At 36.4% G+C, this 57,671-nt stretch carries 53 protein-coding genes and 1 riboswitch (2 of these 54 running past the window's edge); of the genes, 28 read left to right on the forward strand and 25 right to left on the reverse strand.

Annotation, left to right across the window (positions count from 1 at the left end; translation table 11 throughout):
• On the forward strand, positions 1–95 hold the 3' portion of the coding sequence (gene metF / locus NHE85_RS08815) for a methylenetetrahydrofolate reductase [NAD(P)H] (protein WP_252811661.1). The gene continues 862 nt to the left of window position 1, outside the view; only the last 95 of its 957 coding nucleotides appear in the window; its start codon lies off the left edge, out of view; the stop codon is at positions 93–95.
• Between the two features lie 182 nt (positions 96–277).
• On the opposite strand, the gene gldA is transcribed toward metF, so the two are convergent.
• Positions 278–1,183 (reverse strand): gliding motility-associated ABC transporter ATP-binding subunit GldA, encoded by a 906-nt coding sequence (gene gldA / locus NHE85_RS08820; RefSeq protein WP_252811662.1) that lies wholly within the window; start codon positions 1,181–1,183, stop codon positions 278–280.
• A gap of 212 nt (positions 1,184–1,395) precedes the next feature.
• On the opposite strand from gldA, the gene NHE85_RS08825 reads away from it, so the two are divergent.
• The 14 genes from NHE85_RS08825 to NHE85_RS08890 all read left to right on the forward strand — a co-directional run bounded on the left by NHE85_RS08825 (position 1,396) and on the right by NHE85_RS08890 (position 16,927).
• A complete protein-coding gene (locus tag NHE85_RS08825) occupies positions 1,396–2,481 on the forward strand; it encodes a bifunctional 3-deoxy-7-phosphoheptulonate synthase/chorismate mutase type II (protein WP_252811663.1) in 1,086 nt (361 codons plus the stop codon).
• A 31-nt stretch (positions 2,482–2,512) separates the two neighbouring features.
• Positions 2,513–3,484, forward strand: coding sequence for a ribosome small subunit-dependent GTPase A (gene rsgA / locus NHE85_RS08830; RefSeq protein ID WP_252811664.1), 972 nt, complete (start codon positions 2,513–2,515; stop codon positions 3,482–3,484).
• On the forward strand, positions 3,484–3,936 hold the full coding sequence (dtd, locus tag NHE85_RS08835; protein ID WP_252811665.1) for a D-aminoacyl-tRNA deacylase: 453 nt from the start codon (positions 3,484–3,486) through the stop codon (positions 3,934–3,936). The genes rsgA and dtd overlap by 1 nt, the downstream gene beginning before the upstream one ends.
• A 47-nt stretch (positions 3,937–3,983) precedes the next feature.
• Entirely contained in the window at positions 3,984–5,885 is a 1,902-nt protein-coding gene (locus NHE85_RS08840) for a DUF3857 domain-containing protein (RefSeq protein WP_252811666.1), read from the forward strand.
• 40 nt (positions 5,886–5,925) lie between these two features.
• The gene (locus NHE85_RS08845) at positions 5,926–7,866 is read left to right on the forward strand and encodes a DUF3857 domain-containing protein (protein WP_252811667.1); all 1,941 of its coding nucleotides are present in this window, start codon (positions 5,926–5,928) and stop codon (positions 7,864–7,866) included.
• Between the two features lie 2 nt (positions 7,867–7,868).
• The gene (locus NHE85_RS08850; protein ID WP_252811668.1) at positions 7,869–8,195 is read left to right on the forward strand and encodes a nucleotide pyrophosphohydrolase; all 327 of its coding nucleotides are present in this window, start codon (positions 7,869–7,871) and stop codon (positions 8,193–8,195) included.
• Positions 8,196–8,202: 7 nt separating this feature from the next.
• Complete coding sequence (locus NHE85_RS08855; protein WP_252811669.1) at positions 8,203–8,415, forward strand: hypothetical protein; 213 nt, start codon at positions 8,203–8,205, stop codon at positions 8,413–8,415.
• 3 nt (positions 8,416–8,418) lie between these two features.
• The gene (locus NHE85_RS08860) at positions 8,419–9,663 is read left to right on the forward strand and encodes a 3-phosphoshikimate 1-carboxyvinyltransferase (RefSeq protein ID WP_252811670.1); all 1,245 of its coding nucleotides are present in this window, start codon (positions 8,419–8,421) and stop codon (positions 9,661–9,663) included.
• A 151-nt stretch (positions 9,664–9,814) separates the two neighbouring features.
• Entirely contained in the window at positions 9,815–10,864 is a 1,050-nt protein-coding gene (gene queA / locus NHE85_RS08865; RefSeq protein WP_252811671.1) for a tRNA preQ1(34) S-adenosylmethionine ribosyltransferase-isomerase QueA, read from the forward strand.
• A gap of 200 nt (positions 10,865–11,064) precedes the next feature.
• Entirely contained in the window at positions 11,065–13,167 is a 2,103-nt protein-coding gene (locus tag NHE85_RS08870) for an ATP-binding protein (RefSeq protein WP_252811672.1), read from the forward strand.
• A 93-nt stretch (positions 13,168–13,260) separates the two neighbouring features.
• Positions 13,261–13,644, forward strand: a complete 384-nt coding sequence (locus tag NHE85_RS08875; protein WP_252811673.1) for a response regulator — start codon at positions 13,261–13,263, stop codon at positions 13,642–13,644.
• Positions 13,637–14,680, forward strand: a complete 1,044-nt coding sequence (locus NHE85_RS08880) for an adenylate/guanylate cyclase domain-containing protein (RefSeq protein ID WP_252811674.1) — start codon at positions 13,637–13,639, stop codon at positions 14,678–14,680. The genes NHE85_RS08875 and NHE85_RS08880 overlap by 8 nt, the downstream gene beginning before the upstream one ends.
• A 61-nt stretch (positions 14,681–14,741) precedes the next feature.
• On the forward strand, positions 14,742–16,025 hold the full coding sequence (gene kynU, locus NHE85_RS08885; protein ID WP_252811675.1) for a kynureninase: 1,284 nt from the start codon (positions 14,742–14,744) through the stop codon (positions 16,023–16,025).
• A gap of 80 nt (positions 16,026–16,105) precedes the next feature.
• Positions 16,106–16,927 (forward strand): zinc-dependent peptidase, encoded by an 822-nt coding sequence (locus tag NHE85_RS08890; RefSeq protein ID WP_252811676.1) that lies wholly within the window; start codon positions 16,106–16,108, stop codon positions 16,925–16,927.
• A 14-nt stretch (positions 16,928–16,941) separates the two neighbouring features.
• Here the strand turns inward: NHE85_RS08890 and NHE85_RS08895 are convergent, their stop codons facing one another.
• Genes NHE85_RS08895 through NHE85_RS08915 form a run of 5 tightly spaced genes read right to left on the reverse strand, consistent with a single transcriptional unit; the run spans position 16,942 to position 19,313 of the window.
• Complete coding sequence (locus tag NHE85_RS08895; RefSeq protein ID WP_252811677.1) at positions 16,942–17,442, reverse strand: DinB family protein; 501 nt, start codon at positions 17,440–17,442, stop codon at positions 16,942–16,944.
• Positions 17,443–17,488: 46 nt separating this feature from the next.
• Entirely contained in the window at positions 17,489–17,866 is a 378-nt protein-coding gene (locus NHE85_RS08900; RefSeq protein ID WP_252811678.1) for a VOC family protein, read from the reverse strand.
• 33 nt (positions 17,867–17,899) lie between these two features.
• Positions 17,900–18,328 (reverse strand): VOC family protein, encoded by a 429-nt coding sequence (locus tag NHE85_RS08905; protein ID WP_252811679.1) that lies wholly within the window; start codon positions 18,326–18,328, stop codon positions 17,900–17,902.
• An 11-nt stretch (positions 18,329–18,339) separates the two neighbouring features.
• On the reverse strand, positions 18,340–18,867 hold the full coding sequence (locus tag NHE85_RS08910; protein ID WP_252811680.1) for an SRPBCC family protein: 528 nt from the start codon (positions 18,865–18,867) through the stop codon (positions 18,340–18,342).
• 29 nt (positions 18,868–18,896) lie between these two features.
• Positions 18,897–19,313 carry a DoxX family protein gene (locus NHE85_RS08915; protein WP_252811681.1) on the reverse strand — a complete coding sequence of 139 codons (417 nt, stop codon included), beginning with the start codon at positions 19,311–19,313 and terminating at the stop codon, positions 18,897–18,899.
• Between the two features lie 266 nt (positions 19,314–19,579).
• Between NHE85_RS08915 and NHE85_RS08920 the strand changes: the two genes are divergently transcribed.
• A complete protein-coding gene (locus NHE85_RS08920; protein ID WP_252811682.1) occupies positions 19,580–20,545 on the forward strand; it encodes a GlxA family transcriptional regulator in 966 nt (321 codons plus the stop codon).
• On the opposite strand, the gene NHE85_RS08925 is transcribed toward NHE85_RS08920, so the two are convergent.
• Entirely contained in the window at positions 20,542–21,246 is a 705-nt protein-coding gene (locus NHE85_RS08925; RefSeq protein WP_252811683.1) for a response regulator transcription factor, read from the reverse strand. The genes NHE85_RS08920 and NHE85_RS08925 overlap by 4 nt on opposite strands.
• Entirely contained in the window at positions 21,243–22,562 is a 1,320-nt protein-coding gene (locus tag NHE85_RS08930; protein ID WP_252811684.1) for a sensor histidine kinase KdpD, read from the reverse strand. The genes NHE85_RS08925 and NHE85_RS08930 overlap by 4 nt, the downstream gene beginning before the upstream one ends.
• A 146-nt stretch (positions 22,563–22,708) precedes the next feature.
• On the opposite strand from NHE85_RS08930, the gene NHE85_RS08935 reads away from it, so the two are divergent.
• The 3 genes from NHE85_RS08935 to NHE85_RS08945 all read left to right on the forward strand — a co-directional run bounded on the left by NHE85_RS08935 (position 22,709) and on the right by NHE85_RS08945 (position 27,116).
• Positions 22,709–25,153: an outer membrane beta-barrel family protein gene (locus NHE85_RS08935; RefSeq protein ID WP_252811685.1), complete on the forward strand. Its 2,445-nt coding sequence runs from the start codon at positions 22,709–22,711 to the stop codon at positions 25,151–25,153.
• Positions 25,154–25,259: 106 nt separating this feature from the next.
• Positions 25,260–25,451: riboswitch (cobalamin riboswitch) on the forward strand.
• A gap of 266 nt (positions 25,452–25,717) precedes the next feature.
• Positions 25,718–26,728: a beta-ketoacyl-ACP synthase III gene (locus tag NHE85_RS08940; protein ID WP_252811686.1), complete on the forward strand. Its 1,011-nt coding sequence runs from the start codon at positions 25,718–25,720 to the stop codon at positions 26,726–26,728.
• A 1-nt stretch (position 26,729) separates the two neighbouring features.
• On the forward strand, positions 26,730–27,116 hold the full coding sequence (locus NHE85_RS08945) for an acyl-CoA thioesterase (RefSeq protein ID WP_252811687.1): 387 nt from the start codon (positions 26,730–26,732) through the stop codon (positions 27,114–27,116).
• Position 27,117: 1 nt separating this feature from the next.
• On the opposite strand, the gene NHE85_RS08950 is transcribed toward NHE85_RS08945, so the two are convergent.
• The 3 genes from NHE85_RS08950 to NHE85_RS08960 form a co-directional block, all read right to left on the reverse strand.
• Positions 27,118–27,567: a thioredoxin family protein gene (locus tag NHE85_RS08950; protein ID WP_252811688.1), complete on the reverse strand. Its 450-nt coding sequence runs from the start codon at positions 27,565–27,567 to the stop codon at positions 27,118–27,120.
• Positions 27,568–27,617: 50 nt separating this feature from the next.
• Positions 27,618–29,864 carry a TonB-dependent receptor domain-containing protein gene (locus NHE85_RS08955; protein ID WP_374676556.1) on the reverse strand — a complete coding sequence of 749 codons (2,247 nt, stop codon included), beginning with the start codon at positions 29,862–29,864 and terminating at the stop codon, positions 27,618–27,620.
• A gap of 222 nt (positions 29,865–30,086) precedes the next feature.
• Positions 30,087–30,551 (reverse strand): hypothetical protein, encoded by a 465-nt coding sequence (locus tag NHE85_RS08960; protein WP_252811689.1) that lies wholly within the window; start codon positions 30,549–30,551, stop codon positions 30,087–30,089.
• Positions 30,552–30,765: 214 nt separating this feature from the next.
• On the opposite strand from NHE85_RS08960, the gene NHE85_RS08965 reads away from it, so the two are divergent.
• From NHE85_RS08965 to NHE85_RS08985, 5 genes are all read left to right on the forward strand, one after another.
• The gene (locus tag NHE85_RS08965) at positions 30,766–31,614 is read left to right on the forward strand and encodes an AraC family transcriptional regulator (protein WP_252811690.1); all 849 of its coding nucleotides are present in this window, start codon (positions 30,766–30,768) and stop codon (positions 31,612–31,614) included.
• 76 nt (positions 31,615–31,690) lie between these two features.
• Positions 31,691–31,867 carry a hypothetical protein gene (locus NHE85_RS08970; RefSeq protein ID WP_252811691.1) on the forward strand — a complete coding sequence of 59 codons (177 nt, stop codon included), beginning with the start codon at positions 31,691–31,693 and terminating at the stop codon, positions 31,865–31,867.
• Between the two features lie 343 nt (positions 31,868–32,210).
• The gene (locus tag NHE85_RS08975; protein ID WP_252811692.1) at positions 32,211–33,287 is read left to right on the forward strand and encodes an efflux RND transporter periplasmic adaptor subunit; all 1,077 of its coding nucleotides are present in this window, start codon (positions 32,211–32,213) and stop codon (positions 33,285–33,287) included.
• A 2-nt stretch (positions 33,288–33,289) separates the two neighbouring features.
• Positions 33,290–36,364 (forward strand): efflux RND transporter permease subunit, encoded by a 3,075-nt coding sequence (locus tag NHE85_RS08980; protein ID WP_252811693.1) that lies wholly within the window; start codon positions 33,290–33,292, stop codon positions 36,362–36,364.
• 12 nt (positions 36,365–36,376) lie between these two features.
• Positions 36,377–37,675, forward strand: coding sequence for a TolC family protein (locus NHE85_RS08985; protein ID WP_252811694.1), 1,299 nt, complete (start codon positions 36,377–36,379; stop codon positions 37,673–37,675).
• Positions 37,676–37,744: 69 nt separating this feature from the next.
• Here the strand turns inward: NHE85_RS08985 and NHE85_RS08990 are convergent, their stop codons facing one another.
• The 10 genes from NHE85_RS08990 to NHE85_RS09035 all read right to left on the reverse strand — a co-directional run bounded on the left by NHE85_RS08990 (position 37,745) and on the right by NHE85_RS09035 (position 48,298).
• Entirely contained in the window at positions 37,745–38,161 is a 417-nt protein-coding gene (locus tag NHE85_RS08990; RefSeq protein ID WP_252811695.1) for an SMI1/KNR4 family protein, read from the reverse strand.
• An 81-nt stretch (positions 38,162–38,242) separates the two neighbouring features.
• Positions 38,243–39,688 carry a glycoside hydrolase family 30 beta sandwich domain-containing protein gene (locus tag NHE85_RS08995; protein WP_252811696.1) on the reverse strand — a complete coding sequence of 482 codons (1,446 nt, stop codon included), beginning with the start codon at positions 39,686–39,688 and terminating at the stop codon, positions 38,243–38,245.
• 57 nt (positions 39,689–39,745) lie between these two features.
• Positions 39,746–40,408 carry a ribulose-phosphate 3-epimerase gene (gene rpe, locus NHE85_RS09000; RefSeq protein ID WP_252811697.1) on the reverse strand — a complete coding sequence of 221 codons (663 nt, stop codon included), beginning with the start codon at positions 40,406–40,408 and terminating at the stop codon, positions 39,746–39,748.
• A gap of 129 nt (positions 40,409–40,537) precedes the next feature.
• Positions 40,538–41,128: a hypothetical protein gene (locus NHE85_RS09005; RefSeq protein ID WP_252811698.1), complete on the reverse strand. Its 591-nt coding sequence runs from the start codon at positions 41,126–41,128 to the stop codon at positions 40,538–40,540.
• A gap of 321 nt (positions 41,129–41,449) precedes the next feature.
• Complete coding sequence (locus NHE85_RS09010) at positions 41,450–42,313, reverse strand: RNA polymerase sigma factor RpoD/SigA (protein ID WP_020212501.1); 864 nt, start codon at positions 42,311–42,313, stop codon at positions 41,450–41,452.
• Between the two features lie 232 nt (positions 42,314–42,545).
• Positions 42,546–44,210, reverse strand: a complete 1,665-nt coding sequence (locus tag NHE85_RS09015) for a porin family protein (protein WP_252811699.1) — start codon at positions 44,208–44,210, stop codon at positions 42,546–42,548.
• Positions 44,200–44,748: an RNA polymerase sigma factor gene (locus NHE85_RS09020; RefSeq protein ID WP_252811700.1), complete on the reverse strand. Its 549-nt coding sequence runs from the start codon at positions 44,746–44,748 to the stop codon at positions 44,200–44,202. The genes NHE85_RS09015 and NHE85_RS09020 overlap by 11 nt, the downstream gene beginning before the upstream one ends.
• 40 nt (positions 44,749–44,788) lie before the next feature.
• A complete protein-coding gene (locus tag NHE85_RS09025; RefSeq protein ID WP_252811701.1) occupies positions 44,789–45,649 on the reverse strand; it encodes a hypothetical protein in 861 nt (286 codons plus the stop codon).
• Positions 45,650–45,737: 88 nt separating this feature from the next.
• Positions 45,738–47,264 carry a helicase HerA-like domain-containing protein gene (locus tag NHE85_RS09030; RefSeq protein ID WP_252811702.1) on the reverse strand — a complete coding sequence of 509 codons (1,527 nt, stop codon included), beginning with the start codon at positions 47,262–47,264 and terminating at the stop codon, positions 45,738–45,740.
• Positions 47,265–47,335: 71 nt separating this feature from the next.
• Positions 47,336–48,298, reverse strand: coding sequence for a hypothetical protein (locus NHE85_RS09035; protein ID WP_252811703.1), 963 nt, complete (start codon positions 48,296–48,298; stop codon positions 47,336–47,338).
• Positions 48,299–48,397: 99 nt separating this feature from the next.
• Between NHE85_RS09035 and NHE85_RS09040 the strand changes: the two genes are divergently transcribed.
• Positions 48,398–49,045, forward strand: coding sequence for an LA_2272 family surface repeat-containing protein (locus NHE85_RS09040; RefSeq protein ID WP_252811704.1), 648 nt, complete (start codon positions 48,398–48,400; stop codon positions 49,043–49,045).
• A 10-nt stretch (positions 49,046–49,055) separates the two neighbouring features.
• Entirely contained in the window at positions 49,056–49,691 is a 636-nt protein-coding gene (locus NHE85_RS09045; protein ID WP_252811705.1) for a hypothetical protein, read from the forward strand.
• Positions 49,692–49,802: 111 nt separating this feature from the next.
• On the opposite strand, the gene NHE85_RS09050 is transcribed toward NHE85_RS09045, so the two are convergent.
• The 4 genes from NHE85_RS09050 to NHE85_RS09065 all read right to left on the reverse strand — a co-directional run bounded on the left by NHE85_RS09050 (position 49,803) and on the right by NHE85_RS09065 (position 55,489).
• On the reverse strand, positions 49,803–52,106 hold the full coding sequence (locus tag NHE85_RS09050) for a polyribonucleotide nucleotidyltransferase (protein WP_252811706.1): 2,304 nt from the start codon (positions 52,104–52,106) through the stop codon (positions 49,803–49,805).
• Positions 52,107–52,246: 140 nt separating this feature from the next.
• Complete coding sequence (rpsO, locus tag NHE85_RS09055) at positions 52,247–52,516, reverse strand: 30S ribosomal protein S15 (protein WP_252811707.1); 270 nt, start codon at positions 52,514–52,516, stop codon at positions 52,247–52,249.
• 113 nt (positions 52,517–52,629) lie between these two features.
• Positions 52,630–54,888 carry a GH92 family glycosyl hydrolase gene (locus NHE85_RS09060; protein WP_252811708.1) on the reverse strand — a complete coding sequence of 753 codons (2,259 nt, stop codon included), beginning with the start codon at positions 54,886–54,888 and terminating at the stop codon, positions 52,630–52,632.
• A gap of 145 nt (positions 54,889–55,033) precedes the next feature.
• Positions 55,034–55,489 (reverse strand): GAF domain-containing protein, encoded by a 456-nt coding sequence (locus tag NHE85_RS09065; protein WP_252811709.1) that lies wholly within the window; start codon positions 55,487–55,489, stop codon positions 55,034–55,036.
• A gap of 145 nt (positions 55,490–55,634) precedes the next feature.
• On the opposite strand from NHE85_RS09065, the gene NHE85_RS09070 reads away from it, so the two are divergent.
• Entirely contained in the window at positions 55,635–56,060 is a 426-nt protein-coding gene (locus NHE85_RS09070) for a hypothetical protein (RefSeq protein ID WP_252811710.1), read from the forward strand.
• Between the two features lie 66 nt (positions 56,061–56,126).
• Positions 56,127–57,671: the 5' portion of a carboxypeptidase-like regulatory domain-containing protein gene (locus tag NHE85_RS09075; protein ID WP_374676557.1), read on the forward strand. 690 nt of this gene lie beyond the right edge of the window; only the first 1,545 of its 2,235 coding nucleotides appear in the window; it begins with the start codon at positions 56,127–56,129; its stop codon lies off the right edge, out of view.

Genomic DNA, 57,671 nt, shown 5'->3' on the forward strand with positions numbered 1-57,671 from the left:
GTAAAGAGCTGGTGAAAGCTGGTATTCCGGTGCTGCATTATTATTCTATGGGTAAAGCAGACAATGTAAAAGCAATAGCTAAAGAGATCTTTTAAAATTTAGTGTTTATATGTAAAGAGGCCCGGGATATGAATTCCGGGCCTCTTTGGTTTATGCTATAGGGGTTGTGATTAATCACACTCTTCTGTTTCATCAGGAGTGTTTTGTTCCTGTTGTTCTTTCTCCTTGTCTTTTTCTATTTCTTCTGTCCACCAGGGTAAAGGTACTCCACACATAATTATTGTTTTTTTGTCATCTCTCTAAATACCGTTTCAAGGTTTTTACTCTTAAGTGCAATTTGTAAAGTTCTTAAGTTATTGGCTTGTGCGAAGTCAAACACTGCCGGGCGCATGTCGTTTTCAGCTTTAAAAGTAAGTTCCCAGGTGTTGCCTTTTGTATTTTTTGCAGTAGTGAGTTCAGGCAGGCTTTGGATAAGCGCTTCCTCAACAGGCTTGTCAAATTCTACTTCTATGACCTGTGCTTCTTTAGTATCTTTTACAAGGGTTTTCAGTTTTTTATCGGTAACAATTTTTCCATTATTTATAATAATAACCCTGTCGCAAATAGCCTCTACTTCCTGCATAATATGCGTAGAAAGAAATACAGTTTTGTTTTTACCTATGTTTTTAATCAGGTCGCGTATTTCAACCAGCTGGTTAGGGTCAAGTCCTGTTGTAGGTTCATCAAGAATAAGTACTTCAGGATCATGTAATAATGCTGTAGCCAGTCCTACACGCTGGCGGTATCCTTTGGAAAGGGCTCCTATTTTTTTATGCGCTTCAGCAGATAGTCCCGTTAGCTGTATCATTTCTTCAATTCGCGACTTATCTACTTTATATACATCGGCATTAAATGCAAGGTATTCCCTAACATAAAGGTCAAGATATAACGGATTGTGTTCCGGCAGATATCCTACAGACTTTTGAACGTCCTTTGGTTGTTCGGCTACATTATAGCCATTAACTAAAGCTGTACCTTCATCGGCACTTAAGTAAGTGGTAAGTATTTTCATCAGGGTAGATTTACCTGCGCCGTTAGGACCCAGAAATCCTACAATTTCTCCTTTGTTTATAGAAAATGAAACAGCATCAAGCGCTTTTTGTTCGCCATAGTTTTTAGAAATATCGTTTACCTCGATTGACATATACTTTGATTTTGAACAAAAATACTAAGAAAAACAAATGATAGTAATATTAGTGGGTTTTTTATGTGTTTTAAATTTTATGTGTCTTTGTATAGGCCAAAAGCAAATTAGCAGGGCAATACCACGAATACAGACAACAGAATAATTAAATTTGTAAAACCATTTAAAATCCTGTGAGTAAAATTATCAGGTACAACAGTAGAGGAACCATTATGGAAAATAATATAGGAATGAGAAAGTGGCTTGATGATTTACATTTGTCACATCCGCTTGTAATAGCCGGTCCCTGCAGTGCAGAAACGGAAGAACAGGTACTAAAAATTGCCCATGAACTAAAAAACAGCGATGTAAGCTTTTTTCGTGCCGGTATATGGAAACCAAGAACACGCCCGGGCGGATTTGAAGGAGTAGGAGCCATCGGGCTTAAATGGCTACAAAGGGCAAAAGCCGAAACAGGCTTGCCTATGGCAGTTGAAGTTGCTAATGCTAACCATGTAAAACTGGCTTTGGAGCATGATATTGATGTACTCTGGATTGGGGCGCGTACTACCGTTAACCCTTTTGCGGTACAGGAAATAGCTGATGCATTGCAAAATACAGATAAAATAGTATTGGTTAAAAATCCAGTAAATCCAGACCTTGCTTTGTGGCTGGGTGGTGTAGAAAGGATGTACAATGCAGGAATCAAAAAACTTGGAGTAATACACAGAGGTTTTTCTACCTACGAAAAAACCAAGTACAGAAATATACCTGAATGGCAAATACCTATTGAACTTCAAAACCGTTTCCCTGATATGCCGCTTATTTGCGACCCATCGCATATAACAGGCAGAAGGGATATGATACAGGAAGTATCTCAAAAAGCACTTGATCTTAATTATGACGGACTGATTATTGAAACACATACAGATCCTGACAATGCATGGAGTGACGCTGCACAACAGGTAACCCCAACTAAGCTTAAAGAGATATTTAAAAACCTTAAGGTTAGAAAAGAAACTGACACTGCTGATGATTATAATATAAAAATGGCAAACCTGCGTATGAATATTGACGAGTTTGACCGTAAGATTATTGAAGTGCTTGGCAACCGTATGAAGATATCTGACCAGATTGGCCAGCTTAAAAAGGAAAAAAATGTTGCTGTACTGCAAAACAAGCGCTGGAAGGAAATTTTAGATAAAATGGTAGAGCAGGGTGCAGAAAAAGGACTGAGCAGTGAATTTATATACCGTATTTTTATGGCTATTCATCAGGAGAGCATAGTGCATCAGGAAAACGTAATGAACAAGCAATAAAGTAAGCTGATAAAATAATTATCTTTGCCCAATGACAGGACTTGTTTATAAATCTACCGGAAGCTGGTATACGGTTAAAGCAAATGACGGCACATTTTATGAATGCCGTATAAAAGGTAAATTCCGTATAAAAGGAATTAAGAGTACAAATCCTGTTGCTGTAGGCGATGTGGTTGATTTTGACCTGGATGAAACATCTGATGCAACGACGGGGCTGATACATACAATTCATGAGCGTAAAAACTATATTATACGCAAATCGGTAAACCTTTCTAAACAAGTGCACATTATTGCATCGAATATTGATAAGGTATTCCTGCTTGTCACCATAAACAATCCGCCTACTACTACCAGCTTTATAGACAGGTTTTTGGTAACTGCCGAGGCTTATGGCATTGAAGCAGTATTGGTTTTTAATAAAATTGATACGTTTGATGATGCCATGCTCGACGAACAGCTCTATCTTCAATACATATACAGCACTATAGGATATAAGTGTCTGCGTGTTTCTTCTACACAGCAAAAAGGTATTGATGACCTGAAAGCAGAAATGAAAGGGAATGTCAGCATGTTTTCAGGACATTCCGGTGTTGGTAAATCTACATTAATAAATACTTTACAGCCTTCACTAAATCTTAAAACCAAAGAAATATCCGAACAGCATAGCCAGGGTCAGCATACTACTACTTTTGCTGAGATGTTTGAACTTGATTTTGATGCTAAAATTATTGACACTCCCGGAATTAGAGGATTTGGTATTGTTGATATTGACAAAGAAGAGCTTGGAGATTATTTTCCTGAATTTTTTGCAGTAAAAAATCAATGTAAGTTTAATAACTGCCTGCATAAAGACGAGCCGCATTGTGGCGTTAAAGATGCGCTTGAAAAAGATGAGATAGCATGGTCGCGCTACCGCAGCTATTTGCAGATGCTTGAGGGAGATGATGAGCATTACCGTACCGATGTTTATGGCGATGGCAAAAATAAAGATAGCGAAGACTAATGAGAGCTGTAATTCAACGGGTAAGTGAGGCATCGGTAACAATTGAAGGCAATAAGGTAGCTGATATAAAAACCGGGTTGCTGATACTTGTGGGAATAGAAGATGCCGATACTAAAGAAGATATTGAATGGCTGTCTTCAAAAATTATAAAACTCAGGATTTTTGGAGATGATGAAGGACTCATGAACAAATCTGTGGAAGATGTAAAAGGCGATATTATAGTTGTAAGTCAGTTTACATTGCATGCAGCTACAAAGAAAGGCAATCGTCCGTCATATATCCGTGCTGCAAAACCAGATGTTGCTATTCCGTTATATAAGGCTTTTATAGCCCAGGTAGAAAAAGACTTTAGTAAAAAAATTCAGACTGGTGAATTTGGTGCAGATATGCAGGTTTTATTGTTAAATAACGGACCTCTAACTATAATTATTGACTCTAAAAACAGAGAATAATTTTTAAATGTTAAAAATTCATCTATTTTTGAGGAAACTATTTTAACATGATTTTAAGGCTTTTTTTACTGATTTCTTTATTATTTCAACAAACTTTATTTGCCCAGGAAGATAATTTTGATGTTTCTCTCATTCCTGAAACGCTTAAAGAAAATGCTAATGCTATAATCAGGCTTGACAGGGTAGAATTTTCTATTGAATCCAGAAAATCGATGATTATAAAAAAGCAGAAGATTGTTACTGTTATAAATGAGAGTGGATTTGGAAGCGTAGATGCAAGCGAATATTATAATAAATCTACTTCAATAAAATTAATAGAAGCAATTGTTTACGATCAAAATGGAAAGCTGCTAAAAAAAATAAAACGTAAAGATTTTAAGGACGTAGCAATATCCCAAGGTTCTACATTAACGGATAACAGGGGTTTGTATCTTGATTATACACCTGTAACCTATCCTTTTACGATAGTGTTTAATAGTGAAGTTGAAACATCTAATACTGCATTTATACCGCAATGGTGGGCTATAGAAGATGCAAATACCAGCACTGAAAAAAGTGAAATAACAATAACATATAACCCTGATCTGGGGTTTAAATATAAAGAAATCAATTTTGAGGGAGCTGCTATTAATAAACAGGAAGGAGCTAACATGCTTTCTTACAAAGTTGAAAATATACCGTCCCTGAAGCGTGAAGAATATACACCACCTTTTAGAAAAATATCTCCCTATGTAATTTTTGGACTTGAAAAATTTCATCTTGAAGGTGTAGATGGAGAAGCATCAAGCTGGGAAAGTTTTGGATCATGGTATTACAATAATCTTTTAAAGGGAACCGATGAACTTTCTGATGAAACAATACAAAAGGTAAAAGGTGTTGTAGGAACAGAAACAGATGCTGTAAAAAAAGCAAAACTTATTTATGAATATGTACAATCTAAAACCAGGTATATAAGCATTCAGCTTGGAATTGGCGGCTGGAAGCCAATGCTTGCAAAAGATGTTGACAGGCTGGGTTATGGCGATTGTAAAGCTCTTAGTAATTATACAAGAGCGTTACTTAAAGCCGTGGGAGTTGATGCATACTGTGCGGTTATTTATGGTGGCGGCTACAAGCGCGATATACGTGAAGATTTTGTAAGTATGCAGGGTAACCATATGATACTTGGTATTCCGGATAATGATAAAATTGTATGGCTTGAATGTACAAGCCAGGTAAATCCGTTTGGTTTTCAGGGTGATTTTACGGACGACAGAATGGCATTGCTCATAAAACCTGAAGGAAGTAAAATTGTAAGAACTGCAGTTTATGATAGCAAGGCAAACGCTCAAGTATCTAAGGGTAGTTATAAAATAACCGGTGCAGGTGCTATTTCTGCAAATGTGGTTATAGCCAGTAAAGGCACACAGTATGATAATAAGTTTTTTTTAGAGAGTAAATCTAAAGATGAGAGGGATAAATATTACAAGTCAGGCTTTGACAATATTAATAACCTGAAAATAAAAAAAGCGGAACTAAAAAATAATAAGGATTCTCAGGAATTCATAGAAGACCTTGCGTTAGAAGCTGAAGGATATTGTAGTAAATCTGGTGACAGGCTTATTTTTGCTGTTAATGCTTTTAATCAGTATAACAGTGTACCGCAGAGATACAGGTCACGAAAAAACCCATTTGAAATTGCGCGTGGATTTTTTGATACAGATGAGATTACAATAGTAATTCCGGAAGGCTTTACTATGGAGTCTAAACCTGACGATATTACTATTACAGAAAAGTACGGAGAATATAAGGCGGAATATGTAGCTGCTGAAGACGGATCGCTAATTTATAAAAGATCGCTACTTGTTAACCCGGGATATTATGCCAGTACAGATTATGAAGACTTTAGGCTTTTCAGAGAAAAAATTGCACGTAATGATAATGCTAAAATTGTGCTCATAAAAAAATAGAAACAACACACAAACCAAACCAATCAAACCAAACCCAATAATGAAATTAATTAGTACTTTACTGCTTTTGATTAGCTGTATTTTTACGGCAGGAGCACAAAATTTTAAACCCCAAAAAGTAACAATTGAAGAACTGCGGGAGAAATTTCATCCAAAAGACACTTCAGCACCTGCGGCGATATTGCATAAAATAGGCAAAACATATTTTGCCATATATTCAGACTCCTGGAATGTGGTTACTGAAGTAACTACACGTATTAAAATATACAAAAAATCGGGTTATGAATATGCTAATCAGGAAGTACCATACTATACAGGGGGCAGAATAATTAAAGTTAATTTTTCAGACGCATATACTTATAATCTGGTAGGCAATGAAATTGAAAGAACAAGACTAAAAAATGATGGTGAATTTACAGAAAAGGTAAATGATGACTACCAAATAAAAAAAATAACAATGCCTAATGTAAAAGAAGGCAGTATAATAGAGTATACATATACTATTACTACACCGTATTTTTCAGTTTTTCGTGACTGGTATTTTCAATATGATATTCCTGCAAATTATGTAGAATATAAAATTACTGTACCACAGTTTTTTACTTATAACAGGTATCTTGCCGGATATACCAAAGTAAATAAACTTGATACGGCTGCAAGCGTGCCTGCAGGGATGAACTATAGAGAATTTACAGATGTTTTTTGGGCTGAAAATGTTAAAGCTATAAAAGATGAAGCTTATGTAAATAATATTGAAAATTATACTTCAATATTAAAACATGAACTTGCTTCAACGAACTTTAGTTCGGGAACTGAAAATTACTCAACGAACTGGGGAGCAGTAGCAAAAAAAATATATGAGCATGAAGATTTTGGAAGAGAATTAAATTTTGATTCTTATTTTAAGGAAGACCTTCAGCATATTATTTCCGGTGGAGTAATGAGTAATGAAGAAAAGGCAAATAAGATATTTTTATTTGTAAAATCCCGAATGAACTGGAATGGAGATTATGGCTATTATTGCGATAAAGGAGTAAAAAAGGCGTATGAAAGCAAAACAGGAAATACAGCAGAGATAAATTTAATATTAACCGCAATGCTGCGTGAGGCAGGCTTAATAGCCAACCCGGTGCTTATAAGTACACGTTCTAACGGTGTTGCTTTATTTCCTACCCGTACAGCCTATAACTATGTTGTTGCAGGTGTAGAAAATGGTAAGTCTGTTATATTATTTGATGCTACAAGTAAATTTACAGTGCCAGGTGTTTTGCCTGAAAGAGCTTTGAACTGGCAGGGGAGGATGATAAGAAAAGACGGATCTACAGCCGATATAGATTTAATGCCTGTAAACAACTCTAAAGAGTTAATAGCTGTTACCGCTTCTATAGATAACGAAGGAAATGTAGCGGGTAAAGTAAGAGACCAGCACCATGATTATTATGCTTATATTTTCAAGGAAAGATATGCCGAAATGAGTGAAGATACATATGCTGAAAAGTTTGAAAAAAGATATAATGGCATCGAACTTGGCGACTATAAAAGAACCCTTGATAAGGATAGTCCTAAACCTGTTACTGAAGAATATGATTTTGTACACAAAAATATGTCTGATGTAATAGGCGATAAAATATATTTTAACCCGTTATTGTTTTTTACCGCAACAGAAAATCCTTTTAAGCAGGAAGAAAGAGAATATCCTATAGATTTTGGGTATCCCTGGCAGGATAGATACATGATTAATATAACTTTGCCTGAAGGATATGTAGTTGAATCGTTACCAAAACCAGTATCTGTTGTTATGGAGGAAAACATAGGCAGTTTTAAATACAATGTTGTATCACAAAACAATTCGGTACAGGTAAGCGTTTTATTTGATGTTAACTATGCCAATGTTTCACAGGCATATTACAGAACGCTTAAAGATTTTTTCCAGATGGTAATTGATAAGCAAAATGAAAAGGTAGTACTTAAAAAAGCATAATAATGAATATAAAAAACGCACAACAGGAAGTAGATAACTGGATAAAGGAGCACGGTGTGCGCTATTTTAATGAACTTACCAATATGGCGCAGCTTACGGAAGAAGTTGGCGAGGTAGCCCGTATTATAGCGCGCCGCTATGGCGAACAAAGTGAAAAAGAAAGTGATAAGAACAAAGACCTGGGTGAAGAACTGGCCGATGTTGTTTTTGTAGTATTGTGCCTGGCAAACCAGACAGGTGTAAATCTTCAGGAGGCATTTGATAAAAAAATGGATTTAAAAAGCAAGCGCGACCATGACAGGCACCATAATAACGAAAAATTAAAATAAGGTGATAATGAAACTAAAATTAGCTCAGTTTGTTGCCGGACTTATAATTTATTTTGTTTTTGGTATCATAACAATAGTAATAGTTGGGGATGATCTGGAAAATCCCTGGTCATACGTTATTATATGGACACTTGGTATGTCACTATTGCATGTTCTAGTTTTAGAACCATTCAGGGTGAGGTTAACCAAAAAGAAAGAAGAGCAGCAAAAAAAGCAGTAATTTATGGATATTCATTTGCAGGTGCCTGATGGTGTAAAATCATCATCTCTGAAAATTTCCGGTAGCAAGTCTGAAACTAACAGGTTATTATTATTGCAGTCTTTATATCCGGGTATTAGCTTTAACAATGCTTCAGAATCTGATGATAGTGAAGTTATGCGTAAGGCACTCTCTGCAAATGATAACAATATAGATGTACACCATGCGGGTACAGCTATGCGTTTTCTCACGGCATACTATGCTATTCAGGAGGGCAAAAAAACGGTAATTACAGGTTCTTCCCGAATGAAAGAGCGTCCTATAGGTGTTTTGGTAAATGCATTATGCAGTCTTGGAGCCAATATAGAATATGCTGAAAATGAAGGTTTTCCTCCGCTTACAATAACGGGTAAAAAATTACATGCAAATAAAGTAACTATAAAAGCAAATGTTAGCAGCCAGTATATAACTGCCTTACTGCTTATAGCACCAAAGCTTGAAAAAGGACTTGAAATTAATCTTGATGGAGAAATTACTTCGAGGCCTTATCTTGAAATGACACTTGCTTTACTTACAGAAGTTGGAATTAAGCATGAGTTTAAAGATAATACTATTTTTGTTGAGCCTTTAATTGATGTAACACCGGTAGCAATAACTGTTGAAAGTGACTGGAGTTCGGCATCATACTTTTATTCAATTGTAGCTTTGGCAGATGTCGGCACTTCAATTTCCTTAACCTCTTATAAACAAAACAGTCTTCAGGGCGACAGCGCTCTGGCAAAAATTTATTCGGATTTGGGGGTAGATACGTTTTTTGAATCAGATACAATAGTGTTGTGTAAGAACAGGAAAGCTAAACCTGTATTTTTAAATTTAATAAATACTCCGGATATTGCCCAAACTATAGCAGTAACCTGTTTTGGACTTGGAGTAGGATGTTACTTAACAGGGTTACATACTTTAAAAATAAAAGAAACAGACAGGCTTGAAGCACTTAAAACTGAGTTGGAGAAATTTGGAGCAATTGTTGAAGTTACCAACGATAGTTTAAAGATTGAACCGCATAACTTATTTGATGCAGTTAATAAAGAGAAGCCTGATCATAAAGGGCCTGTAAATACGTATAACGATCACAGAATGGCAATGGCCTTTGCCCCCCTTGCTATAAAAGTACCTTTTATTATAAATGAAGCTGAGGTTGTTTCAAAATCATATCCTGCCTTTTGGGACGATCTTAAAAAGTGCGGCTTTAAAATCAGAACAATATAAGTTTAAAACATCGATTTTACAGGTTGTTTTTACCTATAAAAATAAATATATGCCAAAACACTTGACAACGCCTGTTTGACGGTAGTATATTTGCACGCAATTAGAGCATAAGGCAAATAAGCCATAAATGCTGAAAAATAAAAATAGAAACATGAAATTATCTAACTTCAATTTCAACTTGCCAAAAGAGCTTCTGGCTGAGTTTCCTGCCGAAAACAGAGACGAAGCACGCCTTATGGTAATAGACAGGAAAACTAAAACTATAGAGCACAAGCTGTTTAAAGATGTATTGGATTATTTTGATGAAGGAGATGTAATGGTGCTTAACAACACCAAGGTTTTTCCGGCACGCCTTTATGGTAACAAAGAAAAAACCGGAGCAAGAATTGAGGTTTTCTTATTAAGAGAGCTTAATTCTGAACAACGCCTTTGGGATGTTTTAGTAGATCCTGCAAGAAAAATAAGAATAGGGAACAAATTATATTTTGGTGATGATGACTCTCTTGTAGCAGAGGTTATTGATAATACCACTTCACGCGGAAGAACACTTCGTTTTTTATATGACGGTTCTTATGAAGAATTTAGGAATAAGCTTACTGAGCTTGGAGAAACTCCGATACCTAAGTATATAAACCGTGAGGTAGTACCTGAAGATGCAGAGCGTTACCAGACTATTTACGCTAAGGAAGAAGGTGCTGTGGCTGCGCCAACTGCAGGGCTTCACTTCTCTAAACACCTTCTTAAAAGATTAGAGATAAAAGGAATTGATTTTGCTGAAATAACGCTTCACGTCGGACTTGGAACTTTTAACCCTGTAGAGGTAGAAGATCTGTCTAAGCATAAAATGGATTCTGAAGAGCTTATTATTAGCCAGGAAGCTTGTGATATAGTTAATAAAGCAAAAGTAAATAAGCATAAAGTATGTGCTGTAGGTACTACCACCATGCGTGCTATGGAAAGTTCTGTATCATCGGCTAAAACACTTAATCCGTATGTAGGATGGACAAATAAATTTATTTTCCCTCCGTATGATTTTAGCGTGGCAGATTGTATGATTACTAATTTCCATACACCTAAATCAACGTTGTTAATGATGATCTCTGCATTTATGGGACATGATCTTATGCGCAAGGCTTATGACGAGGCTATAAAAGAAGGCTATCGTTTTTACACTTATGGTGATGCTATGCTGATTTTATAATGATCAGTTAATAATAAAATTTTAAAGCGGCTTTATGCCGCTTTTTTTTGTTTTACCTCTAAATAGAAATTTTAAATTTTTAACATTTTTTTTGTAGCTTGCTAAGGGTTTGGAATAACTTGGCTAATGAGAGTTGTTGTCTTGTCAAAAGAAAACTGAAAAACATTGTTTTGTTAATACTATATAAGCTCCGATACAATATGAAAAAAGTATTATTTGTCTTACTGCTATTAAGCATTTTGCCTTTAAAGGCACAGGAAGGCTGGCCGGAGCCTTTTCTTGTTTATACTGATTCGTTAGGGTATTCTCAGGACCTGCCGAAAGAAAACTGGCAGTTTATAAACATACATCAAGATACTGTTAGCTTTAATGATATAATAAAGCCGGAATATTCATCAAAATTTAATTATTCATCAACCGGTGCTATTACGGTTACAGGAAGCAAATCTTATGTGTGGGTTCGTTATACATTAAAAAATACTACTCCGGTTTCTCAAATCATTACGTTTGCCACACACAGGCCTAAAGAACATATTTATGTACTTGCAAATAATAAATGGAAACATTTTGTAACAGGGGATATGGTTCCCTGGAGTAAGCGCAACGGTATTAAGCAGCTTAATCATATAAAATATACTCTCAAAGCAGGAGAAGAAATAAAAGTATATTTAAACCTGGAGGAAATTACCTTGATGACTCATATAGCACCGGCTATAGGAAGCTATCTTTCAGTAATGGAGGGAAATTTTCTGGATAAACATACCTATAGCACAGACGATGTTATAGCATTTGGCTTTTTTGGTTTCATACTTTTTGCTGTTATTTTTAATACTTTTTTCTATTATGTCAATAGGGAAAAGGTATATCTGGTCTATTCGTTACTTCTGCTGTTTTCTGCGCTTTTAGTAGCTGAAAATGATTTTTCATCACTTATTTTTTGTGAGTTCAGGCAGGGGTATCCTGTTTTCATGGCGATAACCATAATTGGTTTTATAATTATGCTTATCCAGACATTTCGCTTCTTTTTTAGGATAAATATTCATTTTCGTGGCTGGGATAAGTTTTTGGTCTACTTTTCTGTTTTAATAGCAATTTTAGGAACGCTGGTTTTTTTGGCATGGCAAAATGGATGGGTAATTTTCCTTGTTGTAATGATGATCATCATTTCTTTGATCACTATTGTTTTTATAGTTGCGGCTATAATATTATTAATATCTCTTTTAAGAAAAAAAGATAAAGAAGCCCGGTTATTTATAATAGCCGCTATGCCATTTATTTTCAGTCCTATTCTTACCATAATTTTGCAGATGGACTGGGTAGTGCCTATTTGTGGTATGTGGACCATAATAGTATTATCGTGGGGTATGTTTGCGCGTTTCAAATCATTACAAATGGAAAATGCAAGGGCCGCCCTGGAAAAAGAAGAGGAACGTAACCGATTGATAGCACAGCAAAAAGAAGAACTACAGCAGCAGGTGGAAGAACGTACGGCAGAACTGCGCCAGTCGCTTGAAGATCTTAAGCAGACACAAAATCAGCTGATACAGTCAGAAAAAATGGCATCGTTGGGAGAGCTTACTGCGGGTATTGCGCATGAAATACAAAACCCGTTAAACTTTGTGAATAATTTTAGCGATGTAAGTGTAGAGCTTATTACTGAAATGGAGGAAGAGCTGCAAAAAGGAGATGCAGAGGAAGCTTTAGCTATTGCTCAGGATGTAAAACAAAATCTTGAAAAAATAGCGCATCACGGGCGCAGGGCAGATGGTATTGTAAAGGGTATGCTGCAGCACAGCAGGGCATCGTCAGGACAAAAAGAACCAGTTGATATTAATGTTCTTGCCGATGAATATTTAAGACTGGCATATCATGGTTTAAGAGCAAAAGATAAGAGTTTTAATGCAACACTGGTAACCGAATTTGATGATACACTGCCAAAAATAAATATGGTTGGGCAGGATGTAGGCAGGGTACTGCTAAACCTGTTTACCAATGCTTTTTATGCTACACAGCAAAAATTAAAAACGGCACCATCAGGATATATGCCTACCCTTACTGTATCTACATCGCAAAACGATGATGAGGTAATTATTAAAGTTAAGGATAATGGTACGGGTATTCCAAATGAGATTCGTGATAAGATATTGCAGCCATTTTTTACTACCAAACCAACTGGCGAAGGTACAGGTTTAGGATTATCGCTTAGTTATGATATTATAGTAAAAGGACACGGCGGCAGTATAGATATTAATTCGGTTGAAGGAGAATTTTCAGAATTTATAATCACTTTGAAGAAAGATTAATGCTGTGATTTGTCAGTTTTTGATATTATAAATAGTATTATATTAGCATGCATGTTCTTCTAGTAAGGCAGTGCAGCTACAACACCTAACAATATGAAAATACTTGTAGTAGACGATGAGGCAGATGTACAGCCACTTTTTTTGCAGCGTTTCCGAAAAGAAATAAAAAGTGGTGAGATAGATTTTGATTTTGCTCTTTCGGGAGAAGAGGCCTTAGAATACCTTAATGAAAATCATAACGAAGTAGTATTGATACTTTCTGATATTAATATGCCGGGTATGAGCGGAATTCAGCTATTAGGAAGCATAAGGAAAAATTATAATCATCCTTCACCTGTAGTAATGATGGTTACTGCATATGGCGATACAGAAAATTACAATCAGGCTATGGAAAATGGTGCTGACGATTTTTTGACAAAACCTCTTGATTTTGCACTTTTAAAAGAAAAATTAAAAACCTTACCACACCATGACTAAGATACTCGTCGTAGATGATGAAGCAGATTTAGAGATACTGGTGAAACAAAAGTTTCGAAAAAAAATACGCGAAAACATTTACGAATTTGTTTTTGCGCAAAATGGCGTTGAAGCCCTTGACAAAATAAGTGAGCACCCTGATCTTGATGTTGTGCTGAGCGATATTAATATGCCTGTTATGGATGGGCTTACCCTGCTTACCAGGCTTGCAGAAGTTAATCCGGTACTTAAGGCTGTAGTAGTTTCTGCTTACGGCGATATGCAAAACATCCGTACGGCAATGAACCGGGGAGCTTTTGATTTTGTGGTTAAACCTGTTGATTTTGAAGACCTGGAGCTAACTATAGAAAAAACAGCTGTACATGTTAAACAACTGCAGGAAACGATTAAAGCTATAAAAGAAAACAATATACTTAAAATGTATGTTGACGAAAATGTGCTGAATTTTATGGCACATAAAGAATTTGAAAATTCATTGCTAAAAAATGAATTGCTGGATGCAACAGTACTATTTATTGACGTTTGCGGGTTTACATCGATAACCGAAAAAGCTCCTGCAAATGAAGTTGTGAATTTGCTTAACAGCATTTTTGATAAGATTGTTGCCGAAGTTATAGGTCAGAATGGTCATGTAGATAAGTTTATGGGCGATGCTGTTATGGCTGTTTTTCGTGGTAACTATCATCTTGACAGGGCTATAGATGCTGCACTTGCAGTAAGAGCGCATATTGAAAAGGCAGAAGAAGTAAAGCTGGGCAATATATTATACCGTCCGCAGGTTTCTATTGGTATTAATAGCGGTGAGATGGTATCGGGCAATATTGGCTCGGCGTCTTTAAAAAGGCTTGATTATACCGTTATTGGCGATGTTGTAAATCTTGCGCAAAGGCTTCAAAGTGCTGCAAAACCCGGGCAAATACTTATTACTGAGGCTGTTTATCATAAAGCCAAAGAATCATTTAAATGCGGGCCGGTAGGAGAGTTTGTTTTAAAAAACAAGGCAAACCCTGTAAATGCTTATGAGGTTATTGAATAAATAAAAAACTTTATGTTTTTTTAATTATTCCTTACTTTTACCCCACAACAAACAAACTACAATGGATTTTTTAAATACGCGTGAATACGCACAACAACTTGATGCCAAAGACAAACTGGCAAAATACAGGGAAGAATTTCATTTTCCACATGTAAATGGCAAGCAGGTTATATATTTTACAGGTAATTCGCTTGGGCTGCAGCCTAAGCGTACTAAAGCCTACGTTGATGAAATTATGGATGACTGGGCTAAACTGGCTGTAGAAGGCCATTTTTATGCCGATAAACCATGGTGGGACTATCATGAGCGTTTTGCTGTACCGTTAAGTAAAATAGTTGGTGCATTGCCGTCGGAAGTTACGGTAATGAATACCCTTACTATAAACCTTCACCTTATGATGGTTAGTTTTTACCGTCCTACGGCTAAGCGATTTAAAATTATTTGTGAGGAGAAGGCATTTCCGAGTGATCAGTACATGATTAAAAGCCAGGTTAAGTTTCACGGATTAGAGCCTGAAGATGCTATAGTTGAACTTAAAAGAAGGCCGGGAGAACACAATATAAGGCTGGAAGATGTTCTTGATAAAATAAAAGAAGTAGGCGATGAGCTTGCATTGGTACTAATAGGTGGTGTTAACTACTATACAGGGCAGGTGTTTGATATTGAAACTATAACTAAAGCGGGTCAGGATGCCGGCGCTTATGTAGGCTGGGATCTTGCTCATGCAGCAGGTAATATAAAGCTTGAACTGCACGACTGGAACGTAGATTTTGCAGCATGGTGCAGCTATAAATACATGAATTCCGGGCCGGGCAATGCTTCTGGTGCTTTTGTACATGAAATGCATCATAATGATATGGATTTAAATCGGTTTGCTGGCTGGTGGGGCCATAATAAGGAACGCCGTTTTTTAATGGAACCTGAGTTCGATCCTATTCGTGGGGCAAATGGCTGGCAGGTAAGCTGTCTTCCTGTATTATCACTCGCTCCTTATCTTGCATCTGTAGATATGTTTGACGAAGTGGGCATGCCGGCTTTAATACAAAAAAGAGATCATATTACGGCTTATCTTGAATTTGTACTTCATGAAATTGACAAGGAAATAAATGGTAACTTTGAAGTTATTACACCATCAGATCCTGCTCAGAGAGCAAGTCAGATATCTGTTTTCCTTCATGGTGAAGGAAGGGCATTATTTGATTACCTTATGAGAAACGGAGTGATAACAGACTGGAGGGAGCCTAATGTAATTCGATTGGCACCAGTACCATTATACTGTTCTTTTGAAGATATGTATGAATTTGGGCAAATTCTTAAACAGGGAATTTTATCACATAAAAAATAATTTGGACGGGAGCAATTGCTCCCGTTTTTTATAGATGATATTTAATACAAATTCTTATTTTGCAGGCTTAATCAATATATATGGAGATTTTTGTTGGTTTGCTTACGCTCGCTCTGTTGCTTTTTGTAATATTCATGCTGCTGTATTTCATATTTGGAAGAATTATAGAACCTGCTTACATTCTTATTTTTAACAAACCTATATATGTGCATTTTTACCTTTTTCCAAAAGACCTTGCCTTTGAAGAAAAGGCTGTTTTAGAAAAGCAATTCCGGTTTTACAGAAACCTATCAGAAAAGAAAAAGAGATTTTTCAGGCACAGGGTTCATGCTTTTATAAATAATTATCAGTTCGCAGGAAGGCATGGGCTTGAAGTGACTCAGGAAATGAAAGTTAAAATAGCATCTACTGCTGTTATGCTAACATTTGGCATGAGAGAATATATCTTTGACCTTTTTGAGGTAATAGTGGTTTACCCTGACGCATTTAAGTCGGCAAACGGTAATTATCATCAGGGTGAGTTTAATCCTGCTGCTAAGGCAGTAGTTTTTTCATGGAAACATTTTCAGGAGGGGATAGATTTTGATACCAATAATTTAAACCTCGGCCTGCATGAGTTTGCACATGTACTGCATCTTAATTCCATCGTAAGAAGAAGATCGGGTTCGTCGCTTTCTATTTACAGTGATATGTTTGATAAGATAAAAGAATATTCTGCAATACCTTATAATCGTGATAAAATAATGAATTCAGCTTATTTAAGAGAATATGCTTATACCAACCAGTATGAATTTATGGCTGTTGTATTTGAGTATTTTTTTGAAACACCCCGGGAATTCAGGCAAAGACTGCCTGAACTCTATGAGATGGTTAAAAAGATGATAAATTATAGTGACTATTAATTACAGGCCTACAATTATACCATACCATGTATTTTTCTCAACTGGTGATTATGCCTAATAGTGTGATAAGTAAGAAAATGCACTAACTCTAATTTTGTACTGCCTTGTAGAGGATGCTGTTCAGGCAGGGAGGCTACCTCATTAAGGTTAACATTTTGAGCAGCTTCAATAATTTTGTCCTTTGTTTGCGCGAGTGATCTCTCAAGCTCCGTCTTCTCATATTCTTTCTCTTCCGGTAAAATAAAATCAGGTGATTTCATTTTCATTTCAAAGTTTAAAAACATTTCCTTAAATGATGCTGCCCTTTCTTCAGGATTTCTGTTCGCAGGCAGAGAAGTAGCATAGAATAATGCATCCATGCCATTTTCTGATTTATATAAATGCTGGCAAACCTGTGCAGCAGTCCAGCTTCCCTCAAATGGTACGGTGTTTATTTCTTTTTCGCTAAAAGATGAAAGAAGTTGTAATGTATCATTAAGGGCAGTTTCTAACTGATTGATTATTTCTTTAGACATTATATTATTCGTTTTTTGATTGATGATTGATTTTTTAGAAGAGTATTTACTCTTGTATTACTGATAAGATATTACCAGCCGGATCTTTAAACCAGGCTATAAGTGGTCCGCCTCCTCTGAAGATATTATCTTCATCTGTTTTAAAATTATCAAGATCGTAGCGTTCAAATACAACCCCTTTTTCTTTAAGTTGCTGTACAGCCAGTGTTACATCAGATACAGGAAAATTAAGAACTGTAAAAGTTGCCGGCTCATGATTAGGTTTTGGATATAAAATAACCGGGTTATTACCTTTTATTTGCAACTCCAATATACCTTCAATACCGTCTTTTGTTTCCAGCCCCAAAATACCATGGTAAAATGCTTTTGCTTTTGCAATGTCATTCACCGAATATCCGCTAAATGCTTTAGTGTCCTTAAACATGGTCTTAAATTTAAATTATATATTCAGATAATGTTATTGAGGCGTATGTTTGGTACTGAAGCTAACCATCCATTGAATTTCAAATTTATCGGTTAACATACCGTAATAATCACCCCAAAACATGTCATCCATAGGCATAGTTGCTTTTCCGCCGGCACTAAGAGCATTATATACGCGATCGGCTTCTTCACGGCTACCTACACTTATACTTATAGACATATTGGTGCCCATTGTTACCTGTTCCATAGATTTTGGTACATCAGTACCCATAATAACATTATTACCAATAGGTAGGGCTATATGCATAATACCATTTTTTTCAGTTTCAGGCATATTTTCGCATCCGGGTGTATCGCCAAATCGCATAACCATGGCAAATTCGCCTCCAAAAACACTTTTGTAAAAGCTAAAAACCTCTTCGGTATTGCCGTTAAAATTTAAATAAGGGTTTAAAGCAGTCATAAATATTTAGATTAATTGTTTGTTTCAAGAATTTGTTTCAGGTCGTTAAGGCTGATGTCTATGTCTTTAGCCAGTACCCCTTTCATCATGGCGGTCATAAGATTCATAGGATAAGGACTTGTACCTGTCATTCCCCAGGTAACTTTTGTGCTATGTTCTGTTACTGCTTCGGTAGTCATGTAAATATGAGCTACACCTTTAAAAGGCCTAAGGAAACGCACTTCTGTTGTAATACGCTCACCATCTGTAACGCCGGTAATTTCCTGTTCACCTGCGCCTGCCTTTTTATTGCCGTCCCATGCATAAATAAAACCTATATTTCCATCAGTACCGGTAAGTGTTACTTTCATTTCAGGATCGGTTTTTACCCACTTGCTGTATTGCTCCTGATTCTTAATGAATTTTATATAATCAAACACTTCATGTTTTGGGGTGTTTATTATCTTTTCTCTTTCTATAGCATACTGTTTTGGAACAAAAAGGGCTATAACGGCAAGAACTGCAAGAATGATTACTATTATCCAGATTATAATGCTCATACAGAATGATGTAAATATTATTTATAGTATTAGTTTACAGATCTTTTAGTAAATAACAGGGCATCTGCAGAATATTTACCGCTACCCAGTATAAATAGAACAGGACAAAGAAACAGGTAAACAAAAGGCAGCATTTTTATCATAAAATCGTCTTTAGCGTGTGCCACAAAAAAAGCAACGAGCATTGTAATAAATATTGGTATTACTGCAAAGCGTGTCATAAACCCAAGCAGAATAAAGATGCCACAAAAGAATTCTGCAAAAATTACCAGTATGACTGACAGCTCATTCCCTATACCTATTGGGTCACCAAACATTTCTACCATCTGGCTGTATCCCGTTAGTTTTGGCCAGCCATGATAAATAAACATTCCGCCAAAAATTATTCTTAATAACAGGGTGGCCAGGTCTGTGTTTAACGAAGTTGTACTAATAAGATTTTTCATGATTTATAAGTTGTTTATTGGTTTGTTTTTAGCTTTAAAAAGCAAATGTTTAGGAAATATTATTTCGATAAATCTAAAGAGATTATTAATTTGGGATATGTTATTTTAATAATTATTTAACATTTGGCCTGAATATATTGTCGTTATAAATCTCTAATACAAAGTTATGCTAAGTGTTTTATAATTAAGGTGTCATAAAAAGTCAAGATGAGGGGGTGTTTAAGACAAAAACAAGTATATTTGTTTTCTTCTCTAATTTTACTGCTATGCAATTAGGAATCTTGCTGACCAAAGACCACCGCCTGCTGAGTGTGGCCGCTATACTGGACGTATTTGAAACGGCTAACCGTTTTTATAGTCAGGATGGTTTAAAAGAGCCTTTTACTATACACCTGCTGCTTTTGCCTAAGCATGAGAGTATGCCATTCGCGGGACATACACCACAGGCACCAGGGAAAAACGAATATTATGATCTATTGCTGGTACCTTCATTTACAGGCGACACTATTTCAGATTCACTAAAGTCAAACCTAGAATGGATTCCGTGGCTGCAGGATCAGTATAAAAAAGGAGCTGCTGTTGCAAGTTTTTGCACAGGGGCTTTTTTATTGGCCGCATCCGGTCTGCTTGATAACAAGCCTGCAACCACACATATAAATGCAGAAGCCTCTTTTGCAAAAATGTTTCCTTTAGTAAACGTGCAGGCAGAGGCTGTTGTAACCGAACAAGACAGGGTATATACCAGTGGCGGAGCTACCAATACTTTTCATTTGCTTATGCTGCTGCTGGAAATTTACTGCAGCAAAAAAACTGCTGTTAAAGCTGCTAAAGTTTTTTCTATTGATCTTGACAGAAACAGACAGACCTATTTTGGAACTTTTACTCCGGCAGAAGACCATGGTGACGATCTTGTGAAAAGAGCACAGGAAGAAATAAAAAAACACTTTAATACTGCAAATACAATAGAAGAACTTATTACTGATGTACCTGCAAGCCGTAGAAATTTAGTAAGGCGTTTTAAACAGGTTACCGGTATTACCCCAATAGAATACCTGCAAAAAACCCGTATTGAGGCAGCTAAGCAAATGCTGGAGCAGTCACGTTACAGTATATTGGAGGTAATGCTTGAATCGGGTTATAATGACCTGAAAACATTCCGTACACTGTTTAAAAAAAATGTGGGCATGACCCCAAAAATGTACAGGGAAAAATTTAGCGGGCAGCTTGTTTAAGCTTGATTGTCTGATATTGAGAACTCCAGTCCAAGGCCTCTGTAACTATTAATCGTTACAGCAGGATCGTCGTTAAAATATTTTCTCAGGCGGCTTATAAATACATCCATACTCCTGCCCGAAAAAAAATCATCACTTCCCCATATCTCATTAAGTATTTCATCACGTTTTATCACGCGGTTACGGTTATCAAATAAATAATTTATAAGATTTGTTTCTTTTTCGGTAAGGCGGCATACATTATTATTACAGGTTAGGGTATAATTTTTAGTGTCAAAAATATATTTACCTATGCTTATTGGGGAAGAAGTGTCTGCAGCATGAGTATATAAGCGCTGTGAGCGCCTTAGTATATTAGCTATTCTTAATAGTAGTTCATCTGCCTCAAAAGGTTTAACTATATAATCATCCGCACCCAGTTTAAGGCCTCGTATTTTGTCTTCTTTCATACCTTTTGCAGTTAAAAAAACTATAGGTGTTTCCGGAGATTTATCCAATATATTTTCCGCAAGGGTAAATCCATCCATTTTAGGCATCATAACATCCAAAACACAAATGTCGGGTTTTACTTCAGGAAAAATTTCTAAAGCCTTAGCGCCTTCTTGTGCCCATGTAACTTTATAGCCCGAAATTTCAAGATATTGCTTTAAAATACTTGCGTAATCAAAATCATCTTCTGCTAATAATATATGCTGTTTCATGGCTGTGGTATGGATATTATAAATTCAGCACCCTTGTTTTCCTCACTATTTACGGTTACAGTTCCATTATAGGCTTTTATAAGCTGATGTACATAATATAAACCTAATCCAAGCCCTTTTGTTGTATGTATATCTCCTTTTTGTATACGGTAAAACTTTTCAAAAATGGCTTTCTGTTCTTTTTTTGGTATGCCTATGCCATTGTCATTTACTGTAAGTTTTCCGTTAGATAAAGTCACGGTAATGGAATCTGCCCCGTATTTTATTGCATTGTCTAGTAAATTCACTAAAATAGTAGCAAGGTGAAATTTGTCAATATGCAGTACTGTATCAGGTTTTGCATTGCACTCAATCTGTACTGAAGGGTAGGATAGCTTAAAATCTGTTACTACCTCTTTTATTGAGTTGCAGTCAGATGGTAAAATGTTATCAGGGATTATTTCCTCATTAATAGAAGCCTCGCTTACCTGTCTAAATAGTTTTTGCATACGCACATTCTGCCTTTCAATAATATCCAGCGAATGGTTAAAATGTTCAGCAGAAATGTCTCCTTCTTTTTTACGAAGTGTTTTTATGGCAATATCTAATGCCGCTATAGGCGTTTGAAACTCGTGTGTAATATTATTAATGAAGTCGGTTTTAATATCAGCAATTTTTTTCTGGGTTATAAGATTTTTTATAGACAGATAAAACAGCAATACAACAAAAGTGAGTAATACTACCGAGAAAATTAGTAACCCCGACATTTTAATGAAAATCTCTTTTTCCCAGTTTGATATGCTGTAATAACGTTCTGTTACTACTACAAAATTAAATTTCTTTTCACTGTCGCCGTGCCATGTAGATTGTGAGGCCTGCGTTTCAGGATTTTGACCGGGATTGTTGCCAAACAATAGCATTTTACCCGAAAACAGATTATCAGCTTTTTTTTCATCATCGGTGTATATGCCTACCGATATAAGATAATTAGCAAATGTTACATCATATCCTTCAAAAAACCGCTCTTTTTTTATGTACTCGGAAATCACTTTAGATAATGAATCCTCGGTTTTTTTGATCAGTTTGATGTAATCCTTTTTAGATACTTTTTTGTCGTAGTAGAGATCTGCAAAGCACCTTGTTTTGCCCATCCATGTATTGTTTAGCGTGTCCAGCTTTCCGGTAGTTTCCAGTTTAAGAAGCTGCTGGGTAATAGCCTGATTTGCCTCTTTAGCCCTGAGCAGATAGGTGTTGTATATAAAATATCCCTGTATAATGGCAAGTGCCATAACAGTAAAAATGCATCCGGTTATAAGAAAAGCTATTTTTCGCTTCATGGTTATAGTTAATACAAGTTACAAAACTACTGTTTTATTGCATCCGTAAAAGCAGTAACAATCCCATTAACCTGTCATTAACCCAGCGTTAACCGTATTACATTAAACATTTATAGAGATTTGTGGTAATCAATCATTAAATCACCATGAGTTCAATCATCACTTTGCTGCTTTATGGCAGTATCAAAAAACGTTTATTAGCATTTATTATTACTTTAATTACACTCACCTGTACGGCACAGAACCCTTCCGTATCGGGCAGTGTGTTTGACACTTCTAAAAACCCTGTACCTTTTGCAGATGTGGTGTTAAAGCAACAAGTTCAGGATTCTACTTTTGTAAAAACATCTTTTACAGATGAGCATGGTCATTTTGAAATTCTTAATGTTAATGCAGGAGAATATTTACTTACAATAAGTACTATAGGTTATGAAAATTATACAACAAAAATTACCATAAATAAAAATCTTGTTTTACCTGATATAGTACTTCAAAATAGGGCTAAAGAGCTTGATGATGTTGTTATAAATCAGAAAAGGCCCATTGTAAGGCGAAAAATAGACCGGATTGAGTTTGATGTAGAAAACTCTATTATATCGTCAGACAATGCATGGCAAATTGTAAAAAAAACACCCGGAGTAAATGTGGTAGGCGATGGCATTAGTATACGCGGCAGCAGCGGCATACTTGTTACTATTAACGATAAGAAAGTGTACCTTACAGGAACAGAACTTAAAAACCTGTTAGAAAATACTAATGGTGATGATATAAAATCTATAGAAGTTATTACTACACCGCCGGCAAAATATGAGGCGCAGGGTAGTGCGGTGCTTAATATAAAAATGAAAAAAAATGTAGGCGGCGGTTACAAAGGTTCTGTTTCAGGGGCTTATGTACAATCTATGTATCCAAAGGGTGTTGTGGCAACCAATCATTATTTTAAAAATAAAAAGCTTACTGTGTTTGGCGGGTATATGTTTGGTTCAGGACATTATTACGGAGAAAGCAGGGGCGAGGTGCGCTACACTAACCCTGAAGACAATACCATAGCTTCGGTTTGGAAAAGCAACGAGAAGTCGCATTACAGAGCCACACAGCAAAACAGCTACAATATAAGTGCAGAGTATGCTATAGATACGCTTAATACAGTTGCGGTAGGGTTTAATGGCTTTTCCAGTCTTAAAAGTACAGCATTAATAGATACGCCTACTGCAATTTATGATGGTAATGGCAGGCTGGATTCTTTATTTACCAGCCACAATCACAGAGATTATCCGCAAAAAAATAGTACAGTTACGGGTTCATATGAACATATATTTAATAAAGATCATAAAGTTATTTTTGCGTCAGATTATACCAGGCATTATTTTAACCAGGAACAGGATATAACCGCAGGGATTTCACTACCGGGAGAAGCCCCCCATACACAGCAGGATATAGGGAGTAATGATACAAGACGTATATCACTTTTTTCGGCACAAGCCGATTATAATGGTAAGGACGGCGAAACTTCATTTGAAGCCGGTATGCGGTATGGTAATGTGAGTGCAAAAAATATTTTTGATTATGAAAGTACCATCAATGGAGTGCCTGCTTCATCACCAGGCTTATCAAATAACTTTTTATATGATGAAAATATACTTGCAGGATATATAGGTGCAGAACGTGAGTTTGGTAAATGGGGTTTTAAAGCAGGCCTTCGGGGTGAGCATACCAGACTAGAGGGGAACTCGGTAACAATACGGGAGGTAAACAGGCAGGATTATTTTAAACTATTTCCGTCTGCCTATGCATTGTATAAAGCATCAGACAATCATCAGATAGGCTTGTCTTATGGTAAGCGTATCATCAGGCCGCAATACAGCGCGCTAAATCCTTTCAGGTCTTATAATACACCTTATTCGTATTCTACTGGCGACCCAAGGCTTCAGCCTGCTATCACGCATAACTTTAGCCTGCAGTATACATTAAAGTCAAAGTATAATTTCGACCTTTTTTATCGTTACGAAAAAGATCCGTCTTCTGAAGTAATCTATCAGGATTATACAACCAATACCATTATAACTAAATATACTAACATAAGCAGAAATATAGCGTCAGGGCTTGAGTTTAATACCAATGTGCAGTTTTTTGAATGGTGGGAAGCCGGTACAATGAGCACCATTGGCTACCAGGAAAATACATTTCAGGGAGCTGACGAAAGTATGCAGGTTATAAGCCAGTGGACCCTTTATACCAGTGCAAACAGCCGATTTACATTAAATAAAAAGAAAGACATACTGGCAGAATTTGATTTCTTTTATATGTCTCCTGCGGTACAGGGTGCTTTTAAACTAAGCGATATTTCAAGTCTTTCGTTATCATTTAAAAAGGTGTTTTTAAATGAAAATGCTGAAGCAGGAATCCTGCTTTCAGATATTTACAGGGGTGAAAGGCAAACTATAACCACTCAGTACGGCAATCAATACAGCAGATATAATAATTATGGCGATTCCCAAAGTTTCAGAATCTTTTTCAGATACCGTTTTGGAAATCAGAAACTGGGTGAAGGAAAAACCCGTGAAAGTACTGATGAGCAAAAGCGTTTATAAACAATAACGTTTGAGTTAGTTATCCGCAGTTACTATTACGGGTAACTGCGGACTTTTTATTAAGAATAGTTGGTATATTTGCACTCTGATAAGTTCTTTACTTAATTTCTATTCAAACGGGAATGGTTTTTGGCGCAAGCCGGAATTAAAAGGGAATCGTGTGTAAATCACGAACTGTCGCGCAACTGTAAATGCCCAAAAAATTTTTATCAATTATGTTCACTTTTTGCCATAGCAAATGGGAAGGACGATAAAAACGGCATAAGTCAGGATACCTGCCATTACTAACTTGACAATGCTTTCGCGGTTTAAAGTAATTGGTTTCTGCATAGGTATTGCTATACCTATATATAAACTATACTTTTTAAGGCATTGTGAAATAGGCAAAAGAGCTTTTAACTAATTATTAATTTTTTAAAAGCGAAATAATGTTTACAACCAATTTGGGCATTTTGCCTTTCTGATACTTTTTTAGTCACTTACCTGTTACCCATATTGAACAGCGGGTAACTTTTACAATTCTGTTTAAGATATGCAGGATTTAAGAAAAAACAATTCCAATATATGAATACCAGAATAAATGCAGCTATAACGGCTGTGGGCGGGTATGTTCCTGATACTGTACTGAACAATGCCAAGCTCGAAAAGATGGTTGATACATCAGATGAGTGGATTACCAGCCGTACAGGCATTAAAGAACGCCGGATTTTAGAGGCCGGAAAAGCAACATCGGATATGGCTGCGATGGCAATAAAAAATTTACTTAACAATACGGGAGTTAATCCAGATGAGATAGAAGTTCTTATAATTGCTACATCTACGCCAGATCATCAACTGGCACCTACAGCACCGCTCGCAGCACAAAAAGCGGGCTTAAAAAACGCATGGGGATTTGATTTTAATGCGGCCTGTAGCGGCTTTTTATATGCATTGTCTGTAGCAGCATCGTTACTAGAAAGCGGCAGGCATAAAAAAGTACTTTTAGTAGGTGCAGACAAAATGAGCGCTATAGTTAATTATGAAGACCGTAATACCTGTGTGCTTTTTGGTGACGGGGCAGGAGCAGTGTTGCTGGAGCCTTCTAAAGATGCTGGAGCCGTACTTGATACAGTATATCGGTCTGATGGTAACGGAGTACAGTTTCTTTCAATACCGGCAGGGGGTTCTGCTGAAGGTACTACAGAACAGACACTACTTGAAAAAAGACATTATGTAGAGCAAGATGGCCGCACAGTATTTAAAAATGCTATAAATGGTATGACTGCTACGAGTATGGAAGTACTTGAAAAATGCAATTTTACAACAGAAGATATTGACTGGGTGGTGCCACATCAGGCAAATCTTAGAATTATTGATGTTGTAGGAGAAAAATTAGGTATAGCAAAAGAAAAAATTAAAGTAAATATACAGCGATATGGAAATACAACAGCGGCAACATTACCACTTTGCCTATGGGATTTTCAAAACGATTTTAAGCCGGGAGATAAACTATTGCTAACTGCTTTCGGAGCAGGATTTACATGGGGCAGTACCTGTATTATATGGGGCGGGCTTAGAAATAATAATAAAAAATAAAATGACATTACAAGAGAAAATTGATGCTGCGGAAACGCATATATTTAAAGCGGTATTTCCTAACACTACAAACCATTATGATACCCTTTTTGGTGGTGCAGCAATGCACCTTATGGATGAGGTTGCTTTTATAACCGCAACACGTTTCAGCAGGCAGAGGGTTGTTACCGTGAGCAGTGATCGTATTGATTTTAAGAAGCCTATTCCGGCAGGTACCTTTGCTGAACTTATAGGTAAAATAACTCATATAGGTAATACAAGTTTACAGGTTCATGTAGAGATTTTTGTTGAAGATATGTACTCAATGTCAAGAGAAAAAGCCATAACCGGCAATTTTACTTTTGTAGCAATTAACGAGAATAAAGAGCCCGTACCTATTATTAAATAGGCTATGGTTTAAGTAGTGTATTTAGGTGTTTGCTTTTTAGCAACCCATTATATTGAAAGAGAATTTTATAATCAGAATCTAAAAATACCCAATAAGGATAACTGCTTTTGGCTTTGCTCAATTCAGCAGCTAATGCATTAATGCCACCCGTTCCCTGTGGTATAAAATGATATACTTTTCCATTAAAAACAATTGCCTCATGCGATTCTGCATTGAACGCTATATAATAGTAGTTGTTTACCAGTAATTGCATGAGGTTGCTATCCTTTTCAATCTGTTTATTCTGAAGTTTACATATGGCACACCAGTCAGTATATATTTTTATAATTATTGGTCTGGGCTCCTGTGCCATTTTTAAAGTTAACTCTGTAAATGTTACAGTATAGTTTTTCTGGCTGTAGCCAAATGAAGCAGCAAAGATTATTAATAGTATAAGAAACTGTTTTTTCATGTGAGTGCTTTACTAAATTCTCCCTCCGTAAAAGAATATGCCATTTTTTTCTAAAACAAATTATATCGTACTCCAATAAATATTCTTCGACCCTGCATTGAGGCATAATTATAACTCGTATCAAAAGTATATCCGTTAGGATTATTTACGGGGTCATTTACATGTTTATTAAAAGGGTCAAACGGGCGTATCAACGGGTCATTAGGTACAAAGTCGAATATGTTTTTCATGCCTCCGTAAAATTCCAGCCCGTAATCAAATTTTTTAGTAAACTGTATATTGGCTGTACAAAACCATGGCGAATATTCGGGCCTGTAATCATTAGGTAATATAGGCAGCCGCATGGGTCCATACCAGTTACCTGTAATATCCATACTATAATTATTATTAAAACTATAGCTGACTACAAAGTTCCCCGACCATTTAGGAGCATGTAATTGCTGTGACCTTTCTTCTTTTAAATCTTTCTTCTCAATCTGGAAAACATCCATATACGATATGCCGGCTAATACTTTTAAAGGAAATGTAAAGGTTAGATCGGTATTTAAGGAAATACCCTGTGATATAGCGTGCCCTTTAAGGTTGTCATAAATAATCTTATTCGGATCTGTATCAAAATCGCCTACTATCTTGTTAGTGAAATAAGAATAGAATCCGGTAATATCGAAGCCTATAAAAGCTATATCAGTTGGTACTTTCAATACATAATTAAGATTACCGTTATATGATCGTTCGGGTTTTAAGGCTTCTGTAATAATTACATCCCTTGCACCGGTAAGCGCAGCATGGTCTTCGGTAAACAAATTTACCACCCTGAAACCTGTACCAAAACTTGCTCTTATTGTGTTATTTTGATCAGGCGAAAATTTGTAAGCCACTCGTGGGGAATGTACTGCGCCATGATTCTTGTCATAATCAAAACGATAGCCTCCCAATACTTTATGTTTATTGTTTAATGTCCATTCATCCTGAATAAATATTCCGGGCAGGGGTGTTTTTTGCGGGCTATTGCCTATACCGTCCGCATTAGCTGTAGCCGGAGTATTGTCATCATATACAGTATAGCGCATAGCTGCACCCAGTAAAAAGTTATGATTTGTACCAAACTCTTTATCACAATATGCTTGGACAAATGCTACCTGTTGGGTTGCCATATAAGGTGTTACTCCGTAATAAGAATTCTGGTTATGCCAGTTATATGAAAACTGGGTAAAAATTTTCTCTGTAGTTGGCAATTGATAAAGGCCTATTAGTTCTGCACGTTTGGTATAAATGCTTTCACCATAAATACTGTCACTACCGCGCCATTTTTTATCCCAGTTCATTTCGCCGCCCCACCGGTCTTCATAAACGTATCGCCCGGCAATGCTGAATACCCTGTTTTCCTTACGGTCAAAATTCCATTTATTAAATACCGAAATACGGTCCTGTTGCGTTACATCGGTAAAATTATCGTTGTTCTTATCTGCACGCACACCGTATTTAAAATAGTTAATGCCTAATAATGAAGTTGCAGTTCCTGCTTTAAGTTTTACAGCCCCGTCCAGGCTAATCTCTCCCCAGCTTGTCATAAAAAAATCTGCGCTTACTGCGGGTGCTTTTGTGGGGGTTTTGGTGATAACATTTATAATGCCTCCCATAGCTTCAGAGCCATATAATGATGATGCAGGACCTTTTACAACTTCTATCCGCTCTACCAGGCTGTTGGGAATACCACTTAACCCATATACGGTTGAAAGTGCGCTTACAATGGGCATACCATCTATGAGTATTAATGTATATGGGCCTTCCATTCCGTTTATATGAATGTCGCCGGTGTTGCACACATTGCAGTTTAATTGCGGCTGAACGCCATTTACCATACCCACAGCTTCAAATAAACTTGCGGTTGGGTTCTTTTTAAAAAGCTTAGGAGTTATTATTTCTACAGGTATTGGGCTTTCTGTACGGCTTATTTCTTTCATTGTACCCGTAACAACCACTTCTTCCAATAGTTGGTTATCATCTTGTAATGCTATATTTAAAATTACAGTCTCAATTTTGTCAATTGTTATTTTTTTACGCTCTGTTTTTAATCCTACTGCGCTAAAAATAATTTCATAAGTTCCAAAAGGAATATTTTTTATCTCATACATTCCTTCATTATCTGCAGATAATGTTAACCCTAATGGGGTTACAATTATACTTACGGCTGGTAGAGGCTCATTGTTTTGAGTTATTTTTCCTTTTATACTTCCTTTTTGAGCTAAAAGAGGTAGTGAGGCAAATAATAATATCAGGGTAGCTATTTTCATCATCTAAATCTATAATTAGTATTGCAAAATTATAAATTTAGTCTAATCTAAAAATTATTTTAAATACTATTTTAATTTTTTATTTGAAAAATCTAATAATTTGTTGTTGTTTAATAGTTTGTCGTTCAAATATTTGTCTATAAATAGATTAAGATAAGTTATAAAATCAAAAAACCCTTCAGATGAAGGGTTTTAAAACTTGTTGTATTATATTTTACTTACAAATTAACACGGATAGTAACCACCTGCTTGTATTTTGTGACCTGTAATTTTTAAAGTATAAGTCATGTCGGGATTTAAAGAATAATCCCATGTTACCGCCCAGTGCTGGCCATTTGCATCTATACCTACACCGACATACTCACCCGGCTCAGAACCAATTGATTCCCTTTTACATATAATTTTTAACTTAACCGGCTTGCCATATGTTGCTTTATCATTTACATCGTCACCTATAACATCATAAGTTTCGCCCACCTGTGGTTCTATCATACTGTCAAAATGTGGCTCTTCTTCCATAACTTCTATTGTTTCCCCAACTACAGGCTCTTCCATAGTTTTGTAAACCCTTTCATTGCTTTTAGTCTGGATGTTAGATTGATCCGGGTTAGGCGTTGAGCCTTCATCATGTGAGCATGATGTTATACTAACTGTCAGGGCTAAACCTAAAAACAAAACTACTTTCTTCATTTACTTATTTTTAATATTAATAATTGATTGGAAACCCGAATGTATTAAAAATCCCTACGCATTTACAAATAAAATAACATGTTTTTAACTATAATGATTTAAATGTAAACTGCATTCTTTTAAAAGTTAATAATATTATTATGCTAAGCTTTAAAAAATAATGAAGTAATGCACTGATTTAGTATTTTTACAATTCAGGAAATAAATATTTATTTTGGACTCAAAAGGAGATTTTATAACATTAAAACCACAGCATGAACAGGTAGCCAGGTATATTGACTACTATTATTTTCATGTGTCTGATGATCCGGGTTTCAGGAATAAATTTTTTTTCTACCCTAATTATAAACATGCACTTACAATTTATAAAGGATCTGATATTACCCTTACAGAAGAAGGATCGCTTGTTACGCAAAACGGAGTTGATACAATAGATTGCTTTTACTCAATAAATACTGATAAAAACATCAAAGTAGAATTTCATGGCATTTTTAATAAAATAGGAATAGTTTTTAATCCGTTAGGGCTGAATCATTTTGTAAAGGGCCCTGTAGCCGATATTTTTAATATTACAGTTAATAGATTTTCTTATTTCGGTGATGCTCTTAATACAACTGCCCAATATGTCTATAATGAAACTGATATAGATAAAAGGGTTAAACTTCTGGATGCTTTTTTTGTAGAAAACTTTATAGGATTTGATGAGCCTGTAATAAAAAGGGCAGTACAGGAAATACTTAACAGTAATGGTTCGGTTAAAGTTGAAGACCTGTCAGGACTTCTTAAAGTAAACAGAAAAACCCTGCTCAGGCTTTTTAAAAAACATTTGTGCTGCAGTGTGGAAGAATATAAAAAACTGGTAATGTTTCGTAATGCACTTAATTATTCGCAACAGGCAAAAGATGGAGCATCACTTACAGATGTGGCTCTGTACAATCTTTATTATGATCAGGCACATTACATAAAGCATTTTAAATCGGTTACAAAACAATCACCCAAAACACTTTTATCTAAGCTTACAAGATTAGGCAGCCAGGAAACATACTGGAATTTTGAAGATTAAGAGGGTTGTCCCAATTTTACAATTTTATAAAAGACTCCTTTCTGATATTTGTACTATAATTTTAAGCTTTATAGTTATGAAAACTATATACAGGCACCTTTTAGTTTTTGGTACATCATTATTAATATGCCTTTTAACTGGTTACCTTATCGATGTTCTTTTTAATGAGAAATGGTACAGGTATCTTATTACGAGTGCAATGATGTCTTCTGCTTTATATTCTTATCAGTCTAAAACACCTAAAAAACAGTAATCATGGTAAAACTGCTACTAATAGTTATGTCGGTTTTGGAAGCAATGGTAGACGTTGTAAAATCGCTTTTTTCTAATTTATTTCAGTAAAACAATTAAAAAAATAGTTCTGAGAGCTAAACAATATTTGGCCTGTACTTTTACATATTTTGTTAAAGTACAGGCTTATTTTTTATGAGGGAATTTAATCTGTTAGATTTGCAGCTAAAAATTATTGAACTTCGGATGCTATTGTATATGTTTTTAAGGAATTGATGAATTCAATTGGTCATTTTTCACATTTACTTAAAAAAAATGGCATACAATTGGCTTAGCTTTGCGCTTAGCATTACTATTATTAAATTATGAAGGTAAAATATATTGTTTATACTCTTTTAATTGTTGGTCTTGGTGCACTTGTGTTTTATCGTGTCTCTGAGAATAAAAAACAGAAAATGGAAGCGTCCGGCGGGGGCAAAGATGGAAAGAAACCTTCTATGGCTGTAAATGGAGTGGTAGTAGCTCCACAGGAATTTGCTAATACACTTTCACTTTCAGGTTCTATAGAGGCCAATGAGCAAATTGAAGTGAGAACGGAAGTTTCGGGTATAGCAGAAAAAATATTTTTTACTGAAGGATCTAAAGTCGCAAAAGGACAGGTACTTGTTAAGATTAATGATATTGAACTAAGGGCACAGGCAGGCCAGGCAAAGACCAGGCAGACACTGGCTGCTGAAAATGAGAGGCGCGCTAAACTATTGTTGGAAAAAGAAGCTATTAGTCAGGAAGAATATGATATAGCCAGTGCCGATTTTAAAACAGCAAAAGCCCAAACACAACTTATTAATGCCCAGATTGACAAAACTTCTATAAGAGCACCATTTTCGGGAACTATTGGCTTGCGTAATATATCACCCGGTACGTATGTTACCCCTGAAACGCTTATTGCCAGCCTGGTAAACAGCAGTCAGATAAAAATAACTTTTTCTGTACCTGAAAAATATGCTTCGCAAATGAAGGTAAATGGTACTATAACATTTACTGTAGCAGGGAGCGACGAAACTTTTGAGGCTAAAATATATGCACTTGAACCTGCTGTTGAGGTGGCTACCCGTACACTTAAAGTAAGGGCTATTGCAGAAAATTCTAAAGGCAGGCTATTACCGGGCACTTTTGCCAATGTAATACTGCCTCTTAAAAAAATTGAAAATGCTTTTATTATTCCTACTGAGGCCATAGTGCCTGTGCAGGGAGGAAAAAAAGTATTTATCTCTAAAAATGGGAAGGCTGAGGAAGTAATGGTAGAGACAGGAACGCGTACTGCTAAAGATGTAGTAGTACTTTCAGGATTAAAAGCAGGAGATACGGTACTCACTACAGGGGTACTTACCCTGAAAAAAGGAACTCCGGTTAAGGTAACTGTAAATAAAGCAGAAAATTAACTATGAGTTTGTCTACAATTAGCATAAAAAGGCCTGTACTTACCATAGTAATGAATATTGCTATTATACTTTTTGGAATAATAGGCTATACATTTTTAGGAGTAAGGGAGTTTCCATCTATTGACCCTGCACAAATATCGGTACGTACCAGTTATGCAGGTGCAAATGCAGATATTATTGAATCACAAATTACAGAACCTCTTGAAAAAGCCATTAACTCTATTGATGGTATCAGGAATATTACATCGTCAAGTAATCAGGGATCGAGTAGTATTACTATAGAGTTTGAGTTAGAAAAAAATCTTGAAGAAGCAGCCAACGATGTACGCGATAAAGTATCGCAGGCTGTTAGAAGCCTTCCTAAAGATATAGATGCGCCACCGGTTGTATCAAAGGCAGATGCAGACTCTGAGTCTATTATTGCCATGACTGTAGAAAGCCCGACGCGTAACCCGCTTGAACTTAGTGATTATGCAGAAAATGTTATAGCCGAAAGACTGCAGACTATTCCTGGGGTAAGCAGTGTACAGATCTGGGGGCAGAAAAAATATGCCATGCGATTATGGCTTGATCCTATTAAGCTAAATTCTTATGGGATTACAGTAAGTGATGTTCGTTCGGCACTGGATAGCCAGAATGTAGAATTGCCTACCGGTAAGTTAACAGGAGCGAACACGGAGCTTACCATTAAAACTATGGGTAATTTATCTACCCCCGAGCAGTTTAATAACATTATTATAAAATCGGAAGGAGATAAGATAGTTCGTTTTAGCGATGTTGGAAGGGCTGAATTGGGTCCGGAAAATGTGGAAACTAAAATGACAAACGATGGCAAGCAGCTTGTAGGCCTTGCTATTATACCACAACCGGGTACAAATTACATAGATATCTCTGATGCTTTTTATGAGCAGTATGATCAGATAAAAAAAGAACTTCCCGCCGATCTTGTAACTAATGTTGTTATAGATAATACAGTATTTATTAAAAAGTCGGTGCTCGAAGTGGCAGAAACACTTGGTATATCTATTATACTTGTAACCCTTATTATTTATCTCTTTTTTAGAGACTGGGCTATTGCATTAAGGCCATTGCTTGATATACCGGTATCACTTATAGCTACATTTTTTATTATGTACATTTTTGGTTTCTCTATAAATGTATTAACCCTTTTGGCAATTGTTCTGGCTACAGGACTTGTGGTAGATGATGGTATTGTGGTAACCGAAAATATATTTAAAAAGGTAGAAGAGGGTATGACGCCTATAGAGGCGGCTGTAAAAGGTGCCAACGAAATATTTTTTGCGGTTATTTCTATCTCTATAACACTTGCTGCGGTATTTCTTCCTGTAATATTTCTCGAAGGTTTTGTGGGCAGGTTATTTAGGGAGTTTGGGGTAGTTATTGCAGCAGCCGTGCTGGTATCAGCATTCGTCTCATTAACTTTAACACCAATGCTAAATGCCTATCTTATTAAGGGAGTACATAAAAAGTCAAAGTTTTATGATTTAACCGAGCCTTATTTTGAAAAAATGAATGCAGCGTATGCAAATGCCCTTAAAGGATTCATGAAAAAGAAATGGCTGAGTTTTCCTATACTAATAGTTTGTCTGGGGCTTATAGGTTTTTTTTATGCTACAATACAAAAAGAAACAGCTCCTTATGATGACAGGAGTTTTATAAGAATGAGCATTACTGCACCGGAAGGAGCTTCTTATGATTACATGGATCGTTTTATGCAGGAAATGGAACAGCTTGTACATGATTCTGTACCTGAGAAAAAAGCCAGTCTTGTTATCACCTCACCCGGATTTGGTTCTGCATCTGTAAACAGCGGACGCGTAATACTAGCCTTAAAAGACACTGATGAAAGAGAGCGGTCGCAAAAAGAAATTGCTGCCGATCTTTCTAAATGGACTAAGCGTTATAGTGAAGCAAGAACATCGGTATCGGAACAGCCTACCATAGCGGTTAACAGAAGAGGAGGTTTTCCTATACAGTATATTATACAGGCACCTAATTTTGAAAAGCTACGTGAAAAAATACCTGTATTTATGGATGAGGTAAGCAAAGATCCTACCTTCTCAATGACCGATGTAAATCTTAAATTCAACAAGCCTGAAATAAATGTATCTATAGATCGTGAAAAAGCAGAAAGCCTGGGCGTATCTCTGCTGGATGTTGCACAAACGCTTCAGTTGTCACTGAGTGGTCAACGCTTTGGTTATTTTATGATGAACGGCAAACAGTATCAGGTGATGGGGCAGTTTGAGCTCCAGGACCGCGACGCACCTATAGATCTTACGTCTACATTTGTAAAAAGCAATACAGGAGAACTTATTCAGTTAGATAACCTGGTTTCTGTAAAAGAAGAAAGCAGCCCGCCTCAGCTTTATCATAATAACAGGTATATGTCGGCAACTGTATCGGCAGGCCTGGCACCGGGTATGAGTATAAGTGACGGTATAGATGCTATGGAAAGGGTTAAGGCAAAAGTGCTTGATGACAGCTTTACTACAGATCTTGGAGGAGAATCCCGTGATTTTGTTGAGAGTAGTTCTAACACTTTGTTTGCGTTTGGACTTGCTTTACTGCTAATCTATTTAATACTTGCAGGGCAGTTTGAAAGTTTTATAGATCCGTTTATTATTATCCTTACAGTACCAATGGCTGTTGCTGGAGCATTATTATCGTTATGGCTTTTTGGTCAGACATGGAATATCTTTAGCCAGATAGGAACCATTATGCTTATAGGCCTTGTAACCAAGAATGGTATCCTCATAGTAGAATTTGCAAATCAGCTGAGGGAAAAAGGAGTGCCAAAATATGAGGCCATTATGGAAGCTGCCGAATCACGACTTCGTCCTATTTTAATGACCAGCTTGGCTATTGCACTTGGCGCATTGCCTATCGCTATGTCGTTAGGGGCGGCATCTACCAGCAGAATAGGTATGGGGGTTGTTATTGTAGGCGGAACTGTATTTTCGCTAATACTTACCTTATTTATAATTCCTGCAATTTACTTTATGTGGTCGCGCCCTAAAAAACATCGTCCTGAATTTGATAATCTTAAAGACTAAACCATTTACTATATGAGGTTTTGCCTATATATTATATGCATTTTGTTTGCTGCAAAAGCATCTGCACAAGAGCTGCTTACGCCAGAGCAGGCTATGGCTATTGCATTAGAGAACAATTATGATATTAAACTTGCTAAAAATGATCTTAAAGTTGATGAGCAGAATGTAAATCTTGCCAACGCAGGGTTATTACCTAATGTTTCAGGAACATTTACACAGAATAATAATATTCAGAATTCCAAACAAACCCGTACAGACGGTACAGTACAGGAACTTAATAATGCCCGTAACAATAGTATGAATTACGGCGTTAACCTGGGGTGGACAATTTTTGATGGCTTCAGAATGTTTGCCCGCTACGATCAGCTGCAGGAATTGCAAAAACAGGGTGAGACTGAACTAAAACTTATGATACTTACGCGCGTGACTGATGTTATGACTACTTATTTTGATTTAGTACAGCAACAGCAAATGCTTACAGCACTTGATACTGCTATTGTAATATCAAAACAAAGAGTTACGGTTGCAGATAACCGTTTTAAAATAGGTAAGGCATCTAAACTTGAGGTACTTAATGCCCAGGTTGATTTAAATACCGACCAGACCAATTATCTTCGTCAGAAAGAATCGTTTGAAAATACCAAGACCTATTTAAATGAGCTATTAGCAAGAGATCTAACTACACAGTTTAAGGTTATAGATGTTGTAACAATAGATGAAAAACTTAAACTGGCAGACCTTATGAATCTTGCCTCTCAGCAAAATCCGCAGATTCAGCTTGCCTTGATAAACAAACGTGTTGCCGAACTTAACCTCAAGCAGGTAAAAGGAGCGAGATATCCACAGGTTGCTGTAAATACGGGTTATATATTCAGCAGTAGTGAATCGAGTCTTGGATTTGCTAAAACTAACGACAGTCATGGTCTTAACTATGGCATATCGGCATCAATAAATATATTTAACGGCTTTTTACAGAACCGACGTGAAAAAGTTGCAAAACTGCAAATAGATAACAGCCAGATATTAATTGATCAGCAGACACAAGCTATTAATTCGCAGTTGATTTCGGCTTATCAAACCTATCTTACTAATCTTGAACTTGTGGAGCTTGAGGCACGTAATGAAGAGATAGCTAAGCAAAACCTTGATATTACTTTAGAGAAATACCGTATAGGTACTATTACCCAATTGGAGGTACGTGCAGCTCAGCTTAATTATGTTAATGCTCAATCCAGAAATAGTACTGCTCAGTTTCAGGCTAAAATATCTGAAGTTACTTTAAAAGAACTTGCAGGAAATGTTAATTTTTAAATATAAAATATAATAAAAAATGCCATTATATGTTAATGGCATTTTGTCATTTTAACTGAATAGCGATGGCTATTTATCAGATATTGAAGATTCATAAAATGCTTTGAGTGAATTAAATTTTAAGGAAGGTTCTAAGTCGCCTTCATAATAACCGTACACTGGAGAATTTTCCTCAAAAGTCAAATCTATAAACATGAAAATATAACCTTGATGGACATGGAATACAAAATGATTTTTTTCAAGGATAAAATCACTATTATCGTCTTTTAATAATTCTTCTGCATATTCTCTTAAACTAAAGATAGTATCGTAAAAACAATCTGAACCTATCATAAAACCATCTCCATCAGCTCCTAGATTTCTTAAAAACTTTTTATAGTCAGTAGGTAATTTTACTTTATAATAATCTTCAATTTTTTCTATTTGGACTTCGTTTAAGCCTTTGAATTTATATCCTCTATCTTTTAGTTTTTCTATATAATCCATGTTATTACTTTAGTGTACCAAAGTAATAAAAAAAACCTCAGGCATTACCGGAGGTTTTTGGGTATTATAAAAGGTATAAATTTAGAATACCAATGTTTGTATAGATCTTGGAAGCGCTTCAACTTCTACAGCTTTGCCATTAATCCAAAGGAAATAGTTTACTTTTTCTTCGCCTTTGTTCATAACCACGACAGCAACTTTACCGTCGGTGTTTATAAATGCAGTAGCATCAATAGCGCTACGGCTTGTAGAGCATGCAATTCTTTTAGCACCCGGGCGAACAAATTTAGAGAAGTGGCCTATGTAGTAATATTCATTTGTAAAAATTAATTCACCTTTTTTAGTGTCAGCGTGAATAGGAGCGAAGCAAAGATTCTTAACGTGGTTAGGACCTCCTGTTTCATCAAGAAGTATATTCCAGTCTGTCCATGCTGTAGTACCGCTGTTAAAGTCGTTTATAAGGTTGTTACCGTATAGTTCTCCCAGTTTCCAGTCGCCTATCTTAGCAAGATTAAATTGTTCTTTACAGCCTTCGGTAAAGATAAGATTGGTTTGAGGAAACGTTTCGTGAACAAGTTTAAGATTGTTGAACATTTGCTCTCCGCCATTCCATGTTTCATACCAGTGGTAGCCTATACCCCAAAGGTATTTAGCTGCTTCAGGATCATTAAGTATAGATGCTGCTCTTTGGAAAAGCATATCACGATTGTGATCCCATCCTATAATTTTTTTGTCGGCATAACCTGCTTTATGCATTGCAGGGCCTAAAAAGTTTTTAAGAAAATCACGCTCTTCTTCACCAGTATAAATGCAAGACTCCCATTTTTGAGTTGCCATTGGTTCATTTTGAATAGTAATACCCCAAACCGGAATACCTTCCTTCTCATAAGCTGCAATAAATTTAGTGTAGTAATTGGCCCAGCTCTGGTAGAATTCAGGCTTAAGTTTACCACCTTTAAGCATGTCATTATTGGTTTTCATAAAAGCAGGCGGGCTCCATGGCGAAGCATATAAAGTAAGCTTTCCCCCGGCAGCATCTATTGCTTTTTTGATTAATGGAATGCGGTACTTTTTATCATGGTCTATGCTAAACGATTTAAGTTCCTTATCACCTTCTTTTATATAAGTGTAACTTTCGCTCGCAAAATCGCAGCTATGTATCGTAGTTCTGGCAATGGTATAGCCTATACCTTTATTTACGTCATAGTATGCATCAAGAAACTGCTGTTGTTTATCTTTCGGCAATTTTGCAAAAACTTCGGCAGAAGCATCTGTAATTGCACCACCAAAGCCCATAACTGACTGAAAGGTATGCGTAGGGTCTACAAATACTGATGTTTGCGTTTCCAACGGCTGTTTCATTTCGCTAAAACCAAGAGTATTGGCTGCTGGCGTAATTTTAAGGTCGGTATCCTTAGCAGTGGTGTACACTGTCACTTTTTTGCCATCTGTGGTAAATGGCTTTTTAGTTTGGGCGAAAGCAACGCTTCCCGAAACTAAAAGGATTAATAACGGAATTTTTTTCATGAATAGATGTTTTAGCCTGAAGGCCGTTTTTTGGATGTTTATTTGGATATTAGAATATTAAAAAGAGGTAAGCTTTTTAAGAGATGCTATAGTTGATACCGGATCTTCTGCCCTAAATACATAGTTTCCTGCAACTAAAACATCTGCACCGGCTTCCACTAATTGTTTAGCATTTTTATCACTTACACCACCATCAATTTCAATTAGGGTAGAAGCACCATTACGGGTAATTATTTCTTTAAGTTGTTTTACCTTGTCATATGTTCTTTCAATGAAAGACTGCCCTCCAAAACCGGGATTAACACTCATTAAGCAAACTACATCAACATCTTTAATAACGTCTTCAAGAAGTGATACATTAGTATGAGGGTTTACAGCTATACCTGCTTTCATACCTTCTGCTTTTATGGCCTGAAGTGTACGGTGAAGGTGAGTGCATGCTTCAATATGTACAGTAAGATTAGTAGCCCCTAATTGAGCAAAAGTTTTAATATACTGGTCAGGATTAACGATCATAAGGTGAACATCAATCGTTTTTTTTGCATGACGTGTAATTGCTTCAAGTACCGGCATACCAAAAGAGATGTTGGGTACAAAAACGCCATCCATAATATCAATGTGGAACCAATCGGCTTCACTGTTGTTTATCATCTCGATATCGCGTTGCAGGTTGGCAAAATCTGCCGAAAGCACAGATGGTGCTATTAGGGTATTTTTCATTGTGAATTTGTATGTTTAGGCAAAGATAGGTTTATACAATAAACAGGCAAAGTGACAATGTCATAAAATTACACCTTTAAAAGTTTTAAAAATGTATTTTAACTACCTATCGCGCTGAATTTCCTGTTACTATGGGTTTTCTTCCTCATCTTTAATGAACCATTTTCGCTGAAAATCCAGGTTTAATAAGATGGTTCTTATTTTCATGTCTGGATAATTTTCTTTCAGGCTCTTATACCATTCAAAAGCCTCACGATTTACTGTTGGAGCGGATTTGTGTGCATACATACCCCATGTAATTATAATCGTTGCATCATAATCATTATTGTCTGTATCTGCGTTTTCCTGAAAATTAAAATCACTTACCCACTCATTAATATATTCTGTTTTATCGGCGGGTGCAGCGTTTATTTTATCGGCGTTGTTAATGGCATGCCCACATGATGTGCCTTTAAAGTCGTTTTCTACCAAATAGCCTTCTTTATTGAAAAAAAAGGCATCAGGTATGGTGAAGGCATTTTTCTTTGCAAATTTTTTAAGTGCAACAGTATCTTTTAATGTTGCGATATCAGCTTTGTTATAAATCACTTTACTGCTGTCAAGAAAGTGGGTCATCGAATTGTCCGTCTGCGGTTGGAAATCAGGATTAAATTTTTTTGAAAATGTAATACTGCACGATGTTAAAGTTAATATGCAGGTAAGGAGTAACAGTTTTTTCATTGCTAAGAAAAGTATTTCAACAAAAATAATAATTCTTACAGAAAAAAAGCGCGGCTTATACAATTTAAACCTTAGCTACATCGTTATTGATGTAAGATTTTCCGTATTTAATTAATTTGAGTCCTTAATAAAACGGAAGGTTTAGACCAAAAAAAACTCCGGTAATCAGCCGGAGTTCAATCATCAATCAAAAAACGAACAGTTATTGAACTGTTTGTAACTTTAAATATTTTTAGTTGTAACATACAAAATCAGACTGCCAAAATACAAATTTTATTTAAAATATGAAATCAGGGCAGTCTCTTTTTGTATATACGGATATTATCCTAAGTAAGTTTTAAGAATCTTACTTCGTGAAGTATGTTTTAATCTCCTGATAGCCTTTTCTTTAATCTGGCGAACACGCTCACGTGTAAGATCAAAAGTTTCTCCAATTTCTTCAAGAGTCATAGGGTGCTGGTCACCTAAACCGAAGTAAAGCCTAACAACATCTGCCTCGCGAGGGGTTAAAGTTTCAAGTGCGCGCTCTATTTCAGTGCGAAGCGACTCATGTATTAACTCACGATCAGGGTTAGGAGACTCTCCTGAACGTAATACGTCATAAAGGTTAGAGTCTTCTCCTTCAACAAGAGGTGCATCCATTGAAAGGTGACGTCCCGAGTTTTTCATGCTCTCTTTAACATCGTTAACGGTCATGTCAAGCTCTTTCGCAATTTCTTCTGCCGATGGGGCACGCTCGTTACTTTGCTCAAGCAAAGCATACATTTTGTTGATCTTATTAATAGATCCAATTTTGTTAAGTGGCAAACGCACTATACGTGACTGCTCGGCAAGAGCCTGAAGTATAGACTGACGAATCCACCATACTGCATAGGATATAAATTTAAAACCACGTGTTTCGTCAAAACGCTGTGCAGCTTTAATAAGTCCTAAATTTCCTTCGTTGATAAGATCGGGAAGTGTTAATCCCTGGTTTTGATATTGTTTTGCTACCGATACCACAAAACGTAAGTTGGCTTTTGTCAGTTTCTCAAGTGCTCTCTGGTCTCCGGCTTTTATACGTTGTGCTAACTCTACCTCCTCATCCGCTGTGATCAAATCCACTTTTCCAATCTCCTGAAGGTATTTGTCTAATGAAGCAGTTTCCCTGTTGGTTACCTGCTTGGTAATTTTAAGTTGTCTCATGTAAAGATTCCTGAGTTTTATGTAATGTAGTAGTTATACGTAACAACCGGGGAAAAAGTTACATGAAGAGTGAAAAAAAATTAAAATTTAACTAAATGGCTGTTTCTTATTCTCTCTCTTTTCATGTTCAACTTCCTTCTATAAGATTGTACGCCAGCAGTAAAACGTGTGCAGTATAAATAAATTGTGGTACATTATTTTTTTAACGTACCACACAATCTTATTACAATTATTATTTTTTCTTTAAGCCAATATCAAAATTATATTGCAGACCAAGCCTGATGTTAAATGAATAAGGTTTACTGTCTTTATAACTATTAAAATAATAGTTAAGCATAGGCTCGGCATTTAATTGTAATGACGGGCTTAAATTATAATGCAATCCAAGCCCCAAATTACCTGTAAAGCTTGTTTTTGCTGCGGCATTCCATTTTCCTAAATACATCCTTCCGTTTTCATTATGGGCAAAAACTTCATTTTTAGTCAGAAGAAGCAGGCTTCCGCCGCCAAATACACTCAGACCAAATTTTTTCTCAAATAGATTGTAGCCAATTTCCAAAGGTATTTGCAGGTAACTAAGTTCACGGTCAATGTTGATAATAGCCTGATAGTTTTCCCCAAGATTGTCGATTATTAAACCACTGTTTGTTCCAAAAGGATATTTATAGTCAATCCATGTGAAATCATCCGAAGGGATAAATTCCGGATTTACCGCATCACCACCCATTACATAATTAAGCTTAATGTTGTTGGCCGACTGTTTTAGTTTGTAGAAAGAAACTCCTGTGCGTATGCTTAACTTCTTATTTAATTTATAGCCAAAAAGTAAACCAAAACGGATTAACGATTTAGTATTAATATTTGAGGTTGTTGAATCAGTTACAATTTTCCTATCCGGGAAACTAAAAAACGATGGTTCTCCATTAGCAAACATAGAAAACCTCTTAAACGCGATAGGAGTCAGGCTGTCTTTTATATTTTCTTTTTTTTCTGTCGCTTCTTCTTTAGGTAACTCTGTTTTAAGACTGTCTTTTTTAATCAGAATATCTTCAGGTAAGCTATCCTGTGGTATTGCAGGTATTTGTTCCCGCGTAATAATTGCAGTATTTGTCTTATCAGCAGGCATTCGTATAGTAGTGTCGCGCATAGTACCGGATTGTTTTCCGGGTTCAGAATCCCTTTCTTGTTTTGATGGTATTGTTTGATTAGTTGTTTCGATAATAGTAGTAGCTGAAGAATAATCTGATTTAGTGTTTGCTTTGGCTGACACCGATGAAGCTTTATTTTTTGAAATATATAATGATGTTGGATAATCTTTTTTAGCATCACCGTCTTTTACTATTTTACTATTTCCGGTATTTATCTGTTCAGAATGTTGTATGTCCTGCTTACTATTAGTTCCGGTTCTACTATTTTTTTTGTTTGTGACATTTCGTGAAGAAGTGTCATCTGAAATAATAGACTTACCGGTACTACCTTTATTATTGCTGTTTGTTGTAGTGTTATTAATATCCTCAAACGCATTGCCAGCGTCATTTACTCTATTTTGAGCTTTGGTCTCACCATTCCCAGAACAGTCTTTATGTACTCCTTTTTTTAATGTAGCACTTTCCGTAGTCATTATTGAAGGACTATCAGTTTGAATATTTTTTTGCAGGCTTTCCTGTTTTATTTCGCCCGCGTTATTGTCAGATTTTAAATATGTTATAAAATATATAGTACCCACAATTGCAAGTAAGCTAAGTCCGCCAATAAAGAACCAGAACAAAGGAAATCTTCTTTTCTTCTTTGAATCCAGATCCTTGCTGATAGCATCCCATAGCGCATCGTTGGGCATCCTGTCAAGGTTGTCCAGTTTTTCACGAAATGCTTTTCCTATGTCTTTTTTAACTTCCATGGTTTTGGGGTATATCAATGTCCCTAACAGCTTTTATTTTATCCTTTAATATTGCTTTTGCCCGGTGCAGATTGGATTTTGAAGTGCTTTCTGATATTGAAAGCATTACTGCAATTTCCTTATGAGAATAATCATCCAGCTCATAAAGGCAAAATATCAGTCGGTACTGGTCTGGTAACTGCTGTACAAATTCCAGTATAATATCTGCCGATATATTCATTTCTTCAGGGCCTACATCAGTATCTCCGGTAAAGTTATCTTTTATGGGAACCAGCTGCAATGTTTTTTTATAGCTGGTTATAGCTTTATTAATGGTTATTCTTTTTATCCATCCCTCAAATGTCCCTTTTCCGCTGTATTTATGTATGCTGGAAAAAATTTCGATAAATGAATTATGAAGATTGTCTTCGGCTTCGGCATAGTTACGGCAATATTTAAGACACAGGGAAAAAAGTACCCCCTTATAAAGGTGGTACAATTCTTCCTGTGCCCTGCGGTTCTTCTTACTGCAGTCTTTTATGATATCTTCAAGATTCAAATTGCCTGTTTAATTAGTTAAATCTAATTAATATTTTTTTTTAATTGCTGAAATAGTAACGTATATAGCAATAAGGCTGTCCTTCCATAGTAATAGTTTGAGATTCAGGATAGCCTTCATATCCCGATTCAGAAATGAATACAGTATCAGAATGATAGTAGGAACTGTTACCTAATACAATATCCTGTAAATGATAATTACCAAATAATGCAGCAGCTTTTAACGTATTTGCTATAAGTACTTCATTATTTATTTGGATTATTGTTTTTTGAAGGTTAGAAGGCATGATAGTAGTATAGTAAGAGAATGTTCCTAATTCATCCATTGCACCTGTTACTCCCTGAGCCATTAATGAAACCGGCTTGTTATTGCTGAATGTAAGCGACGTTGCATCGGCTATTATATCACCATTAAGAATAGTTTGTGAGGCTATATATCCATCTGCATTGATCATAAACATGCCAACCTCAATATAATCATTCAAAAAATCATCCCATTTTTTTACAGTTACAGTATTTTCACTATATACATACTTATGTACTATCCCGTTATTATCATAATCCGTAAGCCTGCCCTGAGAATCATACTGTAAAAGAACGCTGGCTGTTGTAATATCAGCAGCATTTTTAGTTTCTATTGTATAATTGCCTTCGCTGTCAATAGTATGTATGTTTCGTGAAATAAAATTACCACTGTTGGCATAAGTACTGTCGGCAACAACTATATTGTTGTCATAGTATTTTATGTTTCGGGTCTCAAAATTTTCCTGAGTCGGGTAGTAAGTTATGGTCTGGGTAAGCGAGTGTGTAGTTTCGCTTGGATTGATGTCTTCTGTATCATTATCAGTACAGGCAGTCAAAGCAAATAAGGCAATTAGTGCCCCAAATAAATTTTTTTTCATAATAATTACTTTTTAGATTTACTCTTTAGTAATTAAAAATGAAAAAGGTTGCGTGTACTATTAAAATTTTTTCAAACTTCTGTATAATCTACTTTTTAAACATCTTGTTTAATACCCCAAATACGCCTCTTATAAAAGTCGCGCTGGTTACTACTTTTAAAACCTGTTTTTCAATTGTAGATCCCGATGGTGCCCTTCGCGATGAAGAACTTTCTTTTTTTTCTGCTTTTTGCTGTACAGCTTCAGCTTCTTGTGCTTCCGAAGCTTCAATTTTTTTACAAAGTATTTCGTAGGCACTTTCCCTGTCTATAACTTCACTATATTTTTTAACGAGTTTAGATGAAGCATTCAATAATGAAATCTCATCAGGGGTAAGAATATCCATTCGGCTCATAGGTGCGCGCAGCATAGTGGCTGCCAGTGGGGTAGGGTTGCCTTTTTCACTAAGGGCTGTGATCAGTGCTTCACCTGTACCCAGTTGTGTGATGATCTCATCGGTTTTGTAAAATTCGGATAGAGGGTAATTCTCGGCTGTAAGTTTAATGGCTTTACGATCGGTTGCAGTAAATGCGCGCAGTGCATGCTGTATCTTTAAACCAAGCTGGCTTAATACTCCGTTAGGCACATCGGTAGGATTTTGTGTTACAAAAAATATTCCTACACCTTTAGAGCGTATCAGTTTTACAATAGTTTCTATCTGGTCCAGTAGTGTTTTAGTAGCTTCATCAAATATAAGATGGGCTTCATCTATAAAAATAACCAGTTCAGGCTGATCGGCATCTCCCTTTTCCGGCATAGTATTATAAATCTCCGCTAAAAGTGAAAGCATGAATGTAGAAAACAGCTTTGGCTTATCCTGTATATCGGTAAGACGCATAATATTTACGTAGCCTTTGCCTTCATCGTTAATACGCATAAGATCATTTATATCAAACGACAGCTCACCAAAAAAGATCTCTGCTCCCTGCTGTTCCAGTTCTATGATCTTGCGGAGTATAGCACCTGTAGATGAAGTTGATATCCTGCCATATTCTTTTTCAATTTCGGTTTTGCCTTCATCGGTTATATATTGCAACACCTTTTTTATATCCTTTAAATCCAATAAAGGCATGTTATGGTCGTCACAATATTTAAAAATCACGTTTACAACTCCTGTCTGAGTATCATTAAGGCCTAATACCCTGGAGAATAAAACAGGGCCAAATTCTGAAACAGTAGAACGTAACCTTACACCTTGTTGCTGTGATAATGACATTAACTCTACAGGAAAGCTTTTAGTTTCATAAGGAATACCTATTTTAGCATGCCTTTCAGTAATAAAAGGCTTCTCTTCTGCTGCTTGTGCTATTCCGCTCAAATCTCCTTTTATATCCATCATTAAAACGGGTACACCATTCTCAGAAAGCTGTTCTGCAAGAATTTGTAGTGTCTTTGTTTTGCCAGTACCGGTGGCACCTGCAATAAGGCCGTGGCGATTCATGGTTTTAAGAGGTATTTTTACATGAGCGCCTTCAACGGGTTGGCCGTCAAGCATTGCTGTTCCCATAGTAATTGTACCTCCTTTAGCCTGATATCCGTTGTTTATGGTTTCTAAAAATTGATTTGTGTCTGCCATTTTTAATTGGTTTAATGCTTCTAAATTTCGGAGTTTAATTTTTCACAGGCAATAGGCGTTCGCGATAAATTTTAAAAACTTAACTCCACTTCATTTTCCATTTTTTGTAAATAGAAATCTATTTTTTGGTAGGCACGGTTAAAAAATAATTTTCTGTCCCGTGTTCCCGACTGGTTAAGAGATTTGGAATTTTTTATCTGATGTTTAAAAAAATCTAGTGCATTGGTACAAGTAGGAGCATCATTTGTTATAAAATACCCAAGCATGGTATAAGGCACAAATAAAGATTGTTTCTCCGGAGCAGAAAGCAATACATTGTTGTTGAGTATTAGTAATTCGTTATAATACAGATTAAAACGTGAGCCTTCCATGCAGCAGCGGTCTTCGGCAGATTGCAGCACTTTTTTTATATCTTCACACAAAAGCCTGGCACTCGTTAAAGATAATAACCCCGACTGAAAAAAATAATATACTTGTTGCAGGCTGCTGTTTATGGTAGTATCATTCCATACTTCATTAACTTCTACATTTTCATATACAGCTTTTAACTTTTGGCTATGTTCCTGTAACGATTGGTTTATAGTGAATTTCTCAAATGTATCCTGATTTTGTTTCCCTGCCAATAGGTTGAGCCATACATACAGCTTAAATTTGGCGAGTAATGTGCCCCCAATGGTATAAAACAGGGGAATGTCTTTTGCTGAATAATACATTTTGGTTTCCGGATAATTCAGAAAATCACTGATATTATCTGCCGAATGCCGAAAATAAGATTCCATATCTGCCATTGACCGTATTTCGGCTGTTTTTTCTACAATAACCTTATTACTGCCTGCAAATAACAAATCCATAGAAATGCTGTAATGCCTGCATAAGGCAATGGTTTCTTCTATTGAAAATTTACTTTTTTGTGATACGCGTCTGTGTGCTGCATCATAGCTTATATTAAGTACATCTGCTATGTCTTCTATAAGTGATATTGTTTTGTTAAGCTTTTGGCGTATAGCTCTCAGCAAAATATCCTGATTATTCATAATTGCGGTTTTCGCAAATATAGAATTTATATTAATTCATTTTCACAAATTTAATTGTTGTATTCGCAATAATTTTGATTTGAATTTAAACCTTACTATATGAAAAAAATACTCACAATTTTTGTGCTCTCAGCAATTTTTGTTTGTTTTTCACAACAAAAGGACAGTCTGCATTCGCAAATTTTTAGTCTTACTCCTTTGGCTAAAAATGTAAATAAAGTTAACGGTGTGACATTTGGCATTGGACAGTTATTTGATCGTGAAAAGGAAGCTGCTATTAACGGATTAAGTTTGGAAATAAATCCTGTGTTACCATTAGCACTGCTTTTCTTAGATCCTTCTAAAGTCATAAATAATAAAGTTAAACTGAAACATAATGGTGTTCAGATTGCTGTTGGCGGTTTTTCGGGGGATGTAGCTCATAACGGGCTTAATATTTCAGTATATACTATTACAAACTCTGCTAATGGCTTAGGTATTATCGGTATTTATAATGTGAGTAAAACTTTAAATGGCCTGCATGTGGCTGGCTTAACAAACTCAACAGATAATGCCATCGGAATGCTTATTTCACCAATAAATAGTGCTGATATCCTTAAAGGAGTACAAATAGGTGCGTACAACAAATCGTTAAGCGTAATCGGTATACAGATAGGTCTGTACAATAGCACTTCACGCATTAAAGGCTTACAAATAGGACTTTGGAATACTAACGGCAAGCGTTCGCTTCCATTTATTAACTGGTAAAATTTATAATATGAAAACAATTAAATTTTTGGCTCTGCTATGTTATTGTGTAACGCAGGCACAACAGAATGACAGCAAAATAGAACTTAAAAATGTAAATGAGCTTAGGTTTTATGAACGGTTTGTAATAGAGGCCGGAATGCGTGTTCCTTTCGGAAAACTCGCTGATAAAATGGGAACTTCGCCTGAAGCCGGGCTATGGTTTCGTTCACGATTAAGGAATGATGATATGCTTGATGTAGGGGGTACAGTGTGTATTCCTACCGATACAAACGAATTTGATTATAAAAGTCATGGACAAACCTATAAGGTTAGCCCGTCAGGAGTATCGGGCATGGGAGGGGTAAGATTTTGTAAAGTATATAAACTTGAAAGTTTTAAATATAAAAAGAGTGTAGAATGGATATCTGGATTTGGTTATGCCTATTTTATGTATCGGGACAGCTACGCTGTCAACACTCCATCAGAAAACACCAGTCATAAGGCATTAAGTACTTTTTACATTGGGCAGGGTTTACGGCTTAATATTGATAATGTAGGTTTTCAGATAAATTACCATTATACTCCGTATGGGCAGTTTAGCAGCCATGTTCCTTCAGATTTTGGTGCACATAGTTTAAGCCTTGGTATTGTTTACAGACAGTAATTTTATTTTATATAATAATTCTGCCGGATTGAAAATGAATACGTACTTAAAAGAAAAAACCCTGCTACTTTTCAGTAACAGGGTTTTTCAGAATTAACCTTGTAAGAGTAATTAAGATTCTTGAGGCGTATCGCCTTTATTTTCGTCTTTCGGAGCATCATTTCTACGCTCTTCTCTAGGCCCACGGTCGCGAGAGTTTCTGTCATCTCTTGAGTTACCGCGGTTGTTGTCCCTTCCGCCGCCTCTGTTGTTATCGCGGGGACCGCGATCTTCACGCTGAGGAGCGTTCTCATCTCTTGGAGGGCGGGGTAGAAGTGCTTTTCTCGAAACTTTTTCTTTTCTTGTTTTAGGATCGATACCTAGATATTTAACATCGAATACGTCACCCATGTTTACAACATCGGTTACATTTTCAGTACGTTCCCATGCAAGTTCAGATACGTGAAGCAGAACTTCATTACCCGGAGCATCCATATATTCTACTACTGCACCAAAGTCAAGCATTTTTATAACTTTTACGCTATATGTTTCGCCAACTTGTGGTTTAAATATAATAGAGTCGATTTTTTTCAGTACCATATCAATACCTTCAGGGCTTGTACCAAGAATTTCAACTTCTCCCTGCTCATCAACTTCATTAATAACAATTGTAGTTCCTGAAGCTTTTTGAAGTTCCTGTATAACTTTTCCACCAGGGCCTATAAGGGCTCCGATAAATGCACCCGGAATAGTAACTTTAATGATCTTAGGAGCATGACGCTTAACTTCTGTTCTTGGAGTTTCAATAACTTCTGTAAGTTTTCCAAGAATATGAAGACGCCCTTCACGGGCCTGCTCAAGCGCTTTCTCCATGATCTCGTATTTAAGGCCTTCAATCTTGATATCCATCTGGCATGCAGTAATACCATCTGCAGTACCCGTTACTTTAAAGTCCATATCTCCTAAGTGATCTTCATCACCAAGAATGTCTGAAAGTACAGCCCAACGGCCTGTAGCATCATCAGATATAAGACCCATTGCAATACCGGACACCGGTTTTGTCATCTGGATACCTGCATCCATTAGTGCAAGCGTACCTGCACATACGGTAGCCATAGAAGATGAACCGTTAGATTCAAGTACTTCAGATACAACACGTACAGTGTAAGGAACATCTGCAGGAATCATATTTTTAAGTGCGCGTTGTGCAAGGTTACCGTGGCCTACTTCTCTTCTTGAAGTACCTCTTAAAGGCTTAGCTTCACCTGTAGAGAACGGAGGGAAATTGTAGTGAAGGTAAAATTTTTCTTCACCCTGGTCTGTAGGAAGGTCAATTACATTAGCTTCACGAGATGTACCAAGCGTTACAGTAGCAAGCGCCTGAGTTTCACCCCTTGTAAATAAAGCAGAGCCATGTGTAGAAGGAAGATAGTCAACTTCACACCAAATAGGGCGTATTTCGTTTGTTTTTCTTCCGTCAAGGCGTGTACCTTTTTCAAGGATCACATTTCTTACAGCTTCTTTGTTTGTTTTATAAAGATATTTACTGATCAGGTCACCGTTTTCAAGCAGTTCTTCTTCAGTAAATAAGGCTTTAACCTCTTCTTTAACTTCAGCAAATTTTTCTGAACGCTCATGCTTTGCAGAACCTTCACTTGCAATTGCATAATATTTGTCATAAGAAAGCTCACGTACTTTTGCAAGTATTGTATCGTCGTTACGCTCTTCTTCATACGTTCTCATTTCTTTGCCTATTGCTGCCTTAAGTTTTTCCTGAGCGGCAATCTGAAGTTTAATGGCTTCATGAGCAAATTTAATTGCTTCAACCATTTCTTTTTCAGATATCTCTTTCATCTCACCTTCAACCATGGCTATAGAGTCCATAGAAGCACCAATCATCATGTCGATATCTGATTCTGCAAGTTGTGCTTTGCTTGGGTTAATTACAAGCTGTCCGTTAACACGGGCAACACGTACTTCAGAGATAAGAGTAGAGAAAGGAGCATCAGATACTGCAAGTGCAGCAGATGCTGCAAGGCCTGCAAGTGAATCAGGCATTACGTTCTCATCATGAGACATTAACTGTATCATTACCTGCGTTTCTGCATGGTAATCATCAGGGAAAAGCGGACGTAAAACACGGTCTACAAGACGCATTGTTAATACTTCGCTGTCGCTTGGCCTGGCCTCGCGTTTAAAAAAACCGCCCGGAAAACGTCCGGCAGCCGCAAATTTCTCACGGTAGTCTACGGTTAAGGGTAAAAAGTCAATACCCGGGGCAGCTGTTCTTGCAGACACTACTGTGGCAAGAAGCATGGCATCGCCCATTCTTACTACAACAGATCCGTCGGCCTGTTTAGCAAGTTTTCCTGTTTCGATCGAGATGCTTCGTCCATCTCCCAGATCGATGATTTCTTTTGTTACGTTAGGAATCATAAATTAATTCTTTTGATTAAACAATGGGTTGTTTAGTGTGTTGTTGTTGTGTAGTTGTATAGTACCCAATGAAAAACCAAAACTTTTTCTGCATTATGTAAAAATAAAAAGAGGCGCGCGGGCACCTCTTCTCATTTCGATTATTTTCTGATGTTTAATTCTTTGATAATCTCACGGTATCTGTTAATCTCTTTTTTCTTAAGGTAATCAAGAAGACTTCTTCTTTTACCTACCAGCTTTACAAGAGAACGCTCAGTATTATAATCGTGACGATTTTTTTTAAGGTGCTCTGTTAAGTGGTTAATTCTGAAAGTGAATAACGCGATTTGTCCTTCAGCTGAACCGGTGTTAGTTTCAGCTTTACCGTGTTTTGCGAAAATTTCCGCTTTAACTTCTTTAGTTAAGTACATGCCAATATTATTTAAATGATTATTATGTATGTCAGGCTAATCCTGACGGGTGCAAAGGTAATCAATATTTTTTTACTTGCAACTAATTATCATAGAAGATACAACCTGTAAATTTAAGGCATTTTAAACGATGGCGGAATGGCTTTCTCATCTGTTGCCCAGCTTTTATTTGGCTGTTTACCCATTACAAACTCCAGAGTGCCGCCTTTCATAAGGTCTTCATGACTAAACCATGATTTGTTCCACTGTACGCCGTTAAGCTTTGCCGACTGTATATATTTATTTTCAGGCGCGTAATTTTTACAAATTATTTCAAAAGTTTTTCCATTTCCCAGCGTAATAGATGCCTTGCTAAAAAACGGACTTCCTATTACATACATTGGCAAACCGGGTGTTATTGGATAAAAGCCTAAATGTGAAAAAACAACAAAAGATGTAAGTCCGCCACCATCTTCATCGCCGGGTATACCCATAAGGTCATTCCTGAACCATTGTTTAATAAGGTTACGAACCCTTTTTTGAGTTCTCCACGGCTGTCCGGCGTAATTATAAAGATAAGGAATGTGCATACTAGGTTCATTACCCATAGAAAACTGGCCCACATTACCCGTATGGTCGCCAAACTGATGGTAAAAATCGGGGCGGCCTTTCCCTAACGGAGTATTATACATATCTTCAAGGCCATCAACAAAGTCTTGTTTTCCACCTATCAATTGTACCAGATCATTTACATTGTGAATAACATCCCAACGGTATACGTAACCATTGTTCTCATCATAGGCTTCTCTCGCGCCAATACCACTTGAGTAGCGGTAGTCAAAAGGTTCTATAAATTTACCTTCTGCATCTTTTGGATGGAAAAATTTTGTATCAGGATTAAATACTTTACGGTAGTTAAGACTTCGGTCTAAAAAATATTTTTCATCATTTTTCTTACCCAGGTAACCTGCAATTTTGCCAAGGCACCATTCATCATATACTGTTCCAAGGGTAACGGCTACGGGCTGGCGTTTTTCCCATGAATGAACTTCCGGTACGGGATCGGGAGCACCTGCCGGCAGTGCCGGAAAGTAACCTTCTTTTTTATAAAACTCATCCAGCACTCCCGCTTTTTTGCCGGACCAGGGAGCCAGTGTTTTTTCAGTAATACCGGCTTTGCAATAGGTATAAGCTTTTTCTAAATCAAAGTTTCGTAGACCTTTGGCGTAAGCATCGGCAACAATGGCAACACCATGGTTAGAGTTCATGCGTCGGCTGTCTCCTGTAACTTCAGGAAAGGTTGGCATCCAGTGATTGTCCATTTGTTCTGCCATGCGCAGATATGAATTTATCATGTCGCTTTCCTTTTTTGGTTCTATAATTATTCGTAGCGGATGCGTTGCACGAAAAGTATCCCATATCCAGTCATCGGTATAAAACGGAGTGCCTTCATCATCATGAATTTTATCATCAAAGGCGCTGTAATACCTTCCGTCTTCCGAAATACATATCATTCGTTCATAAGTTCGGTATAATGAGGTATAGAAGACGATTTTGTCGGTGTCGCTTGTTCCTTCTACTTTTATTTTGCCCAGGGTTTCATTCCAGACCTGTCTGCCTTTATTGGCAACAGCATCTACATCATAAGTTGTAATTTCCCTTTTCAGATTTGCTTTTGCCTGATCGATACTTATAAATGAAATTCCATATCGCACTTTTACCTGTTTAGTACCTGCTGCATATTTAAGTGCCGCAGCGGCATTTTTACCCTCTGCAGATGCTGTAGAAACATTTATTTTTCCCTCGGTCAAAATTCCTGTGGTTACCGGATTGACATCGGTTTCCATATAAACATATACTCTTGTATTATTGTCAAGATTTTGATACCCGCTAACGGTATTGCCATTTACCTCAATCTGCCCATTGCGGGAGTTTATAATTAAATAAGGATTGTCGGGTTTTGAAAAATCAATACTATAAATAGCCGACTGATGTGAAGGGGCATATTTTACGGTAATACCATAATCGTCAAGGTCTGACTGATAGTAGTATGGTTTTATAATTTCATTATCATAACCATAGCTAATAACCGGCTTTAAAGATGCTTCATTTCCCTGAAACGGACTAATATTAAATGCTGATGAACCACGGTGGCTGGTAACAACAACAGGAAGTCCATAAATTTCATTTCCGGTAAAGTTTTCCCTTTCAGGATATACCCGCAACATACTATTAGGTAAATGTATGGTGGGATAGGTAGGCACAAGCATGTGGCTGATGTTACCTATGTAAGGGTTTACATAATCAACAGGTGTTTTATCCTGTTGCTGCTGTGCAGATGCAAATTGGGGAGAACTAAGTAAAATGCCAAAAAGTATAACCAGTTGCTTCATTAATTAAATAATTGGTTTGTTAAACTAAGCAAACATACTAAACCGTTTTAGCAGAAAGAAATTTAAGTATCAAAAAATTAATTAAATAAAATGCCCGAATCAAAATTCTGTTCGGGCACTTGTGTATTTTTCAAAGTTTACGGTTTTAAAAAAGTTTAGCTACTTCCTGATTAACAAATTCAAGAAAACGCTCATCTCTTTCGGTAAATGCATCCAGTACATTAGAATCTATATCTATCTGTCCAATATTTTTGCCATCTACAAATAGTGGTATTACTACTTCAGATTTTACAGTTATGCTGCAGGCAATATAATTGTCCTGTGCGGTTACATCGGGCACTACAAAATTCTGGTTAGATACTGCTACCTGTCCGCAAATACCTTTTCCGAATGGAATAACAGTATGGTCTGTAGCTTCTCCTGCATAAGGGCCTAATAATAGTTCTTCTTTTTCCCCGTTTCTAAAATAAAAGCCTACCCAGTCATAGTAATCAACATTGTCGCGAAGCAGATGGCAAACCTGTAACAGTTTTTCTTCTCTTAATGTATTATCGTGGTGAAGTATATCGGTAACTTTAGGTTTTAATTCTTCAAATGTCATTGTAAATATATTTTATACAAAATTACAACAAACGCAGGGTCATTTATGTTTTTAAAAGGTAAAAACTATAAAATTCCCACATTTTATTTTTTTGAAGGCATAACTTTTGTACGAGTTAATATAAAATCAATACTTTTGTGGTGATATGAAGATTTATAAGCACATAAGCATACTATTAACATTCCTGATATTGGCATCCAATATGGGGTTTGCGCTTAATGTGCATTATTGTCATAATGAAGTATCTTCAGTTTCTTTTGCTTACAGGATAGATAAACCTTGTAACATTACAGATAAAAAAGAAACAAAATCGTGTTGTGCGGCGGCTGCAGAGAGTCATAAGAAATGCTGCAAAAACAATCTTGTAAAACTTCAGGATGATGATCATAACAATATAATTGTTAAATCGTTGCAACTAAATCTTAGTGCCTTTTGTGCTATAGAGGAATGGAGGCCTGCATTATTTAATACGGGCACATTGGTTTCAACTGATTCGATTCCATCTTTTTATTGCGAAGCTCACGCACCGCCACTCTTTAAATTATATTGTCAATACATTTTTTACGCCTGAGTTATAACTTATTCTTAATTGTTTCCCTATGGGAATAATGTAATTATTAATACTATAACTTTTTTTATGCGTAAAATATTTTTAATGCTGCTATTGTGCATATCCTTTGCACAAGCACAGGAAACAATAAGTGGTAAGGTGCTCGATGAGCAAAACCTGCCGCTGCCCGGAGCCGGAATTAACTGGCTTAATACTACCATATCTGCGTCAACTTTGGGAGATGGTACTTTTACTATTCCTTATTCATCTGAAAATAAAAAGCTGGTAATAAGCTATCTTGGCTATGTTTCAGATACGCTGGATATATCTTCTCCTAAATATGTAACCCACAAAATGAAGCCTGCTAAAGGAAGCGAGCTTAAAGAAGTAGTGCTGGATAAAACAAGGAAAAGTTTAGAACGCAGCCAGGTTAAGGCTGCAAACGTTTCTAATATGGGGAGTAAAGAACTCTTAAAAGCAGCCTGTTGTAACATTGCAGAAAGCTTTGAAACCAATCCTTCTATCGATGTAAATTTTTCTGATGCTTTAACTGGCAGTCGCCAAATAAAAATGTTGGGACTTACAAGTCCGTACCTTATGATTACCGAAGAGAATATTCCTGCTGTACGTGGAGCTTCTCAGGCATATGGTTTATCTTTTATTCCCGGGACATGGGTAGAAAGTATCCAAATAACCAAGGGGGCGGGGCCGGTAGTAAATGGATACGAAAGTGTAACCGGGCAAATAAATTATGAGTTACTTAAGCCCATTAATGATATTCCGTTCTTTTTAAATGCTTACGGGTCTACAGGAAGTCGTTTTGAGCTGAATACCCATTTTAATAAAAAATTATCTGATAAATGGAGCAGCAGCTTGTTTTTACATGGTAATACCACCGTAAATAAAAACGATATGAATAACGATGGTTTTCTTGACAATCCGTTGGCAAAACAGATAAACGTTATGAATCGCTGGCAATATACTGATGCCGAAAAAGGATGGGTAAGTTTTATAAATTTCCGTTATATGCACGATGAAAAGCAAACGGGAGAACTTGATTTTGACCCTGACACGGATAAATTTACGACCAATCATTGGGGGTCTGAAATTAATACAGATAAACTGGATGTATCTACAAAACTGGGGTATGTTTTTCCTGATATGCCGTATCAGAGTATTGGTTTGCAAACTGCTTTTAACTGGCATAAACAGGAATCGTATTTTGGATTTAAGACTTATGATATAAATCAGAAGAGTTTCTACTCCAACCTTATTTTTAACTCTATAATTAATAATACCCTGAATAAGTTTGCAGCCGGATTAAACGTTACTTATGATAATTATGGCGAATATGTAAACACTGTAGATTACAGCAGAACAGATAATTCTGTAGGTGCATTTTTAGAATATACCTATGATAATGCTAACGATTTTAGTATAGTGCTTGGCGGGCGTTTTGATGTTCATAACCGTCTTGGTGCTTTTGTAACTCCCAGAATGCATCTTCGTTATAATCCGTGGGAAAAAGGTACATTCAGGCTTTCTGCCGGAAGAGGTAAAAGAGCCGCAAATATTTTTGCAGAGAACCAGTCTTTGTTTGGTAGTTCGCGTGCACTGAATGTTATTAACGGT

It is taken from the genome of Flavobacterium sp. NRK1 (assembly GCF_024054175.1).
Lineage (GTDB): Bacteria > Bacteroidota > Bacteroidia > Flavobacteriales > Flavobacteriaceae > Flavobacterium.

Bases quoted from the DNA above. Each gene is read 5' to 3' on its own strand.
- rsgA (WP_252811664.1), top strand. From the start codon at position 2,513: ATGACAGGACTTGTTTATAAATCTACCGGAAGCTGGTATACGGTTAAA.
- NHE85_RS08980 (WP_252811693.1), top strand. From the start codon at position 33,290: ATGAGTTTGTCTACAATTAGCATAAAAAGGCCTGTACTTACCATAGTA.
- NHE85_RS08930 (WP_252811684.1), bottom strand. From the start codon at position 22,562: ATGAAGCGAAAAATAGCTTTTCTTATAACCGGATGCATTTTTACTGTT.
- NHE85_RS08975 (WP_252811692.1), top strand. From the start codon at position 32,211: ATGAAGGTAAAATATATTGTTTATACTCTTTTAATTGTTGGTCTTGGT.
- NHE85_RS08900 (WP_252811678.1), bottom strand. From the start codon at position 17,866: ATGTTTAAGGACACTAAAGCATTTAGCGGATATTCGGTGAATGACATT.
- NHE85_RS09005 (WP_252811698.1), bottom strand. From the start codon at position 41,128: ATGAAAAAACTGTTACTCCTTACCTGCATATTAACTTTAACATCGTGC.
- NHE85_RS08915 (WP_252811681.1), bottom strand. From the start codon at position 19,313: ATGAAAAATCTTATTAGTACAACTTCGTTAAACACAGACCTGGCCACC.
- NHE85_RS08920 (WP_252811682.1), top strand. From the start codon at position 19,580: ATGCAATTAGGAATCTTGCTGACCAAAGACCACCGCCTGCTGAGTGTG.
- NHE85_RS09050 (WP_252811706.1), bottom strand. From the start codon at position 52,106: ATGATTCCTAACGTAACAAAAGAAATCATCGATCTGGGAGATGGACGA.
- NHE85_RS09035 (WP_252811703.1), bottom strand. From the start codon at position 48,298: ATGAATAATCAGGATATTTTGCTGAGAGCTATACGCCAAAAGCTTAAC.
- NHE85_RS08950 (WP_252811688.1), bottom strand. From the start codon at position 27,567: ATGAAAAAACAGTTTCTTATACTATTAATAATCTTTGCTGCTTCATTT.
- NHE85_RS08990 (WP_252811695.1), bottom strand. From the start codon at position 38,161: ATGGATTATATAGAAAAACTAAAAGATAGAGGATATAAATTCAAAGGC.
- NHE85_RS08905 (WP_252811679.1), bottom strand. From the start codon at position 18,328: ATGACTGCTTTAAACCCTTATTTAAATTTTAACGGCAATACCGAAGAG.
- NHE85_RS08940 (WP_252811686.1), top strand. From the start codon at position 25,718: ATGAATACCAGAATAAATGCAGCTATAACGGCTGTGGGCGGGTATGTT.
- NHE85_RS08840 (WP_252811666.1), top strand. From the start codon at position 3,984: ATGATTTTAAGGCTTTTTTTACTGATTTCTTTATTATTTCAACAAACT.
- NHE85_RS08860 (WP_252811670.1), top strand. From the start codon at position 8,419: ATGGATATTCATTTGCAGGTGCCTGATGGTGTAAAATCATCATCTCTG.
- queA (WP_252811671.1), top strand. From the start codon at position 9,815: ATGAAATTATCTAACTTCAATTTCAACTTGCCAAAAGAGCTTCTGGCT.
- NHE85_RS08970 (WP_252811691.1), top strand. From the start codon at position 31,691: ATGAAAACTATATACAGGCACCTTTTAGTTTTTGGTACATCATTATTA.
- NHE85_RS09010 (WP_020212501.1), bottom strand. From the start codon at position 42,313: ATGAGACAACTTAAAATTACCAAGCAGGTAACCAACAGGGAAACTGCT.
- NHE85_RS08825 (WP_252811663.1), top strand. From the start codon at position 1,396: ATGGAAAATAATATAGGAATGAGAAAGTGGCTTGATGATTTACATTTG.
- NHE85_RS09030 (WP_252811702.1), bottom strand. From the start codon at position 47,264: ATGGCAGACACAAATCAATTTTTAGAAACCATAAACAACGGATATCAG.
- NHE85_RS08960 (WP_252811689.1), bottom strand. From the start codon at position 30,551: ATGAAGAAAGTAGTTTTGTTTTTAGGTTTAGCCCTGACAGTTAGTATA.
- NHE85_RS08935 (WP_252811685.1), top strand. From the start codon at position 22,709: ATGAGTTCAATCATCACTTTGCTGCTTTATGGCAGTATCAAAAAACGT.
- gldA (WP_252811662.1), bottom strand. From the start codon at position 1,183: ATGTCAATCGAGGTAAACGATATTTCTAAAAACTATGGCGAACAAAAA.
- NHE85_RS08845 (WP_252811667.1), top strand. From the start codon at position 5,926: ATGAAATTAATTAGTACTTTACTGCTTTTGATTAGCTGTATTTTTACG.
- NHE85_RS08890 (WP_252811676.1), top strand. From the start codon at position 16,106: ATGGAGATTTTTGTTGGTTTGCTTACGCTCGCTCTGTTGCTTTTTGTA.
- NHE85_RS08855 (WP_252811669.1), top strand. From the start codon at position 8,203: ATGAAACTAAAATTAGCTCAGTTTGTTGCCGGACTTATAATTTATTTT.
- NHE85_RS08895 (WP_252811677.1), bottom strand. From the start codon at position 17,442: ATGTCTAAAGAAATAATCAATCAGTTAGAAACTGCCCTTAATGATACA.
- NHE85_RS08995 (WP_252811696.1), bottom strand. From the start codon at position 39,688: ATGAAAAAAATTCCGTTATTAATCCTTTTAGTTTCGGGAAGCGTTGCT.
- NHE85_RS08910 (WP_252811680.1), bottom strand. From the start codon at position 18,867: ATGAGCATTATAATCTGGATAATAGTAATCATTCTTGCAGTTCTTGCC.
- NHE85_RS09015 (WP_252811699.1), bottom strand. From the start codon at position 44,210: ATGGAAGTTAAAAAAGACATAGGAAAAGCATTTCGTGAAAAACTGGAC.
- rpsO (WP_252811707.1), bottom strand. From the start codon at position 52,516: ATGTACTTAACTAAAGAAGTTAAAGCGGAAATTTTCGCAAAACACGGT.
- NHE85_RS08925 (WP_252811683.1), bottom strand. From the start codon at position 21,246: ATGAAACAGCATATATTATTAGCAGAAGATGATTTTGATTACGCAAGT.
- NHE85_RS08955 (WP_374676556.1), bottom strand. From the start codon at position 29,864: ATGATGAAAATAGCTACCCTGATATTATTATTTGCCTCACTACCTCTT.
- rpe (WP_252811697.1), bottom strand. From the start codon at position 40,408: ATGAAAAATACCCTAATAGCACCATCTGTGCTTTCGGCAGATTTTGCC.
- NHE85_RS09060 (WP_252811708.1), bottom strand. From the start codon at position 54,888: ATGAAGCAACTGGTTATACTTTTTGGCATTTTACTTAGTTCTCCCCAA.
- kynU (WP_252811675.1), top strand. From the start codon at position 14,742: ATGGATTTTTTAAATACGCGTGAATACGCACAACAACTTGATGCCAAA.
- NHE85_RS08870 (WP_252811672.1), top strand. From the start codon at position 11,065: ATGAAAAAAGTATTATTTGTCTTACTGCTATTAAGCATTTTGCCTTTA.
- NHE85_RS08850 (WP_252811668.1), top strand. From the start codon at position 7,869: ATGAATATAAAAAACGCACAACAGGAAGTAGATAACTGGATAAAGGAG.
- NHE85_RS08875 (WP_252811673.1), top strand. From the start codon at position 13,261: ATGAAAATACTTGTAGTAGACGATGAGGCAGATGTACAGCCACTTTTT.
- NHE85_RS09025 (WP_252811701.1), bottom strand. From the start codon at position 45,649: ATGAAAAAAAATTTATTTGGGGCACTAATTGCCTTATTTGCTTTGACT.
- NHE85_RS08985 (WP_252811694.1), top strand. From the start codon at position 36,377: ATGAGGTTTTGCCTATATATTATATGCATTTTGTTTGCTGCAAAAGCA.
- NHE85_RS09040 (WP_252811704.1), top strand. From the start codon at position 48,398: ATGAAAAAAATACTCACAATTTTTGTGCTCTCAGCAATTTTTGTTTGT.
- NHE85_RS09045 (WP_252811705.1), top strand. From the start codon at position 49,056: ATGAAAACAATTAAATTTTTGGCTCTGCTATGTTATTGTGTAACGCAG.
- NHE85_RS09070 (WP_252811710.1), top strand. From the start codon at position 55,635: ATGAAGATTTATAAGCACATAAGCATACTATTAACATTCCTGATATTG.
- NHE85_RS08945 (WP_252811687.1), top strand. From the start codon at position 26,730: ATGACATTACAAGAGAAAATTGATGCTGCGGAAACGCATATATTTAAA.
- NHE85_RS09065 (WP_252811709.1), bottom strand. From the start codon at position 55,489: ATGACATTTGAAGAATTAAAACCTAAAGTTACCGATATACTTCACCAC.
- NHE85_RS08880 (WP_252811674.1), top strand. From the start codon at position 13,637: ATGACTAAGATACTCGTCGTAGATGATGAAGCAGATTTAGAGATACTG.
- dtd (WP_252811665.1), top strand. From the start codon at position 3,484: ATGAGAGCTGTAATTCAACGGGTAAGTGAGGCATCGGTAACAATTGAA.